This is a genomic window from Microbispora bryophytorum (assembly GCF_043197435.1).
Lineage (GTDB): Bacteria > Actinomycetota > Actinomycetes > Streptosporangiales > Streptosporangiaceae > Microbispora > Microbispora bryophytorum.
Window position 1 is genome coordinate 171,043 of record NZ_JBICTF010000008.1, and the last position, 55,527, is coordinate 226,569.

The following is a 55,527-nucleotide window of genomic DNA, read 5'->3' on the forward strand; positions in this document are numbered from 1 at the left end:
GCTGTGGACCCCCAGTGTGCCGTGGTCACGGTCACCGTCACCCAGACGCCGCCGGCCACCGCCTCGGCGAACGCGAGCCCCACGGCCGAGCCGGTGGTGACCAAGACCGTCACCATCACGCCGACGCCGACGCAGACCAAGACCAAGACCCCCAAGCCGGTCACGACGACGACCGCTCCCCCCGCGGCCACCTCGGAGCAGAACCCGCCGCAGTCGACGCAGACGTTCCCCACGCCGTCTGACATGTCCATCCCGAGTCCGACCCCGAGCCCGGCGGACGACGGGCAGGTGAGCCTGCCCCCCGCGTCGGCCGAGCCGACGCCGGACACGGCGCAGCAGACCCCCAGCACGGGCGTGACGTTCGAGCAGCCCGATCCCGAGACGGTGCCGATCGAGATCCGCAACGCGTCTCCCGAGTACGACAAACCGACGCTGGCCCACCGGCTCGCCATCCCCGCCGGGGTGCTCGTGGGCATCGCGCTGATCGCCTGGCTGATCTTCGAAGGCCGGCTGCGCAGGATGGCGCACGCCGCCGCGGTGCGGCGGGGCGGCCCGGCCGCGGCGCGGACGCCGGCTCCCGAGGCGGCGGCCTACCCGGCGGCGACCCCCGGCTACGCCCCGATGATGGGTTTCGTGCCCGTCCAGCCCTACACCGTGGGCTATCCGCAGCAGCCCTACGGCTACCCGGTGCCGTACGGCTACGCCCAGCCGTACGGGTATCCGGTGGCCGACCCCGCCCAGCTGCAGGCGCAGCAGCAGGCGCAGGCCCAGCAGTACCCGGGCCAGGCCCCGGCGCCCCAGGGCGCGGCCGATCCCTGGAGCCAGGCGGTCGGTGAGGCCCAGGCCGGGGTATGGAGCGAGGCCACCCGGCCCGGCCACCTTCCGCAGCCGCCCCATGGTGAGGACCCGACCACCCAGCGCTGACGAACAGAAAGGCGCCGATCGGACGGACCGATCGGCGCCTTTGTCAGGTACTCAGCTGTCAGAGGCTCAGCGCTGACGCTTGAAGATCTTCGAGCCCAACCAGACCAGCGGGTCGTACTTCCGGTCGACGACGCGTTCCTTCATCGGGATGATCGCGTTGTCGGTGATCTTGATGTGCTCGGGGCAGACCTCGGTGCAGCACTTGGTGATGTTGCAGTAGCCGAGGCCGTGCTCCTCCTGCGCCGGCTCCTTGCGCTCCGCCACGTCGTACGGGTGCATGTCGAGCTCCGCGATCCGGATGAAGTACCGCGGGCCGGAGAAGTTCGGCTTGTTCTCCTCATGGTCGCGGATCACGTGGCAGACGTTCTGGCACATGAAGCACTCGATGCACTTGCGGAACTCCTGCGAGCGCTCGACGTCGACCTGCTGCATGCGGTACTCGCCCGGCTTCACGTCCGCGGGCGGCGTGAACGACGGGACCTCGCGGGCCTTCTGGTAGTTGAACGACACGTCCGTCACCAGGTCCTTGATGACCGGGAACGTCCGCAGTGGCGTGACCGTGATGGTCTCGCTCTCCTCGAAGGTGGACATCCGGGTCATGCAGCCCAGCCGGGGCCTGCCGTTGATCTCCATCGAGCACGAGCCGCACTTGCCGGCCTTGCAGTTCCAGCGGACCGCGAGGTCGGGGGTCTGCGTGGCCTGGAGCCGGTGGATGACGTCGAGGACGACCTCGCCCTCGTTCACCTCGACGGTGAAGTCCTCCAGACGGCCCTCGCCGCCCTCGCCGCGCCAGATGCGGAACTTCGCCTTGTATCCCATCACGACTCCTTGACCGCGGCGTCGTATTCCGCCAGCTCTTCCTCGGTGAGGTACTTCTCCAGCTCGGAGCGCTCGAACAGACCGATGAGGTCGCCCCGCATGGACGGCTGGGCCCTCTCCTCGACCGTGATGGACGCGCCGTCCGGCTTCGCGGAGCAGACCAGCAGCTTGCGCCGCCAGCCGGCCGACATGCCGGGGAAGTCGTCGCGGGTGTGGCCGCCACGGCTCTCCTCCCGCAGCAGCGCGGCCTTCGCCACGCACTCGCTGACCAGCAGCATGTTGCGCAGGTCGAGCGCGAGGTGCCAGCCGGGGTTGTAGATCCTGCTGCCCGAGGAGGCGGCGTTCTTGGCCCGCTCCTTGAGCTTCTCGACGACCTGGAGGGCCTCGCTGATCTCCTCGGACTTGCGGATGATGCCGACCAGGTCGTTCATCGTGCGCTGCAGCTCGTGGTGGACCTCGTACGGGTTCTCCCCGCCGGTCCGCTCCAGTGGGGCCAGGGCCTCGGCCTTGGCCTCCTCGACGCCGGTCACGGACGGCCGCTTGGCCAGCCCGTCCACGTATCCCGCGGCTCCCGCGCCGGCCCGGCGGCCGAACACCAGCAGGTCGGACAGCGAGTTGCCGCCGAGGCGGTTGGAGCCGTGCATGCCGCCGGAGACCTCGCCGGCCGCGAACAGGCCGGGGACCGACGCCGCGCCGGTGTCGGCGTCCACCTCGACGCCGCCCATGATGTAGTGGCAGGTCGGGCCGACCTGCATGGGCTCCTTGGTGATGTCGACGTCCGCCAGCTCCTTGAACTGGTGGTGCATCGACGGCAGCCGCCTGGTGATCTCGGCGGCGGGCAGGCGGGTGGACACGTCGAGGAACACGCCGCCCTGCGGTGACCCGCGCCCGGCCTTCACCTCGGCGTTGATCGCCCTGGCCACCTCGTCACGGGGCAGCAGCTCCGGCGGACGGCGGTTGTTGGCCTGGTCGTCGTACCAGCGGTCCGCCTCCTCCTCGGTCGTGGCGTACTTGTCCTTGAACACGTCCGGGATGTAGTCGAACATGAAGCGGCGGCCCTCGGAGTTGCGCAGGACGCCGCCGTCGCCGCGCACCGACTCGGTCACCAGGATGCCGCGCACCGACGGGGGCCAGACCATGCCGGTCGGGTGGAACTGGATGAACTCCATGTTGATGAGCTTCGCGCCGGCGAGCAGGGCCAGCGCGTGACCGTCACCGGTGTACTCCCAGGAGTTCGACGTGACGACGTACGACTTGCCGATGCCGCCGGTGGCCAGCACCACGGCGGGGGCGTCGAAGAGGATGAAGTCGCCCGTCTCGCGCCAGTAGCCGAAGGCCCCGGAGATCGCGTCCCCATCCTTCAGCAGCCGGGTGATCGTGCACTCGGCGAAGACCTTGATGTACGCCTCGGGGTCGCCGTGCAGCTTCTCGTCCTCCTGCTGCAGGGCGACGACGCGCTGCTGGAGGGTGCGGATCAGCTCCAGGCCGGTGCGGTCGCCGACGTGGGCGAGGCGCGGGTACTCGTGGCCGCCGAAGTTGCGCTGGCTGATCTTGCCGTCCTTGGTGCGGTCGAACAGCGCGCCCCAGGCCTCCAGCTCCCAGACGCGGTCCGGGGCCTCCTTGGCGTGCAGCTCCGCCATGCGCCAGTTGTTGAGGAACTTGCCTCCGCGCATGGTGTCGCGGAAGTGCACCATCCAGTTGTCGCTGCTGTTGACGTTGCCCATCGCGGCGGCGGCGCCGCCCTCGGCCATGACCGTGTGGGCCTTGCCGAACAGCGACTTGCAGACGATCGCCGTCCGCTTGCCCTGCTGCCGCGCCTCGATCGCCGCGCGGAGCCCCGCTCCACCGGCCCCGATGACGACGACGTCGTATTCGTGACGCTCCACTTGAAATCCTTAAGCGAACGGGAAGTTGATGACGCCCTTGGCGACGAGCCGGACGTACAGGTCGGCGATCACGATCGAGACCATGGATGCCCAGGCGAACTGCTGGTGCCTCGCGTTGAGCTTCGAGACCAGCGTCCACGCCTTGTAGCGCACCGGGTGCCTGGAGAAGTGGGTCAGGCGCCCGGCGGTGATGTGACGGCAGGAATGGCAGCCGAACGTGTAGCCCAGGACCAGAATCGCGTTCACCACGAGGATGATCGTGCCGAGGCCGATGTGCCCCCAGTTGCCGTTCGCGTCGCGGAAGGACAACACCGCGTCGTACGTCAGGATCAGACCGATGATCGCGGCGAAGTAGAAGAAGTAGCGGTGGACGTTCTGCAGGATCAGCGGCAGGCGGGTCTCGCCCGTGTATTTGCCGTGCGGCTCGGCCACCGCGCACGCCGGCGGCGAGAGCCACCACGAGCGGTAGTACGACTTGCGGTAGTAGTAGCAGGTGAGCCGGAAGCCGCCGGGGAAGGCGAGGATCAGCAGTCCCGGCGGCAGGGTGTACCAGTCGCCGAGCGGAGCGAACCCGAACAATCGGGCCCCTTCCGGACAGGACGCCGCCGCCAAGCACGGTGACGAGAAGGGGGCGATGTACGACCCGGCGAGCACGCTTCTGTCGAACATCGCCCAGAAGCCGTAAATCAAGAACAAGAAGAGTCCGGCGAACGTGAGCACCGGAGCCAGCCACCATCGATCGGTTCGAAGCGTGCGCACCCTGATCTGCGCGCGTTGTTTCCTTGCCGCGCTCTCGGCCGTTGTCTGGGTCATCGGAGACCTTCCACCCTCACTGACTCCGCGCACGCCGGAGCGACCGCGCCGTACTGCTCAGGCCGTGCGCGTTATTGGTGGGGCACACATTACGACGAGCACATCACGAAGTGTGAGGAGGGTCACTCCTCCCCTCTGTGATCTCGGTCACTTCCCCGGCAGTTTGACCACGGTCACGAAGAACTCGTCGATCTGCCGTACTACCCGGGTGAACTGGTCGAAATCTACGGGTTTTGTGATGTACGCGTTAGCGTGCAGGTTGTATCCCCGCAGGATATCCTGCTCGGCCTCCGACGTGGTGAGGATCACAACGGGGATGCTCCGCAGCGAGGGGTCCTTCTTGACCTCCTCCAGCACCTCGAAACCGTTCACGCGCGGCAGGTTGAGGTCGAGCAGCACCAGATCGGGCCGGGGCGCCGAGTCGTACTTCCCCTCCGAGCGCAGGAAGGCCAGCGCCTGCTCGCCGTCGTTGACCACGTGGAGGTTGTTGCCGACCTTGTTGTAGGAGAACGCCTCCTGGCAGAGCAGGACGTCGCCCGGGTCGTCCTCGACCAGGAGGACCTCGATCGGGCGGAACTCACTCATCGGCGCTCACTCATCGGCGCTCACTCATCAGGGTCTCCCAAGGCCGGCAGGGTCCAGCGGAACGTGGCTCCGGTGCCCTCGTTCGTGTCGAGCCAGATCCGGCCGCCATGATATTCGACGATCTTGCGGCACAGGGCCAGTCCGATGCCCGTCCCGGGATAGACGTCCCTCGGGTGCAGACGCTGGAAGATCAGGAAGATGCGGTCGGCGTACTTCGGCTCGACGCCGATCCCGTTGTCCGAGCAGCTGAACTCCCACATGTCGCCGTCCCGCCGTACGCCGACGTGGACGCGGGGCGGCTCCTCGGAGCGGAACTTGAGCGCGTTGCCGACGAGGTTCTGGAAGAGCTGGGTCAGCAGCGTGCGGTTGCCGACGACCTTGGGCATGTCGTCGTGGGTGACGGTCGCGCCGGTCTCCGAAAGCCGGGTGTCGAGGTTGCGCAGGGCATGGGCCAGCGCGTCGCCGGTGTCCAGCTCCTCCCGCTCGTCGCCGACCCGGCCCACCCGCGAGAAGTCGAGCAGGTCGTTGATGAGCAACTGCATGCGGTGGGCGCCGTCGACCGCGAAGGCGATGTACTGCCGGGCGCGGTCGTCGAGCCGGTCGGCGTAGCGCTGCTCCAGCATCTGGGTGAAGCTCGCCACCTTGCGCAGCGGCTCCTGCAGGTCGTGGCTGGCCACGTAGGCGAACTGCTCCAGCTCGCGGTTGGACCGCTTGAGCTCCTCGGCCTGCTCGGCGATCTGCCGGCGGGCCTCGACGGACGACTGCCACTCGGTCATGATCCGGTGGCGCATTCCGTCGATGTGCCCCGACAGCTCCCACAGCTCGGCCGGCCGCTCGACCCCGAGCTCGTGGTCGAAGTCGCCCGCCGCCACCGCCCGGACCTGCCGGGTCAGCCGCGCGACAGGGCCGGTGACCGCCCGGCGCACGATCAGCGCGCAGAACACGATCGCCAGCACCATCGCGCAGACCAGCGCGGCGACCGCCGCATAAATGGTGTTCCAGCCGGAGTAGAGCCGATCTCTGGCGGTGTCGTGCAGCCGTCCCAGCAGTGCCTGCTGCGTGTCGAGCGCGCTCCTGACCGCCGAGAAGCGCTGGAGGTTGTCCTTGGCCAGGTCGGTGAGCCGGCCAGGACCGCTCTCGCCGGTCCGCGCGACCACGGGCTCGGCGTAGTCGCGCCGCCACGCGCCCGTGGCGTCGGTGATCTCGCTGATCTGGCGGCGTACGCCGTATCCCTGGGGTAACTGCGGGGCGAGCCTGGCGATCTCGTCGGTCGCCGAGCGCTCCTCGTCGACCCCCCGGCGGTAGGTGTCGAGGTACTGCTGCTCGCCGGTGAGCCCGTACCCGCGGATCGCGCCCTCCTGCGTCTGCACGGCCCGGGCGACGCGCAGCGTCTGCAGGGCGGCGGGGTCGACCGCGTCCACGAGGGTCCGCCGGGCCTCCTGCGTCGTGATGAGCGCGAGCAGGATGGCGCTGACCGCGATCACGAAGATGAGCAGGACGCCCGCTCCGGCGAGCACGAACCACCGGCTGACCGGCAGGCGCGCGCCCCGCGCGGACGGCGTCAGCGGGGGCAGCGGGTCCGGCGCCGCCTGCGGCTTCCCCGTGGGCTCAGGCGCGCTCATGCCCTGCTCTCCCGTACGTCCTGCTTGCCATGGCCGCGGGAGACGAGGACGGCCGCGACGTCGTCGTGCATGGCGCCGTCGAGACTGGAGATGATGCGGTCGAGGTCGATTCCCGCCTGGGCGCGGATCAGGTTCGCGAGCCCCTCGGTGCCGAGCAGGTCGCGGTTCTCGCCGACCGTCGCCTCGATCAGTCCGTCGGTGTAGAGCAGCAGCGACCACCGCTCGCCCAGCGCGACGTCGATGGGCGTCCACACGATGTCTCGGAAGATCCCGAGCGGCGGGCCGGACGGCGTCTCGGTGACCACGCCGAGCACGCCGTCGCGCAGCAGCAGCGGCGGCGGGTGACCGATCACGTGCAGGCGGGCGGTGGTCAGGTCGGGGGCGATGGTCGCGGTGCACATCGTGGTGAAGATCTCCGGCGACTTGCGCTCGTGCCGTAGCAGCGTGTCGAGCGTGCGCAGCACGTCGTTGCCGGTCTGCCCGGCCAGCACGAGCGTGCGCCAGGCGATGCGCAGCGCCGTGCCGAGGGCGGCCTCGTCGGGCCCGTGCCCGCACACGTCGCCGATCAGCACGTGCACCGCCCCGTCGGGTGTCTGCACGGTGTCCCAGAAGTCGCCGGCCAGCAGCCCACCCGTACGTCCGGGCAGGTAGCGGGTCTGGTGATGGAGGAGCTGGGGATCGAGCAGGGGGACGGGCAGCAGGCCGCGTTCGAGCCGGGAGTTCTCCTTGCTGACGATGCGTTCCTGCAGGAGTTCGCGCATGGCGAGGTCGGCGCGCTTGCGCTCGATGGCGTAGCGGATGGCACGGATCAGCAGCCGGGCGTCGATGTCCTGTTTGACCAGGAAATCCTGCGCTCCGGCGGCGACCGCCTCGATGCCGACGTGCGCGTCGCCGAGCCCCGTGAGGACGAGCACCGCCGTGTCCGGGGCCATGGCGAGGACCTGCTGCAGCGCCTCGAGCCCGGACGCGTCCGGAAGGGAGAGGTCGACGAGCACGCACTGCACGTCGTCGGTGAGCCGCGCGCGTCCCTCGGCCAGCGTCCGCGCCCAGGTGATCTTCGGCGGCCTCTCGGCGCCCGCCAGCAACTCCTCGACGAGAAACGCGTCACCGGCGTCGTCCTCGACCAGCAGGAGGGTGAGCGGATCGGGCAGATCAGGGGAGACCGGGGTCACGAACGCCTCTCGTCAGCGTCAGCGTCAGCAGCATCGTCATCGGCATCATCGTTGTGCAGCATCTGTGGACAGAACCTATCGTCTGGGGACCGCTCGGTCGGGGCTCACTCGTCAACGAGCGCCTCTATTCCCTGGGGAAGGGTTCCCTCACGCGCGGCCTCGCCGAGGAACGACAACAGCGTCCCGCGGAAGGCCTGCGCCGCCCGGGTCGGCTCCACGTCCTTGCGGTGGGCGAGGGCCACCGTACGGCGCAGCCCGGGCAGCAACGGCGTGCCCGTCAGCGCCGGGCGGTTCTCCAGCACCATCGAGGGCACCACGGCGATGCCCAGCCCCGCCTCGACGAACCGCAGCACCGCGTCCATCTCCCCGCCCTCCACCGAGAAGCGCGGCTCGAACCCCGCCTGCCGGCAGGCCGCAAGCGTCGCCTCGCGCACGTCGTAGCCCCTGCGGAACATGACCATGGGCCGCCCGCGCAGGTCCTCGATCCGCATGTACGACCTGCGCCCCGGCGCCGACGCGGAGGCCACGACGAGGTTCTCGCTCAGGATCTCCCGGGTCACCAGGGACGGGTCGCTGCTCTGCAGCGGCAGGATGATCAGGGCCAGGTCGAGCTGGCCCCGGGCGAGGTCGCGGACGAGGTCGCGGGACCCGCCCTCCTCGACCTTCAGCTCCACGCCCGGGTAGTCGCGGTGGAAGCGGGCCAGCGCGTCGGCCAGCAGCCCGGCGCACAGCGAGGGGGTCGCGCCGAGGCGCACCCGCCCCCGCCGCAGCCCGGCGAGCTCGGCGACCTCGCGCCGCGCGGTGTCCGCGTCGGCGAGCATCCGGCGCGCGAGCGGGAGCAGCGCCTCACCCGCCGCGGTGAGCGTGACGTTGCCCCGGGCCCGGCTGAACAGGGGAGCCCCCAGCTCGGTCTCGAGACTCTTGATCTGCTTGCTCAGCGACGGCTGGGCGACGCGCATCCGTTCCGCGGCCTGGGTGAAGTGCCGCGTCTCGGCCACGGCCAGGAAGTAGGCCAGTTGCTGGAGCTGCACATCAATAGGCTACGGCTATCGCCGAAGCCGGCTCGATGCGCCCCATCGTGGGGACAATGTGTGAGATTGGTCGCACCCCCACGGGACCTTCGACTCTGGGAAACCGCGTGGGACAGAGCGCATAGCCGCGGGCTATCGAAACCAGGCCTGCCATGACTTGGACGTCTGAAAGCGGCAAACCTAGCGTGTGGATTCGTGACAGCCACTGTTGACCATTCTGTGGACTCCGCATCCGTGGATCGCGGGTCGGCGACCGCTCCGGTTCCCACGCACAACGCACCTCCCAAGCCCGCGGGGCCCGCGCCGCGTACGCCCGCCCGGCGCGGTCTGCTCGGCACCTCGGCCGGCAGGAAGGCCGTCATGGCCGTCACCGGCGCGGTTCTCGTGCTCTTTTTGATCGGCCACATGCTGGGCAACCTCAAGATCTTTTTGGGTGCCGACTCCTTCAACCACTACGCCGACTGGTTGCGCACCGTGGGCTCGCCCGCGCTGCCGAACCGGACTCTGTTGACGATCACCGAGATCGTGCTCGTGGTCTGCGTCGTGCTGCACATGTGGGCGGCGGTGTCGCTCGCCCGCCGGGCGGCCAAGGCGCGGCCCGTGAAGTACGCGGCCAAGCGGAAGTCGCAGGCCAACGGGTATGCCGCGCAGACCATGCGGTACGGCGGCGTGATCATCGTGCTGTTCGTTGTCTGGCACCTGCTGGACATGACCTTCGGCACCGTGAACCCTAAGGGCGGCGACGCCACGCCGTACGACCGGATGATCGCCGGCTTCCAGCCCGACCGCTGGTGGGTGGCGCTGTTCTACCTCGTCGCCATGGTGATGATCGGCCTGCACCTGCGCCACGGCCTGTGGAGCGCGTTCCAGTCGCTCGGCCTGACCCGCCGCCCCCGCGTCCGCGGCTTGCTGCAGAAGACCGCCGTCGCGGTCTCCGCGGTGCTGGTGCTCGGGTTCGTCGCCGCGCCCGTCTGCATTCTGATCGGAGTGGTCAAGTGAAGTTCCGCCGCCGCGCCCAGCAGCAGGAGGAGCACGTGAGCCTCCCGGGGATGTACCGGGTGGGCGAGCCCATCCGGGACACCAAGGCACCGGAGGGGCCCATCGAGGAGCGCTGGGACAAGCGCCGTTTCTCGGCCAAGCTGGTCAACCCGGTCAACAAGCGCAAGCTGACCGTCATCGTCGTCGGCACCGGCCTGGCCGGCGGCTCCGCCGCGGCCACGCTCGGCGAGCTGGGATACAAGGTCAAGTCGTTCTGCTACCAGGACTCGCCCCGGCGGGCCCACTCCATCGCCGCGCAGGGCGGCATCAACGCCGCCAAGAACTACCGCGGCGACGGCGACAGCGTCTACCGGCTGTTCTACGACACCGTGAAGGGCGGCGACTACCGCGCCCGCGAGTCGAACGTCTACCGCCTCGCCCAGGTCAGCGTGAACATCATCGACCAGGCCGTGGCGCAGGGCGTGCCGTTCGCCCGTGAGTACGGCGGCCTGCTCGACACCCGGTCGTTCGGCGGCACCCAGGTGTCGCGCACCTTCTACGCCCGCGGCCAGACGGGCCAGCAGCTCCTGCTCGGCGCCTACCAGGCGCTGGAGCGGCAGGTCGCGGCGGGGAACGTGGAGGTCCACACCCGTCACGAGATGCTGGAGCTCATCGTCAGCGGCGGCCGGGCCCGGGGCGTCGTGGTCCGCGACATGGTCACCGGCGAGATCGAGACCCACCTCGCGGACGCGGTCGTGCTCGCCAGCGGCGGCTACGGCAACGTGTTCTACCTGTCCACCAACGCCAAGGGCTGCAACACCACGGCGATCTGGCGGGCGCACAAGAAGGGCGCCCACTTCGGCAACCCCTGCTACACGCAGATCCACCCGACCTGCATCCCGCAGAGCGGCGACCACCAGTCGAAGCTGACGCTGATGTCGGAGTCGCTGCGCAACGACGGCCGGGTGTGGGTGCCGAAGCGCAAGGGCGACGACCGGGCTCCCGGCGACATCCCCGAGGACGAGCGCGACTACTACCTGGAGCGCATCTACCCGGCGTTCGGCAACCTCGTGCCGCGTGACATCGCCAGCCGCGCCGCCAAGAACGTCTGCGACGAGGGCCGCGGCGTCGGTCCCGGCGGGCTCGGCGTCTACCTCGACTTCGCCGACGCCATCAGGCGGATGGGCCGGGAGGCCGTCGAGAAGAAGTACGGCAACCTCTTCGAGATGTACGAGCGCATCACCGGCGAGAACCCGTACGAGGTGCCGATGCGCATCTACCCGGCCGTCCACTACACGATGGGCGGGCTGTGGGTGGACTACGACCTGCAGTCGACCATCCCCGGGCTGTTCGTGGTCGGCGAGGCCAACTTCTCCGACCACGGCGCGAACCGCCTGGGCGCCTCCGCCCTCATGCAGGGCCTCGCGGACGGCTACTTCGTGCTGCCCACGACGATCGGCGACTACCTCGCCGGAGCCGGCACGTTCGGACCGGTCGAGGAGGGCGACGTCGCGGAGGCCAGGAAGGCCGTGCAGGACAAGATCGACAAGCTCCTGTCCGTAAACGGCGACCGCACCGCCGACTCCTACCATCGGGAGCTCGGCCGGATCATGTGGGACTACTGCGGCATGGAGCGCACCGAGGAATCGCTGCGTAAGGCGCTGGAGCGCATTCCCGAGCTGCGCGAGGAGTTCTGGAACAACGTCAAGGTGCCGGGCGACCCCGAGGGGCTCAACCAGGCGCTCGAACGCGCCGGCCGGGTGGCCGACTTCTTCGAGCTCGCCGAGCTGATGTGCATCGACGCGCTGCACCGTACGGAGTCGTGCGGCGGTCACTTCCGGGCCGAGTCGCAGGACGCGGACGGCGAGGCGCTGCGCGACGACGAGAACTTCGCCTACGTCGCCGCGTGGGAGTGGACCCCGGAGGGCCCGGTCCTGCACAAGGAAGAGCTGAACTACGAGTACGTCAAGATGACCCAGCGGAGCTACAAGTGAACCTGACCCTCAAGATCTGGCGGCAGAACGGCTCGTCGGACAAGGGACGGATGGTGACCTACCGGGTCGAAGACGTCTCTCCGGACATGTCGTTCCTGGAAATGCTCGACGTCCTCAACGAGCGGCTGATCCTGGAGGGCGACGACCCGGTCGCCTTCGACCACGACTGCCGCGAGGGCATCTGCGGCATGTGCGGCATGGTCATCAACGGCGTCGCGCACGGCGAGCAGAAGCTCACCACGACCTGCCAGCTGCACATGCGGCACTTCAAGGACGGCGACGTCGTCACCATCGAGCCGTGGCGGGCCGCGGCGTTCCCGGTGGTCAAGGACCTCGTCGTGGACAGGTCGGCGTTCGACCGGATCATCCAGGCGGGCGGCTTCATCTCCGTTCCCGCCGGGTCCGCCCCGGAGGCGCACTCCGTCCCGGTGCCGAAGGCCGCCGCCGACGCCGCCTTCGACGCCGCGACCTGCATCGGCTGCGGCGCGTGTGTCGCGGCCTGCCCGAACGGCTCGGCCTCGCTGTTCACCGCGGCGAAGATCACGCACCTGAGCCTGCTGCCGCAGGGCCAGCCGGAGCGCGAGTCGCGGGCCAGGGCGATGGTCGAGCAGATGGACGCCGAGGGCTTCGGCGGCTGCACCAACACCGGCGAGTGCACGGCGGTGTGCCCCAAGGGCATCCCGCTCGACACGATCGCTCAGATGAACGCCGACTACCTCAAGGCCGCCTCGAAGTAGTCACCCGACAAGTAGCTGCCCGACAAGTAGTATTCGAGCGAACGCACGGCCGGCGCACGCATCACGCCGGCCGTGTCGTCGCCGCCGGAAACATAATCACGCCTCCTCCCGGGTAACGTGTGATTTGCGTTGGCGTAACGCGCCTGCCGTGTCCCCGCAGGCGAGGGAGTGAGCATGCCCGTGTCAGGTCCACGTTCGACCTTGAAGGTCGCGTCCGCAGTCCACGGCGCGGCCGTCGTCGTGCGTGTGGAAGGCGATCTCGACGCCGGCACCGTTCACCTGCTCCATGGCGAGTTGGACCGGGTCTGGGAGTCGCCGGGGACGTCCGTCCTCGTGATCGACGTCGCCGAGCTGGAGTTCTGCGACTCGCGCGGGCTGAGCGAACTGATCTCCGCGTTGCAGCGCGGCCAGGCCATGAACGTCCGGTTGATCCTGAGCGGCGTGCAGGGCGTGCTGCGCCGGGTGCTGACGATCACCGGTCTGCGCAACGTGTTCGAACAGCACCCGTCGGTCGCCGAGGCGCTCCGCCTCGCGGCGGACGCCGGGCCGCGCCACTCCCGGTCCGGCGGCGAGCCCGGCTCAGGCTCCGACCCCGGCTCGGGCTCTGATCCCGGCGGGTTGTACGAGACCGCCGGCGACCGCTGAGCGCTGCCGGCCCCTGCCGTCCCGTCCTCCTTGCCTCCTTCCGCCTGGCGGGGTAAGTAGGGGTGTAACTTCTCTGTAGATCTCCAAAGAGGAAGATCTTTCGGGATGAGGACAGGCGATGACGACGAGACTTGGCGTCACGGTGAGCCATGAGGCGACGCACACTCTCGTCACTCTGACCGGTGAGCTGGACGTGATCTCCGGCGAGCGGCTGAGCACCGTGTTCGGCAAGTTGTCGGAGGAGGGCGGCACCCGGCTGGTCGTGGACGCCTCCGAGCTGACCTTCTGCGACTCCATGGGCCTGCGGCTTCTGCTGGAGGCGCACGACCGTGCCGTGGAGGCGGGCGGGTTCATGAAGCTCGCCGGCGTTCGGGGCGTATTCCGGAGGATCCTCACGGTGACCGGGCTGCACGCGGCGTTCCCCATCTACGAGACCCTCGCGGACGCCCTGGAAACCCTGGACGACTGACGCCGGTCACAGGCCGCTCCTGATCTCCGCCCGGAGCTCGGACAGGTCGACCGCGGCGTCGGTCAGGATGCGGACGCCGAGGCCCTCGCCCTCCCGGATGACGCCGAGGAGGATGTGCCCGTCGCGGATGTCCTTGCTCTTGAGTGCGATGGCCTCGCGCAGCGCGAGTTCGAGCGTCTTCCTGGCCCGGGGGCTGAACGGGGCCCGGCGCCCGCTGAGGAGGCCGCCCCGACGGCCGCGGCGCGGGTCCCGGTCGAGAGCGCCGACGCCGAAGACCTCCTCGATCTTCTCCCGGACGGCCGACAGGTCGATGCCGATCGTCTCCAGAGCCTCGGCGTCGATGTCCCCGCCCGTCGCGTTGCCGACGATCCGGACGACCTCCGCCCGCACCCGCGCGTGATCGACGCCCCGCGCCGCGAGGAGCCGGGCGGACAGCGTCTCCGGGCGGCTCAGCAGGCCGAGCAGCAGGTGCTCGGTGCCCACCTGCCCGTGCCGGAGTTCCCTGGCCTGCTCCTCGGCGTGTACGACGACCTGCCGGGCGTCTTCGGTGAACCTCTCAAGCATCTACTTCTCCCGTCTCAGCAGTCCTCGTCCGCCCGCGTACTTCTTGTGCACCGCCTGCCGGGACACCCCGAGCAGGAGCGCGATGTCCTGCCACGACCACCCCGCGGTGCGGGCGTTGTCGACCTGCAGTGCTTCGAGCCGTTCCACCAGGAGCCGCAGCGCCCGTACGGCCCGCAGGCCGACGGCCGGATCGCGGCTGCCGGCGTCGCTCGCCAGTTGTGCCGTATCGCTCATGTCGTCAACATAGGTTGACATCGCTCTTGTGTCAACCATGGTTGACACCGAGGAAAACGGTTTGCCCCTCGACCTGCGTTTTTGCGACGCTGGAACGACCATGCGCTCTCTTCCTGTGGCCGATCCCGGCACTCCCGACGCCCGCGGGCCGCTGCGCTACCTGTGGTGGGTGGCGCGCAGCCAGGCCGCCCCGATGCTGATCGGAGCCGGCCTGGCGGTGCTGTGGTGGCTGGGGCAGGCGCTCGTGCCGGCGGCCCTGGGCAAGGCGATCGACGCGATGGCCGCGCGGGACGCGGGCACGCTGCTCAGATGGTCGGCGGTGGTGCTCGGTCTCGGCGTGGTCCAGGCGGTCGCCGGTGTCATGCGCCACCGCTTCGCCGTCTTCGCCTGGCTGTCGGCGGCCTACCGCACCGTGCAGGTGACCGTACGGCAGGCGGCCAGGCTCGGGGCGACGCTGCCGGCACGCCTGTCGACGGGCGAGGTCGTCAGCGTGGGCAACTCCGACATCGCGCACATCGGCAACGCCATGGACATCCTCCTGCGCGGGACCGGCGCGGCCGTCGCCATCGTCGCGGTGACCGTGATCCTCCTCGCCACCTCGGTTCCGCTGGGCCTGGTCGTGCTGGTCGGAGTGCCGCTGATGGCGGCCGCGGTGGGTCCTTTGCTCAAGCCGCTGCACCGGCGCCAGCACGAGCAACGCGACCTGCAGGGCGACCTGGCCACCCGGGCCGCCGACATCGTGGCCGGCCTGCGGGTGCTGCGCGGCGTCGGCGGCGAACAGGTCTTCGCCGCGCGCTACCGCGAGGAATCGCAGCGCGTACGGCAGGCGGGTGTGCGGGTGGCCTCGGTGGAGTCCCTGCTGGAGGGCGCGCAGATCCTGCTGCCCGGCGTGCTGATCGCGTGCGTGACCTGGCTCGGCGCGCACTTCGCGCTCGACGGCCGCATCACGCCCGGTCAGCTTGTCGCGTTCTACGGCTACGCGGTCTTCCTGATCGCGCCTTTGCGTACGCTGACCGAGGCCGCGGACAAGCTGACCAAAGGGCACGTGGCGGCGCGCCGCGTCTGCCGCATCCTGTCGCTGGAGCCCGAGATCGCGGGCGGCGGCGGCCGTTTCTTCACGGGCGAGGGCACGCTGCGCGACGGCGGGTCGAGGGCCGAGGTGCGGCCCGGCCGGCTCACGGCGCTCGCGGCGGCCGCGCCGCAGGACGCACTCGCCATCGCCGACCGGCTGGGCAGGTTCGCCCCCGGCGACGTCACCGTCGGCGGCGCGCCGCTGGCGGACCTGCCGCTCGCCGAAGCCAGGCGGCACATCCTGGTGGCCGACAACGGCGCGCGGCTGTTCAGCGGACGGCTGCGCGACGAGCTCGACGTGCGGGGCACGGCCGGAGACGAGGACGTTCGCCAGGCGCTGTACGCCGCGTGCGCCGAGGACATCGTGGCGGCGCTGCCCGAGGGCCTGGACGCGTACGTGGCCGAGTCGGGCCGGGAGTTCTCCGGCGGCCAGCAGCAGCGGCTGCGGCTGGCCCGGGCGCTGATCGCCGACCCGGAGATCCTGATCCTGGTCGAGCCCACCAGCGCCGTCGACGCGCACACGGAGGCACGCGTCGCCGAACGGCTGGGCAAGGCGCGGGCCGGCCGCGCGACCCTGGTCTGCACGACCAGCCCGCTCGTGCTCGACCGGGCCGACCACGTGCTGTACGTCGAGGGCGGCGTGGTGCGGGCCGAGGGCACCCACCGGGCGCTGCTGGAGACCGAGCCCGCCTACCGGGCCACCGTCACACGCGAGCTGACGCGAGGGGAGGACTGAGCATGGCCCGGGAGATCCTGCCGGTCGCCGACAGGGCGCAGGTGCGCGCCTACGCCCGGCGGCTGACGCTGAAGTACCCCCGCCAGCTGGGCCTCGCGCTGGCCCTGCACGCGCTGGCGGCGGCCGCCGGGCTCGTCGCGCCCCGCATGCTCGGCGACCTGGTGGAGGGCCTGGCCAAGGGCCGGACCGACCTGCGCGTGGACGCCGTCGCCCTGGCCATCGGGGCCTTCGTGGCCGCGCAGGCCGTGCTGGTCAGGTTCGCCGTGTACGCGTCGTCGCGGCTGGGCGAGAAGGTGCTGGCCGAGCTGAGGGAGGACTTCGTCGGCCGGGTGCTGGCGCTGCCGCTCTCGACGGTCGAGCGGGCCGGCTCCGGCGACCTCATCACCCGCACGTCCAGGGACGTGGACGCGCTGTCCCGGAGCGTGCGGCACGCCGTGCCCGAGACGCTGATCGCGATCGTGACCGGCGTCTTCGTCGTCGGCGCGGTGATCCTCGTCAGGCCGGTGATGGCGGTGCCGTCGCTGGTCGCCGTGCCGCTGCTGTGGGGCGCCACCCGGTGGTACCTCAACCGCGCCAGGGACGGCTACCTGCGGGAGAACGCGGCGTACGCCGACATGACCGAGGGCCTGGCCGAGACCGTCGAGGGCGCGCGCACGATCGAGGCGCTGGGGCTGGAGAGCCGCCGCCGGGACCGTACGGACCGGGACATCGCGCGGTCGTTCGCCGCCGAGCGGTACACCCTGGGCCTGCGCATGGTGTGGTTTCCGGCCGTGGAGTTCGGCTACGTGATCCCGGTCGTGGCGACCCTGCTCATCGGCGGGCTGCTGTCCATCGACGGCTGGGTGACGGTGGCCCAGGTGACGACCGCAACGCTCTACGTGCAGCAGCTGATCGACCCGCTCGACCGGCTGCTGTCGTGGGTGGACGAGCTCCAGGTCGGCGGGGCCTCGATGGCCCGGCTGCTGGGCGTGGCCGACGTGCCCGACGACCGGGTCACCGGCGACACCCGGCCGGTGGGGGAGGAGCTGAAGGTCAGCGGCGTGCGGTACGCCTACCGCGAGGGCCGCGACGTGCTGCACGGCATCGACCTCGACGTACGACCGGGGGAGCGCCTGGCCATGGTCGGGCCCTCGGGGGCGGGCAAGTCGACGCTGGGCCGTCTCATCGCCGGGGTGCACGGGCCGGGGAGCGGGTCGGTCACGGTCGGCGGGGTGCCGCTGGTCGAGCTGCCGCTCGACGAGCTGCGCGGGCACGTCGCCCTGGTCACCCAGGAGCACCACGTGTTCCGGGGGACGCTGCGCGACAACCTCCTGATCGCCAGGCCCGATGCCTCGGACGCCGAGGTGCGCCGCGCGCTGGAGGCCGTGGACGCCTGGGAGTGGGTGGCGGCCCTGGGCAATGGATCCGGCGAGGACCTGGACACGGCGGTGGGCTCGGGCGGCACGGCGATCTCCCCGGCCCAGGCGCAGCAGCTCGCGCTCGCCCGGCTGGTGCTGGCCGACCCGCACACGCTCGTCCTCGACGAGGCCACGTCGCTGATCGATCCGCGGGCCGCCCGCCACCTTGAGCGGTCGCTCGCGGCCGTTCTGGAGGGCCGTACGGTCATCGCCATCGCGCACCGGCTGTACACCGCGCACGACGCCGACCGGGTGGCCGTGGTCGAGGACGGCCGGATCAGCGAGCTGGGCTCCCACGACGACCTGGTGGCCGCGGGCGGTGCCTATGCCGCGCTGTGGGACAGCTGGCACGGCACCGCCCGCTGACTCAGCTCAGGCCGAGCGACTTCTTGAGGAAGTCGAGCTGCAGGAGCAGCAGGTTCTCGGCGACGACCTCCTGCGGCGTCATGTGGGTGACGCCCGACAGGGGGAGCACGGTGTGCGCGCGGCCGGCCGCGAGCAGGGCCGACGACAGCCGCAGCGTGTGCGCGGCGACCACGTTGTCGTCGGCCAGGCCGTGGATCAGCAGCAGCGGGCGCTCCAGCTTCTCGGTGTCTCCCTTCTCGGCGTCACCGAGGAGGGAGGAGCGCTCGTAGTGCCCCTCGTCCGGGTGGCCGAGGTAGCGCTCGGTGTAGCAGGTGTCGTACAGGCGCCAGTCGGTGACCGGCGCCCCGGCGACCGCGGCATGGAACACGTCCGGGCGGCGCAGCACGGCGAGCGCGGCGAGGTAGCCGCCGAACGACCAGCCCCGGATCGCCACCCGGGACAGGTCGAGGTCGTCCGGGTGCAGGGCCGCCGCGCCCTGGAGGGCGTCCACCTGGTCCTGCAGCGAGATCGTGAAGTCGTGCAGCATCTCGCGCTCGAAGGCCGGGCCGCGCCCCGGCGTGCCCCGCCCGTCGGCCACGATCACGGCGAAGCCCTGCTCGGCCCACCACTGGGACTCCAGGAACATCCGCCGGGCCGACAGCACGCGCTGGGCGTGCGGCCCGCCGTACGGGTCCATCAGGACGGGCAGCGGACCCGAGCCGGGCACGTGCCATGAGGGCAGCAGGATCGCCGTGGACAGGTCGCGCGAACCCGCCCGGACGAGCGACACCCGCGGCTCCAGACCCGGGCGCTCGGCCAGGTTATTGATCGACGCCGAGCCGACGGTCACCGTCATGCCCTCGGTGTCGAGGCTCTGCCGGGCGACGAGCGTCACGCCGCCGGCCCGGCGGCCGGAGTGGACGCCCGGCTCTGTCGTGACGGCGCTGACGATGCCCGCGGAGTAGGTCCACAGATGGATCTCGGTGGGCTCGCCGCTCGCCTGGAAGAGCACGGTGTCGCCGTCGACGTCGAGCACCGCGCGCACCTGCAGGGACGGCGGCGTGACCGGCTCGTCGCCGACCACGAGGCGGTGGCCGCCGTCGGCGTCGGCCACCCACACGAGCGTCCCGTCGGACAGGCGGGCCGGGACGCCGGCGACGATGTCCACCCAGGCCGGGTCGGTGTCCTCGCGCAGGAGCGTCGTCTCGCCCGTGTCCGGGTCGGCCGACAGCAGGCGCATGGTCCGCTGGTCCCGCGAGAGCGTGACGATGGCGAGGCCGTGCGCGTCCCAGGCCGCCGTCACCAGGTACTCCTGGTCGAACGGCACCGCCGTACGCGCGCCGTCCAGGCCGATGACGTGCAGTGTGACCTCGGCGTTGGCCGTGCCGGCGGCGGGATAGCGCTGCGGGACGGGCTGACGATCGGGGTTGGCCGGGTCGGCGATGTGCCACAGCGGCACCGGAGACTCGTCCACCCGCGCGACGAGCAGGCGGTCGCCGGAGGGCGACCACCAGTAGCCGCGCATCCGCTCCATCTCCTCGGCCGCGATGAACTCCGCGAGGCCGTAGGTGACCAGGTCGTTCTCCGGCTCGGCGAGTAGGGTGTCCGCGCCGGTGTCCGTGCCGGTGGAGATGTCCAGCACGTGCAGGGCGCCGCCCGTGACGTACGCGACCCGCGCGCCGGTGGGGTCGAGCCGGGGGTCGATGACCGGCCCGGCCGCCGGGAGCCGCCGCACCTCGCCCGAGGCGAGACCGGCCAGGTAGAGCTCGCCCGACAGCGCGAAGACGGCCTGCCGGACCGCACGGTCCGTGGCGTACGCCACCACGCCGCCCGCCGACTCCCGCGACCGCTCGCGGCGGGTGCGCTCCTCCGGCGGCAGGTCCTCGTCGGCGGCCCCCAGCGCGAGGGGATCGACGACGAGCCGCTCGGCTCCGGACGCGACGTCCAGCTCCCACAGGCAGGTCACCGGATCGGTGCCCGACCGCGTCCTGAGGAAGGTCACCCGACCGCCGTCAGGGGAGATCGTGAAGTTGCGCGGCACCCCGAGGGTGAACCGCCGGGTCCTGGCATGCAACCGCGGGAAGCTCTCCGTCATAGCTCCTCATACTGCCAGCACGAGGGCACTACCCTCGGATGCATGACTGACCGTCGCCTGCTGCTCGTGCACGCCCACCCCGACGACGAGACGATCGGCACCGGGGCGACCATGGCCAAGTACGCCGCCGAGGGCGCGCACGTGACGCTCGTGACCTGCACCCTGGGGGAGGAGGGCGAGGTCATCCCGGCGGAGCTCGCCCACCACGCCGCCGACAGGGACGACAGCCTCGGTCAGTACCGCATCGGCGAACTGGCCTCGGCGTGCAAGGCGCTCGGCGTCACCGATCACCGGTTCCTGGGCGGGGCCGGCCGCTGGCGCGACTCGGGCATGATGGGCGCGGCGACCAACGACCGCCCCGGCTGCTTCTGGCAGGCCGACCTCGACGAGGCCGCGGGCGAGCTGGTCGCGGTGATCCGCGAGGTCAGGCCCCAGGTCCTCGTCACCTACGACGAGAACGGCTTCTACGGCCATCCCGACCACATCCAGGCGCACCGCGTCGCCTGGCGGGCCTTCGAGCTGGCCGCCGACCCCGCGTTCCCCGGCGGGGAGCCGTGGCGGATCGCCAAGTTCTACCTCACCGCCATGCCCAGATCGGTGCTGCGGTGGACCATCGAGACCATGCGCGAGGCCGGCGTCGACTTCTTGGTGCCCGAGTCGATCGACGACATGCCGGGATGCGCCGACGAGGACGTGACGACGGAGATCGACGCGCGGCCCTACGTGGAGGCCAAGCTCGACGCGATGCGGGCGCACGCGACGCAGATCGCCGTGGACGCCCCGTGGTTCGCGCTGTCCAACAACGTCGGCCAGCAGGCACTCGGGGTCGAGCACTTCATCCTGCGTGCGGGGGTTCCCGGGCGGCCCGGCATCGGCGCTCCGCCCGAGGTCGGCGGCCTCGGCGAGCCGTACAACCGGGAGACCGACCTGTTCGCCGACATCGGCTAAGTTGGGCGGTATGACCCAGGAGACGCAGGTCGCCGTCGAGAACGAGGACGTTCCCGGCCCGCTGGCCGGGGCCGTGACCGGTGCGGCGTACGGCATGCTCTTCCTGCTGGGCGTGGTGCTCGGCGTCGTCGGGGGCTTCCAGCACGCGTGGTACGCCGGGCAGGTGCCGGTCGCCGCGATCGCCTGGCTGGCCGCCCTGTTCGCCGTGCCGTACGCGATGGGCAGACTGATGGGCGGAAGGCTGGGCGCGCTCGTCCCCGCCGCCGGCTGGCTCCTCGTCTCGTACCTACTGGCCACGCCGCAGCAGGCCGGCGACCTCGCCATCGCGGGCAACTCGGCCGGCTACTGGTACCTGTACGGCGGCGCCGTCGCCGTCGCGGCCGCCGTGGTGGTCACCCGGTCCGCGAACTCGTGGCTGCTCACCTCGTACACCCGGGCCTGAGCCTGCCTGTGCTCGCCCGTGCTTGCCTGCTTGTATAGGCGCGGACCCTCGCCGATCCTGGGGACATGCGGCGGTCGCACCGGGTCCGGCAGGTCATCAACTACGTCAACCTCTCCACGCCCCTCGGGCTGCTGATCGCGCGGATCGGCGGAGCCCGCACCCACAGGGGGGAGCGCGGCCTCGTCTACGCGCACGGCTACCGCATCCCGTTCCCCGTCGCCGGGGCGTTCACGGTGGGCAACGTGATCCTGACCAAGCACAGGGAGGGCTATCTCACCGGCTGCCTGCTCGACCACGAGTCGCGCCACGCCACCCAGTACGCGTTCTGCGTCGGCCTGCCCATGCTCGTGCTGTACGTGCTCGCCTCGGCCGTCTCGTACGCCGTCTGCGGTCATCCGGCCTCGTGGAACCTTTTCGAACGGATGGCCGGTTTGGGCGACGGTGGTTATCCCCTCGTGCATCCCTGGTGGAGGAGAAGGCGAAGGAGGTCGCATTCCACCTGAAGGCGGAGGAAACATGAAGGGAATCCACCGGTCGCAGGAGGAATAATTTCGGCTCCGCGGGGATCATGGAGAGCGGAAGGGAGTTCCCCATGTCGCAGACGATTCACCCGGAAAGCCCTGAAGCCACAGAAATTCCCGTTTCTCCCGTTCCGAAAGCGCCGAGTGCGCCGATTGTTCCGCCTGCCACACCCCGCCGATGGCCGTCCAGCTTCGCCGACAGGCTGACCGCCCCTCTCCCGGACTTCCGCGAGGTCACCAGTGTCATGTGGCACGGGCAGCTGCGGCCCGACATCGGTGACAGCGACCAGATTCCCGTCCACCGTGTCGGCCTGCCCCGCGCCGCCGCGACCGAGACCGTGGTGACCTGGGTCGGCCACGCGACGTTCGTTCTCCAGATCGGCGGGCTGACCGTGCTGACCGATCCGGTGTGGTCCCGCAAGATCCCCGGTGTGCGCCAGCGGCTGACCCCTCCCGGCGTCGCCTGGTCCGACCTGCCTAAGGTCGACGCGATCGTGATCAGTCACAACCACTACGACCACCTGGACGCGCCGACGATCCGCCGCCTGCCGAGGGACACGGCCGTCTTCGTACCCGCCAAGCTCGGCGGGTGGTTCCGGCGGCGCGGCTTCCGCGACGTGACCGAACTGGACTGGTGGGAGTCGGCCCGCCTCGGCGACGTGACGTTCGACTTCGTCCCGGCGCACCACTGGAGCCGCCGTACGCTCTGGGACACCTGCCGCACCCTGTGGGGCGGATGGGTGCTCACCTCACCCGAGCGCCGGGTCTACTTCGCCGGTGACACGGCCTACGGAGAGCGGTTCGCCCAGATCGGCGAGCGTTACCCGGGCATCGACCTCGCCCTCATGCCGGTCGGTGCCTACGAGCCGCGCTGGTTCATGAAGGTCTCCCACGTCGACCCCGCCCAGGCCGTGCAGGGCTGCCTCGACGTGGGCGCGCGGCGGATGGCCACCATGCACTGGGGCACGTTCGTGCTGTCGGGCGAGCCGCTGCTGGAGCCCGTACGCGAGGCCCGCGCCGTGTGGGAGGCACGCGGCCTCGACCCCGCCGACCTGTGGGACCTCGCCGTCGGCGAGAGCCGTACCCTCCCCTGACGGGCCGGCCGGGATGGCGCTTGCGGGAGAGCGGCTCCGGCTGTGGCTCCGGCTGTGGCTAGGGCCGCTCTCCGAGCATCGCCGCGGCGTTGACCAGCCGCGTCCGCAGTTGCCGCCGGAACGCCCGGAGTTCGGGGCCGTGTCTGTCCGCGATCGTCCGCTGGGCATCGATCTCACTCGTCAGCCGCACGCTCAGATAGTCCACCTGCAGCTTGCAGCGCATGTCCGCCGCCGCGGTGGCCTCCTCCCGCGTGTCACCCGGTTTCCGCCAGCGCGGGTCCTCCCACGCCTTGACGGGCGTTGGGTAGGTGTAGCCGGCCCTCTTCATGCAGGCGCTCCACGCCGTGTTCACCGCCTTCACCCGGGGATCAGCAATACCCGTATCGGGCGGCCAGGGCAGGATCGACGAACAGGTAACGGCGGGCTCTCGGCGTCGTGTCGCGCTGCGGTGGCAACGGAGTGTCGTCGTATCCCTTCATTCCGAACCTATTCGTGCACAGGGCCATCGAATGGCGTACGGCGTTGACGAGCCGGGCTCGCTGTTCGGGTGTCGGCTCGAACGTGTCCAGGGGGAACACCGCGTTCTCGACCGTCCGTACCGCCTTCTGAGCCGCCTGCCCGCCGTCCGGCACGGGCGACGCGGTGGCAGTGGTGCCCACTGCGGCGGCGGTTCGGCTCGCCTGGCACCCACTGAGCGCGACAGCGGCGAGCACGGCGAGCGGAAGCGGGCGGAAACGCGAAACATAAGGCACATCTGCATTCTTTTCCCAGTGGGCTTCGCTCGCATAATCAGGGCATTTACGGAAGGACAAACCTCGAGTTTCCGTTCGGCGGCAACGACCGCGCGGGCCCTGGCACCATGCGGCCATGAGCTTCGCGACCGCCGATCTCTACGACGCCCGCGGTGACGCGCTGCGCAGTTGTGTCACACAGTTCCGCTCGTACGGCTCACGGACGCGATTCTCCGGCCATATCGTCACGGTCCGCTGCCTGGAGGGCAACGCGCTCGTCAGCAGGTGCTCCCGACACCGGGCGAGGGCCGGGTGCTGGTGGCCGACGGCGGCGGATCGCCGCGTACGGCGCTGCTCGTCGACATGATTGCGACCTCGGCGGTGGAGAACCGCTGGGCGGGCGTGGTGATCAACGGCGCAGTAAGGGACACGGCAGCCCTGACCAGGCTCGACCTTGGTAATAAGGCGCTCGGCGTCAACCCGCGCAAGAGCGCCAAGACCGGCCTGGGGGAGATCGATGTCCCGGTGAACTTCGGCGACGTGTCCTTCCGCCCAGGTGCATGGCTCTACAGCGACGAGGACGGCATCCTCGTCAGCGACCAGCGCCTCGACGTCTGAGCTTTCCGGCTGCTGCCGGTGCCGCCACCCGGCGGCTCTCTCACTCCCGTAGTCGCCGGGCTCCCGCCTGGCGGTGGTAGGTGAAGGTCCAGCGGTCGGTGCCGGTCTTGTGGCGGGTGTAGCGGTCGGGGTGCTGGTAGCGGTCGCGGTTGTGGAACTGGCAGGCGGGGCCGAGGAGTTTCAGGTCGGTGAGGCCGCCGGTGCTCCAGTTGTCGGCGTGGTCGATCTGGCACATGGTGGCGGGCAGGGGGCAGCCGTCGATCCAGCAGGTGGCGTAGCGGGCGTAGACGGCTCGTCGTTGGGCGGGGGTGGCTAGGCGGACCTTGCGGCCCATGTCCAGCACCTGCCCCTCGGCATCCATCACCAACCGCACCAGGCTGCTGGTGCGGGCCAGGCGATGCACACTGGAGACCGGCAGCATCTGCCCGGTCGCCAGCAACAACCCCGGCGCCGCCCCCAGTGGCTTGCCCGGTGGTGTCCCCGGCCCAGGCTCGCTCGACGGTGTCCCGGGCTCTGGTTCCGATGGTCTCCCCGGCTCCGGTCTCGGCGCTCCCGGTGCCGCGCCTCGCGCCGTCTCTGCTCCCGACTGCTCATGGTGTACGTCGTTGCGGCCTTCGGGCGTGCCCTGCCCATGCCAGCAGTCCCCCGCAGGCTGACGCCCGGCGTGAGTGTGGTGCGCAGCGGCGTCCTCGGGAGGAGGATCCGGCCATTGCGCCGCGCAGGAATGCGCTTCGCTCGGAGGCACCGCGTGTGGTGGCGCTACGTGTGGTGGCGCTGCGTGTGAGGGCGCTACGTGTGGAGGCGCTCCGTGTGGAGGTGCTGCGTCTGGAGGCGTGCTACCGCCGTAGGCGGGCCGTGCGGCTGCGCGCTCGGGGTCTGTTTCAGCGTGGGCCGCCGCGTGGTCTCGGTCTGCGCCCCTGGGCGGTGCGGTGTCGTCGCCCTCGGCAGAGGCAAGGTCAAGGTCGGTGCTCCCGGCAGCGGCCTCCGCGACCGCCCCGGCATCGGCATCGGCTGCTGCCCCGGCATCGGCTGTCGGACCGGCTGCTGTCTCGGCTTCGGCGGTGCCGGGGTCATCTGGCCGGTGGGGGCCCTCACCCTGAGCAGGTGCGGCAGCACCGGTCATGCCCGCGTCGCCGGGGTCGGCGGGGTCGAGGTTGCCGGGGGCGTCGTCGGTGGGGATGGCGTCTTGGATGTCGTCGTCTTCCACACAGCAGGGCCCGGCAACGCTATCTGGGTCGCCAAAGGCGCCAGTGTCCTCGCTGTCCCAGCCGTCCCCGGCACTGTCCGCACCCTGAGCGTTCTCGGCGTCCTGGGCGTCCCGGCCGTCCCCGGCACCCTCGCCGCCCTGCGCACCCTCGCCGTCCTCGGCGTCCGCACCCCGGACATCCTCGGTGCACTCGGCACCCTGCGCATCCTCAGCGTCCTGGGCGTCTTCGATTGCCTCAGTGGCTTCGGTGGTTTCGGGGTGGTCGGGGTCGGGGTCGGGGTCGGGGCCTTCGGGGTGGTCGGGGGCGGGGTGGTCGGGTTCGGGGTCGGTGGGGAGGGATTCGGCGTTGACCAGGACCAGGAGCTCAGCGACGATCTTCTGCTCCATCAACGCGATGAACGCATCCGCCTGGCGGACCCGCAGCGGCCGGTCATCGTCCTCCGCGCGTGGCTTGGCATAAGCATCCAGCAGCGCCCGCAACCGGGCCGCCGCCTCACGCGGCAGATAAAACTCCCCCTCCAACCCGCCACCCGCGGTGGGGCGGACCCGCAGAAACCGCCGCCCGTAATCGGCCTGCTCGTCCCGCTCCTCACCATCGGGGTCGAGCACCGCCCGCAGATACCGCCCGGCCTTGGCCACCTCCGCCGGCCCCGCCTTACCCGCCAACTCCAGCAGGATCGGCTCGGCCAGGCCCGCGTGCTCATCACTCAACCGCGCGGTGGCCGTGCAGATCGCCTCCACCACCCCCGCCGAAAGGTCCCCGGCGGCGAACTTCTCCCGCACCTTCGGCAGGCGGGCCAGCTCCACCGCCAGGGTCAGCAGACGGCCCGCTCCGGCCACGCTCATCCCGGCGGCGGTGCGTAGCCAGCTGCGGGTGGAGGCATGCCCATGCTGTTTGGCCTGCCCCGCCCGATGTACCTGCCCCACCCGATCCGCCAACGCGCACGTGATTCGATCCCGCGCGAACAGCAAATCCTCGGCCTCGGCCACGCAGATGTCCGCATCGCCCGGCAACACCGCCAACGCCAACGCCTGCGCCGACTCACGCAACGAACCCACCAAAACCCACGACGACCGGCCCTTGCCCTGACCGGGACCGGCCTCACAACCACCGGCGCTCCCGGCATCGGCATCGGCACCGGCACCACCAGCACTCCGGCCACCGCCTGCACCACGGGCGCTCCCGGCACCGGCACGGGCACCAGCGCTGTCGCCGCTGTCGCCGCTGTCGCCGCTCGCGGCGCCGGGCGCGGCGACAGCGGCGACCTCACCGTCTGTGAGCCCGCTGCCGGTGCTGCTGGCACTGCTGCCGGTGCTCTTGGTGCTGGTGTCAGCCTTGGTGTGGCTCGCGTGCCGCGCCGGCTGGGGGTCGGCGATCGGAAAGTGCTCGCGGGCGAGCGAACCTTCCGACGACCACAGAGGGGAATCGGCGGTCAGCCGATCCCACCAGTCCCTGTCGGGAGCTCGAACGACGATGACGGCCGGAATCCAGATCTAACAGATCCACTGCACCCTCCTCGCTCAATTTCGAACCCTTGTATGAATTCTTCCATCCGCTCGTCACTCTGAGCAACCGACAGAAGCGAATAGTTGGAGCAGCAGGTTGAGTCGCCGGTTGTTCTCGGGTGCTTGAGGCCCGGAAGGGGTCGGCTGTCCGGGGTGCTCCTCTCGCAGCCGCGTTCAACGGTCTGCGGGTTACGGGCGCGGATACCGAGCTGGACGGGCGAGCTCGCAGGAAAGGGGCGGAGGCGACTGTCGAAGCCGTTCAACAGGCCAGGCGCTGACGTGACTTCGGCCCTCACTCTGGGCGGCAGGCGAATCCGCTGCCGGGCCAGCTGTCAGTACGCGCGAAGGAGGCCGGCGGTGGGCTCGTTCGGGTGCCGAGAAGGGGGCCGGTGGTGGCCCGTTCGGGCGACGAGAGGGGGGCCGGTGGTCGGTTCGGTCAGGTGCGCGAAGCGGATCGGCCGGCCGGTCCCTGCACGCGTGAGAAGTGCCCGCTAGGAAAGCGTCCACAAATCTTGGCCGGGTCGATCACTGCGCCGGAAGGAACCTCCGGTCCTCGCGAAGCCACTCCGCTCCCTCCACCCCGATGAACGACGGTGGACAGCGCACTAGATACGGCCGATGTCGGCGGGCAGGCCGAGGGCGAGCACGTGGTCGAAGTGGAGGAAGGTCTCGAACTTGGACCCCGGCGCGACCGACTCGTCGGCCTCCAGGTCGCGCAGCAGGCGTAGCGCTTCGGGCGTGTCGAGGTCGTCCTCCAGCGCCCGCTGGACGCGCCCTGAGTGGGCGTCGTCGATCGGGCGGCTCGGCAACTCCGCCCATTCGGCCACCCGCCGCCGAAGCCGCCGCAACTCCTCGTCGGCGGCACGAAGATCATCCCAGCTGAGGTCGATCGGTCGCCGGTAGTGGTGCTCCAGCAGGGCCAGCCGTACGGCGAGGGGATCGAGACCGGCGTCGACGAAGCCGGACAGTGGCACGACGTGACCGGCGCCGGCCGGGCGGCCCTCGAACAGCAGGCGACCGGAATGCGCCCAGTGGGCGGCGGCCTCCTGACCGGTGGCGGCGTTCGACTGGGCCCGCGCCCTCTCGTGGTGAGGAAAGCACAGGTCGGCCCCGCCCACGTACAGGTCGAAGCGGGGGCCGAGGAACCGCAGCGGCGTGGCGGAGCACTCCAGGTCGCGGCCGGGGAGACCGCGGCCCCAGGGCGCGTCCCAGACCGCTCCGGCGTCGCCGGCGGCCGAATCCCTTGAGGGCTCCGCCGCCGGCTCCCAGAGGGGCCAGTCGGGCGCGGAGCCCGGCTTGCCGGAGATCTCGCCGTATGTGGGGAAGGACGCCGCGTCGAAGAACACCGCCCCCTCCGGGGTGGCGTAGGCGTGACCGCGCTCGATGAGACGCCCGATGAGTTCGATCACCAGGCCCATCGTCTCGCTGGTCCTGGGGGAGTGCTCGGGGGCGCGCATGTTGAGCGCGAGCATGTCGGCGTCGAGAGACGCGCCGTTCCCGCCACGAGGGCCCCGAGGGTCCCGGGCATCGCCGGCGTCACCACCATCGCCGCCGTCCCGGTGAACGAGATCGGAGACATTGCGGCAGGCGAGGACCCGCAGATTGGAGCGTTCGGCGATGCGGCGGACCAGGTCGGCGAGCAGGGCGGCGCGCAGGTCGGCGAGGCCGGCGGGCCCGTGCGCGGCACAGGTGTACATCCGCAGAACCCGCGAACCGGCCGGGGCGACGGGCACGATCTGCCGGGTCAGGGTGTCTTGGAGCCGCAACATGCTCCGAGCCTACGTGCTCCCCCCGACATCCCCGCCCCGGCCCCCGCGCCGGAATCAGCGCCGTAAACAGCGCCGAAATCCGGGCCGGAATCAGGGCAGGAAGCGGATGATGTCGCGGTCGCCGCGCTCGCGCAGGCGGTCGAGGACGTCCTCGCGGACGGACCCCTCGGGCAGGCCGATGCGGGCGCCGATGAGACGCAGGCCCTCGGCCTCCGAGGCCACCGGGGCGGTGTACCCGATCAGGTGCAGCGCGTGATTGATCGCGGGCAGCCCGGCCCCCGCCGCCGGCAGGAAGCGGGTCAGCAGCTCCCCGCCGTCGGAGACCGTGAGGAAGACATGGTCGCCCTCGGACGCGTTGTACTCCGCGAGAACGTGCCTGATCGAGCCGATGGTCGGCTGGTTGTGCCAGCTGATCACCACCTCGCCCGACGCCGTGGAGGCGGTGAGCTGCCCGCCGGGCGCCATGCCGAGGTGCGCGGCGAAGCCGGTCGGCAGCGGGGAGCCCGAGCCGCGCAGGTGCTCGGCGTTCACGTCGACGCGGTGCCACCAGCGGCCGTCCCTGCTGCGGAAGCAGCGGCGGGTCATCGAGACGTCCCGTCGCGGCTGGTACGGCTCGGCCTGGTCCTGGCCGGCCACCCTGATGTAGCCGCGCTGGGTCCGCTCGAACCCGGGCCCTCCGGCGTACGCCCTGATGGAGCTCTCGCTCACGTCGTAGTGGGAGGTCAGGTTGTCCACGACCGTGCTCACGGACGCCTCGCCGCCCGCGCGCTCGATCTCCCGAATGATCATCTCCCGGATGCCGAGGTACTCGTCGCCGCCCCAGCTCCGCAGGCCGTACTTGCTGCGGTCGAGCCGGATGAACCGCTCGTCCGCGGCGAGCTGGTTGCGGATGCCGACGAGGCTGTAGTCCTCGCCGATGCGCCCCTGGATGTCCTCGGGGGTGAGCGGGGCGTGGGCGACCGTCAGCACGGCCTCCGCCTTGTCGCCCATGCTGCGCGGCCAGGGGACGATGTGGCCGTCCATGACCCGCAGATGCGGCACCGACGCCAGCCAGCGGTCGGCGACGTCCTCCCGGATGCCGAGCTGGGCGACGAGGGAGACCGCCTCCTCCAGCGGCCGGGGGCCGTCGGCGAACAGCTGCCGTGTCTTGTCCCTGAGCTCGTCCGCGCCGCCCGCGATCATCCAGCCGTCCACCTGCTCGTACCCGGTCAGCAGCGTACGGACGAACCGCCAGGCGGGGATCGCGAGCGTGATCAGCTCGGTGCGGTGCCAGGGCACGGCGGCGGCGAGGTCGTCGGCGGGAACGGCCGAGCCCAGCCGGGTGCGCAGCCAGGACAGGTGGGCGTTCAGCGGCGCGGCGGACGGGCCGTTCAGCCAGCCCGCCACGTGGTCGCGCAGGTCGCGCTCGATCTGCCGGATCCGCTCGCGGGTGACCGAGAAGCGCTGGGCCAGCTCGTCCAACGTGGCCCGCTGGGCCTGGCCGGGGTGCAGCGATGTGTCGAAGTAGAGCCGGTCGCGCGCGATGGCCCGCTGACGGTCGTCGAGCCGGGCGAAGATCTCGTCGATGACCTCGGGCATCGGCCGGTCGGGAAGGGCCGGCGGGACCGGCACCCCGGCCTGCTCTCCCACAGGCTCCGTGGCCAGCAGCTTGTCGATCACTTCGACGTAGAGGTCGCGGACGCTCTCCCGGGGGCCGGGCGTCTGGAGGCTCTCCTCCGGGTGGGTGAACCTCAGCAGCGGGAGGATGTCGCCGAGGACCAGGTGCGCCCAGCAGGCGGTGGTGAGGTCGGCGAGCCGGGAGGCGACCTGGCCGGTTCCCACCGCCGCGCAGGCCCGGCCGAGGGGAAGCGCCTGCCACCACGCGTCGGGAAGACCGGGGTCGCTCGCGATCGGCTCTACCTGGCTGGGCGCGGTCCAGCGCAGCGGAGGCACGATGTCGCTAAGGCTGAGGTTCATGCAGGTCCAACCGGCAAGGGGAATATATCCGCAGTTCAGACTAGGGGATCGGACGTCAGGCCGGGATGAAGGGACTGGCGCGCCCCGAATAGGACACGTAGAGCAGCTCTCCCGCCCGTGTGCACGCCACGTAGAGCAGCCCCCGTTCGCGTTGCAGATCGTGCGCCCGGGCCGTCGGGTCCTCGTCGGCCGGGGTCAGCGCGTCCGGCGCCGGCACGATTCCGTCAGCCACGCCTATCACGGCCACCCGGCGGAATTCCAGCCCTTTCATGCCATGAAGGGAGGTGACTTTGACCGTGATGCCCGCTTCGCGTAGTGCGGTGCGCGCGGTACGCACGAGGTTCGAGGTACGCGCGGCCACCGCGATCTCGGCGGTCGGCACCCCTTCCTCAAGCCACTCGGCCACGGTGGAGACGAGCCCGGCGATCTCCGCCTCCGCGTCCACGTACCCGCGCACCATCGGACGCGCGCCGTAGTCGAGCGCGCGGTAGCCGTACATCGCGGCGTTGCCCGCGACCAGGCCGTCGGCCGGACCGCCGCCGCGCAGGCGCACTCCCCACGAGAGGATCTCGGCGGGCAGCCGGTGGGAGATCTTCAGCCGGAACTGACGGGCGGGGATGCCGACGTCCGCAAGCGCGACCCGCGTGTCGAACATGCGCTGGTGCGGGTCTCCCACGATGAACAGGTCGTTCGGGGCGGCGGGGACCGCCGCCCGCAGCAGCCGCCACTGGGCCGGGTGCAGGTCCTGCGCCTCGTCCACCACGATGTGCCGGTACGGCTCCCGCCCCGGCGCCTCGTCGCCCAGCAGGTCGCCCACGGCCCGCCCGAGCAGGCCCGCCGCCTCCGAGGCGAGCTGGAGCAGGGTGCGCCGGCCGGACTCGCGCAGGTGCCGTACGACCTGCTGGACGGCCTCCCACACCGTCGTCCTGGCCTCGGCGTCGAGCCGGACGCCGCGGCCGGGCCGGGCGGCGGACTGATACTCCTCCAGCGTCCGCAGGTCCTGCGCGAGGATCACCTGCTCCCATTCGCGCAGCAGGAACGCGCTGCCGAAGCGCCCGACGGCGGCCTCCTGCCACAGCCCGGCCAGGTCGTCGGAGGAGACGAGGGCGGGGGCGCGGCCTTCCGCCTCGGCGACGATGCGGTGCGCCATCCTGTCGACGTTGCCCACCTCGACGCGCTTGCGGACCACCTCGTCATCGATGATCATGTCGAGCCGCGCGGACAGCTCGGTCGCGAGGCTCTGGGAGAACGTCACCAGCAGCACCGGGCCGGTGGCCGCGCGGGCCAGCAGGGCCGCCCGGTGCAGCGCGGCGACCGTCTTCCCCGTGCCCGCGCCCCCGGTGATCAGCACCGGCTGCTCGTACGCCGGCCAGTTGGCGTACGTGTGCTGCGGCGGATAGAGGAACGTGCACCAGCCCGGCAGCATGAGGACGCGTTCGAGCTCAGCGGCGTCGGCGGTGAACGCGGCCCGGTCGGGGCTGCGCCGCAGCGCCGTCAGGAGGTCCTCGGGGTCGATCTCGTCGGCGACGCGGGAGCGGCAGGCGTCCAGCTCGCGCCAGGCCGCCGTGAGCGAGCCGCCGCGGGCGAGCGCGGCGAGCGGCGCGTACTGGCTGTGCGGGAGCAGCGGCTCCACGGCCGCGAGATGCGACTCCGACGTCATCAGCCGCAGCAGCGGCAGCAGCTGGGCGTCGACGCCGACGTTCAGCAGATCGGAGTCGCACCAGTTCTCGAACAGCGGCCGGCCACCGGTCCTCGACGCGCGGCGCAGAGCCGGCTCGATCCGCTCCAGAGCCTCGGCGTCCCAGATCTCGACGATCCCGACGGCCGTGTTGACACCGAACCTGTGCCGCTGCGCGTACGCCCACGCCTCGGCGTCCGGCAGCACGGTGAGCAGCCAGTAGACGTCCTCCTGCCGCACCACCACCCCCCGGTGGCGGTCGGCGAGCCGCAGCGTGGCGACGCGGGGATCGCGGCAGTTGCGCACCCTCTCGGGGTGCGGCGCGGCGGACGCGTTCAGCAGGAACCGGCGCACCGCGACGGCGACGTCGCGGCGGACCGGGCGGGTGAGCGCGCCGAGCCCGCGCAGGAACTCCGGGGAGATCGCGAGCCGGGGCATCGGCTATCCCAGCAGGGTCAGCAGGTCGCGGTCCCCGCGTTCTCGCAGCCGCGCGAGGAGTTCGGGCCGTCCGGCGGGTGCGGTGAGGCCGACGCGCGCCGCGATCACCCGCGCGGCCTGCTCGGTCGTGCCGCTCGGCGCGGTGTAGCCCACCAGGCGCAGCGCGCGGCTCGTCTGGTCGCCGCCGTTCGCCGCTGGTAGGTGCCGTACGCGCAGCATGCCCTCCTCGGACAGGGTCAGGAAGATGTGGCTGCCCTCCTCGGCCGAGACCTCGCCGAGAATCCGCTGGAGGGAGCCCAGGACCGGCCGCGCGTGCCAGGACAGGCCGACCTCCCCGGCCGCGCTGCGCACCGTGCGGTCCTCGCCCGGCGCCAGATGGACGTACGCCGCGAACCCGCTCGGCAGCGGCACCTCGCCGCCGTGGAGGTGGTCGCCGGACACGTCGACCCTGAGCCACCACCGGCCGTCCGGCTGCCGGAAGCACCGCCGCGTCAGCGCAACGTCCTTGAGCCCGCCCTGCTGCCCGCCCGGCTGCCGGTCCTGCTGCCGGTCGGGGTCGACCTGGGACGCCTTCTGGGCGCGCAGTTGCGGCACGCTCTCCAGCCACTGCCTGGCGACGTCGGGACGGACGCCGAGAGAGCCGATCATCTCCAGCGCCTGGGGAACGGTCGGCGGGCGCTCGGCCGAGGCGATCAGGCTCCGCGTGCTCTCCCGCAGTTCCTCGATGTCACCGGCCACGATCCAGTCGCCGGAGAGGCGGTATCCGGGGAGCGTGGCGAGCACGAACCGCCAGGCGGGCAGCTCCAGCGAGCGCAGCTCGCGCTCGTGCCACTCGGCCGCCGTGACGAACCGCTGCTCGGGGACCGCGACTCCGAAGGTGTCGGTGAGCCAGGCCAGATGCTCGTTGTACGGCTTCGCCTCCGGAAGCGCGAGCCAGCGGGACAGCCGGTCGCGCAGGGCCGCATCGAGGTCGTGGATGACGTCGGGAGGGACGGCGAGCAGCCTGGCCAGCTGCTCGGGATCGGACGGCTCGCCGGCGAAGACCCGGTTCTGCGCCACCATCCAGGTCTGGTCGTCGAGGTCGCCGAACGCCGCGTCGATCAACTCGGGGATGTCCGGGTCCTCTTCCTCCGCTGCCTGTTCGTCCGGGGGATCCTCGACCGGCGCGGAGATCGGCGCGGAGATCGGCGCGGAGATCGGCGCGGAGACCTGCCGGGCCCCCTCCGGGGACATCCGTAAGAACACGGCGCTGAACAGAGCGGTCAGCACGGGGCGGGCCCTGATGAACGGCTGGTCGGCCAGTTCCCGGCCGGACAGCGCGAGCAGGCCGGGCCACGACCCCGCCCGGTCGAGCGCGATCGCGACCTGGGGGTCGTCGGCGTCGTCGGGGTCGAGCACGTGCAGCGCGGGCAGCACGTCGCCGACGGCCGCCGCCGGCCAGTGGTCGACCGCGAGCTCGGTGAGCAGGTCGCCCAGCGCCTCGGCGTCCAGGACGGCGAGCACCCGGTGCAGGGGCAGCGTCCGCCACCAGGCGTCCGGCAGGCCGGGCCGGTCGGCCAGGGCCGTGATGCGGGCAGCGTCACTCCAGCGCAGCGGTGGCACGAGGTCACTCAGGCAGAAGTTCATGCGTTCCCCATCACTCACGAAGACCAGTCCATAGTCTGGCAAATTGCCCCGTCGTGGTGGAGATGTCAGTGACGTTCTGCGGCGAACCGGAGGCGGACGTAGTCGGCCATCCAGCCGGTCTCCCTGCGCAGCGCGGGGGCGGCCAGTTCGTTGACCCGGCGCAGCAGCGGCTCCACGGCCGCCGGGGGGACCCGGTCGAGCAGCGAGCCGGCGAACGTCCGGACCCAGTCGGCCGCGCCGTTGGGGCACTCGTCGAGCGGGGTGGGACGGTCGAAGTACTCCAGCAGCCGGACCGTGAACCCGCCCTTCTCCAGGCGGTGGGCGTACTCACCGGGGCTGGGGAAGTACCACGGCAGCTCGGGTTCGGGCAGGCCGTACTCGCGCCAGGCGGTGAGCACGGCGGAGGTCAGGGTCGCGCAGTTGCCCGCGCCGCCCATCTCGGCGACGAACCGGCCGCCCGGCCGCAGCGCCTCCCGCACGCAGTCGATCACCGCGTCGGGGTCGCGGCTCATCCAGTGCAGCGCGGCGTTCGAGAAGACCGCGTCGTACCGCTGGGCGACGGTGAAGTCGTAACCGTCGCCCACGGTGAAGTCGAGGCCGGGATGGTGCGCGATGGCCTGCTCGATCATGGAGTGGGAGCCGTCGATGCCCAGCACGTGGGCGCCGCGCCTGGCGATGTCGGCGGTGAGCACGCCGGTGCCGCACCCGAGGTCGAGCACGCGCTCACCAGGGCGCGGGTCGAGCAGTTCCACCAGCGGCGCGCCCTGAGCCGAGACGTAGCCGAAGGAGCTGTCGTAGGCGCGAGCGTTCCATCGGGTGAGACTGGGAGTTTCGTACCTCAAGATCGGCTCGCATTCTGACACGTGGTGCCCGGTGCCGGGATTGCCGCAATCTCATGCCGACTTGTGAGACTGCTGTGATAACGACACACTTTACGGCTTCCGCCGCCCCCGCGAGATCGGGGGACGATCGGGGGACGATCGGGGGACTCAGCCGACCATCCGGCCCCAGTGCGCGGTCACGTATGACTTGGCCTGATCCTGCTCGGGGATGTTCAGGATCACCGGGTCGCCGGACGCCTCCGGCAGCCTGGCGGCGGCGTCCGCGTCCAGCGTGTCGCGCATCTCCATGGCCTCCATCCGGGCGGGCCGCGCGTACGCCTTGAGGAAGAGGTTCTGGCCCTCGTCGGACAGCAGGAACTCCTCCCACAGCCGGGCGGCGGCCGGGTGCGGCGCGTCGGCGCTGATGGCCTGCATGTAGTAGGAGGCGAACACCTCGTTCTTCGGGATCGTCACCCGCCAGGACGCCGCGCCCTGGCCGGAGGCGGCCCGCGCCGCGTTCATGTAGTCCCAGTCCACCACCGCGGCCGCCTGGTCGGGCCGGCCGAGCATGCCGCCCTTCTTCAGCCGCGCGAACAGGTTTACGCCCCGCGCCGCGTCCGGCAGTCCGCTGCCGAGCGAGGCGGCCATCACGGCGCCGAACGCGGAGGCCATCTGCCGCGGGTCGCCCGGCAGGGCCACGATCGTCCCCGGCCTGACCAGCGCGCCGTACGACGCGGGGGCGGGGACCTTCCTCGGGTCGTAGCCGATCGACATGTATCCGCCGTAGGCGGCGAACCAGCGTCCTCGCTGCTCCTTGGCCTCGTCGGGGATGTCCGCCCAGCCTGTCACGCGGTAGGGCGCGAACAGCTTGGCGTTGGCGATCGCGACCTCCAGGGCGAGGTCGAACACGTCCGGCGCCTGGTTCGTCCCCTTCAGGCGGGCCGCGGTGTCGATCTCCTGCTTGCTGCTCGCCTCCGGCACGATCGAGGTCACCTTGATGCCGTACTTGTCGGAGAAGCGGGCGAGGATCTCCTTGTAACCGACCCAGCCGCCCGGCAGGCCCACGACCGTGAGCGCGCCCTCCTTCTTGGCCGCCTCGACGAGCCTGTCCATGGTGCCGAACCCGGACTCCAGGCTGTCGGCCCGGGGGTTCAGGGGCGGCAGCGGCTTGTCCGGCGAGGACGGCGACGACGGCTTCGAGCACGCGGAGGCCGCGAAGAGGAGGACGACCGCAGAGGAGATCGTCACGGCGCAGGCACGTATGGTCACGCCGCGTATGCTCCCCGCGCGACGGCGGTCGTTCGCCTCGGCACGCTGAGGTATTACCGAGTCGGCGTCCGCACCAGGTGCGGGGATTACCGGGCGGGCGGCGCGGGCGGCACGACCTTGGCCGCGGCCAGAGTGTCCTCGGCGATCTCCACGAGGCTTCCGTCCCTCTTGCGTACGGTGAGCACTCCGTCGCGCCAGGATTCCAACACGCCGACGGCGTCCCGGTGTCCGCCGGGCGCCCTGCGCCGCGTCGTCACCCGTTTGCCCACGTCGGCGGGGCTGATGGCGATCACGAGACGGGCTCCGAACCGAGGGGCCACGACGATTGCCCCCCTCCTGTTCCGGCTAGTCGGCAGGCACCGCAATACTAGGGGCTAGCAACCCGCGGTCGAGCCGTGCAACCCAGAAGGAGCCCGAGGTGACGTACGTCATCGCGCAGCCTTGCGTGGACGTCCTGGACAAGGCGTGCATCGAGGAGTGCCCCGTCGATTGCATCTACGAGGGCGAACGCATGCTCTACATCCACCCCGACGAGTGCGTGGACTGCGGTGCGTGCGAGCCGGTGTGCCCCGTAGAGGCGATCTTCTACGAGGATGACCTTCCCGAGCAGTGGAAGGACTTCTACAAGGCCAACGTCGACTTCTTCGAGGAGCTGGGCTCGCCCGGCGGCGCCTCGAAGGTCGGAAAGATCAACAAGGACCACCCGCTCGTCGCGGCGCTCCCGCCGCAGGGCGAGGACCACTGACCGACGCCTGACCGGCGCCGTCCGTGACGACTGGGGGATTTTCTTTGCTTGCGTTGCCGGACTTCCCATGGGATCGGCTCGTGCCCTATCAGGACCTGGCGCGGGCACATCCCGGCGGGATGGTCGACCTGTCGGTCGGCACGCCGGTCGACCCGGTGCCCCCGGTCGCTCGCGAGGCGCTCGCCGCCGCCGCCGACAGCCCCGGCTATCCCCTGACGTACGGCACGCCGCGGCTGCGTGAGGCGGCCGCGGGCTGGCTGCGGCGGCGGCACGGAGTCACGGTCGACCCCTCCGACGTGCTGCCGACCATCGGCTCCAAGGAGCTGGTGGCCTGGCTGCCGACGCTGCTCGGCGTGCGGCCCGGCGAGCGCGTGGTCTTCCCCGAGCTCGCCTATCCCACGTACGACGTGGGGGCGAGGCTGGCCGGGGCCGAGCCTTACGCGACCGACGGGCTCCTCGCGCTGGGCCCCGAGCGGGTGCCCCTCGTCTGGGTGAACTCGCCGTCCAACCCCACCGGGCGCGTCCTGCCCGCCGAGCACCTGCGCAAGGTCGTCGCGTGGGCGCGCGAGCGCGGCGCGGTCGTCGCGTCCGACGAGTGCTACATCGAGCTGGGCTGGGAGGAGCACCCGGTCTCCGTCCTCCATCCGGACGTGTGCGAGGGCTCCCACGAGAACCTGCTCGCGGTCCACTCGCTGTCGAAGCGGTCGAACTTCGCCGGATACCGCGCCGGCTTCGTCGCCGGCGACCCCCGGCTCGTACGGCGGCTGCTGGAGGTGCGCAAGCACGCCGGCATGATGATGCCCGCCCCGGTCCAGGCCGCGACGGCGGCCGTGCTCGACGACGACGCCCACGCCGACGAGCAGCGGGAGCGGTACGCCCGGCGCAGGGCGGTGCTGCGGCCCGCGCTGGAGCGGGCCGGCTGGCGGGTCGAGCACTCGGCCGCCGGGCTCTACCTGTGGGCCACCGACGGCACCGGCTGCTGGGACCAGGTGCGTGCCCTGGCCGAGAGGGGCATCCTCGTCGCGCCGGGTGAGTTCTACGGCGGCGCCGGGCACGGCCACGTCCGCATCGCCATCACCGCCACGGACGAGCGCGTCGATGCGGCGGTGAGCCGCCTCCAGTAGGATCGCCCGCCATGACGACAGCGATCGTGATCGTGCTGGGCCTCGCCACGGTCGTCGTCGTGCTGGGCGCGATCGCCGCGGCCCGGCGCGCGCGTGCGCGCGAGCCGGTCCGCACGCCGCCCGCCGCTCCGGGGGAGTCGCCGGCGCGTGATCCCGAGGCCGATCCCGACTTCTTCGACCCGCGCACGATCAGGGTGGGGGACACCGTCTACGTGGAGGCCGCCCGCTATCGGGCCGTCGGCGCCCTGCACTGCACGATGCAGGGCGAGAAGTGGACGGAGTATCTGCTGGACGAGGGCGCCCGGCGCTACAACTGGCTGTCGGTCGAGGAACGGCCGGGCGAGGAGGGCGAGCCCCTCCACCTGGAGGTCCTGTTGTGGACCGACGTGCCGGCCCAGGGCATGGTGCCTGCCAGGCACATGCTGATCGTGGACGGGCTGGAGTTCTATCCAATCGAGCGCGGCACGGCCGCATTCCGCTCCGAAGGGACCACCGGGCTGCCCGAGCGCGGCCTGCTCGACTTCGCCGACTATCGGGGCGACGGCCGCCTGCTGTCGTTCCAGCGCGTGCAGGGCGGGCAGTGGGAGGCCTCCTACGCCCGGCCGCTCACTCCGGGTTCCATTCGGGTGGATCGGCTTCCCTGATCACACGGGTAGGTTCTGCTTGTGGAACGGCGCCTTACCAAACCTGTCGTGACCGTAATGGTCATCGTCGTCCTGCTGGGCGCGGCCATCTTCTACGGCGCCTATCACCTGCTGAAGCGGACCCAGCCGTTCGCGCTGGGCGAACACTGCATGATCAAAACCTCTGACGGGACGCTTGACCTCGACATCGAGCAGGCCCAGATGGCCGCGACCATCGCCGCCGTCGCGGCGCGGCGCAAGCTGCCCGAGCGCGCCCTCCAGATCGCCTACGTCACGGCGATCCAGGAGTCCAAGCTGGCCAACCTGCCCTACGGCGACCGCGACTCGGTGGGCGTCTTCCAGCAGCGGCCCTCGCAGGGCTGGGGGACGGCCGAGCAGTTGCAGGACCCGGTCTACGCGGCGCGGAAGTTCTTCGCCGCCCTGGAGAAGGTGAAGCACTACCGGACCCTGCCGCTGCACGAGGCGGCCCAGGCCGTGCAGCGCTCCGCCGACGGCTCGGCCTACGCCGAGCACGAGTACAACGCCAAGATTCTCTCGGCGGCGTTCGCCGGGCGCGTGCCCCAGGCCGTGCACTGCTGGTACCCGCCGTCCGACAAGCCGGTCGAGCCGCAGACCGAGACCGCGCGCAAGCAGCTCGTGCGCGCCCTCGGCACGGACGACGCGCCCAAGCGCGGCTGGCTGGTCGCCGCCTGGTACGTCACCCACGCGCAGAAGTACGGCCTGCGCCAGGTGCGCTTCGAGGGCGTCACCTGGACGGCCGCCAGCGGCCACGACGGCTGGCGCAAGACCACCAAGCCCGTCGCCACCGTGCAGGTCGCGTGAGCCCGTGGATTAGGGTCGGATGGCATGCGGCTTGACCTTGCCCAGGACGTGGGCGCGCTGACGGCGCAACTGGTGGACATCGAATCGGTGAGCGGCGCGGAGAAGGCGCTGGCCGACGCCGTCGAGGAGGCGCTCGATCCGCTGCCGCACCTGACGGTGCTGCGGGACGGCGACGCGGTGGTGGCGCGGACCGACCTCGGCCGGGCCGAGCGCGTGGTGATCGCGGGCCACATCGACACGGTCCCGGTGGCCGGCAACCTGCCCAGCAGGGTCGAGGACGGCGTGCTGTACGGCTGCGGGACGTCCGACATGAAGAGCGGCGTGGCCGTCCAGCTCAAGCTCTGCCTGCTGACCGAGCCGAACCGCGACCTGACCTTCGTCTTCTACGACTGCGAGGAGATCGAGGCCGAGCGGAGCGGTCTGCTGCGGCTCACCCGCACCCATCCCGAATGGATCACGGGTGACTTCGCGGTCGTGATGGAGCCGACCGACGGGCTGATCGAGGGCGGCTGCCAGGGCACGCTGCGCGCCGAGGTCACGGTGAAGGGCGTACGGGCGCACAGCGCCCGGTCGTGGGAGGGCGTCAACGCCATCCACGGCATCGCGCCGGTCCTGGAGACCCTCGGCCGCTACGAGGCGCGGCGCCCGGTGGTGGACGGCCTCCGGTTCCGCGAGGGGCTCAACGCGGTGGGCGTACGCGGCGGGGTGGCCGGGAACGTGATCCCGGACGAGTGCGTCGTGACCGTGAACTACCGCTTCGCCCCCGACCGTACGCTGGAGGAGGCGTTCGCCCACGTCCAGGAGGTCTTCGACGGCTTCGACGTGCGGCTCACCGACGGAGTGCCGGGGGCGCGGCCGGGGCTGACCCACCCCGTCGCCGCGGCGTTCGCCGCCGCGATCGGCGGCACGCCCCGGGCCAAGCTCGGCTGGACCGACGTCGCGCGCTTCTCGGCTCTCGGGATGCCCGCGGTCAACTGCGGCCCGGGCAACCCCGACATCGCCCACACGGCGGGGGAGAACGTGAGCCTGGCCAAGATCGCCGAGAGCGAGCGCCGGATGACGGCCTGGCTGGCGGAATAGTCCCTACATAGAAGAAAGTGGCTTTCCTCGCCGGCCATTTGGCGGGGAAAGCCACTTTCGTCCCGAGCAGCACCCTCGTTGCTTAGACGGAGCCTCGGCGACGACGGGTTCCGTACCCCCGAGGATCTTTTCAAGATTCTTCCGGGAGCGGCCTCGGCCGGTCCATCCCGGGCAGTGCGAGCGTGTTGCACCGTTCCCGATCCCTACCGTTAGCGTGACCGTCATGAACCACACCCGACCCGAACGCCGGCAGGGTCCGTCGCTGGTCCGCGGCGGACTCGTCCCCGAATCCACCCACGACCAGCGCCTGCTCGACCGTCGCGGCCCCACCGGCTGGCTGCACGAGGATCCCTGGCGAGTCCTGCGCATCCAGTCGGAGTTCGTCGAGGGCTTCGGCGCCCTCGCCGACCTTCCTCCGGCGGTGACCGTCTTCGGCTCGGCCCGCACCGACCCCGACAGCCCCGACTACGAACTCGGGGTGAAGGTCGGCGCGGCGCTCGCCAAGGCGGGCTACGCGGTGATCACCGGCGGCGGCCCCGGGGTGATGGAGGCGGCGAACAAGGGCGCGCTCGAAGCCGGTGGAGTTTCGGTCGGCCTCGGTATCGAGCTGCCGCACGAACAGCGCCTCAACGACTACGTGGACCTCGGCGTCGAGTTCCGCTACTTCTTCGTCCGCAAGACGATGTTCGTCAAGTACGCCAGCGGGTTCCTGGCCCTGCCCGGCGGGTTCGGAACGCTCGACGAGCTGTTCGAGGCGCTGACCCTGGTGCAGACGCGGAAGGTCACCTCGTTCCCGGTGATCATGATGGGCGTCTCGTTCTGGTCGCCGCTGATCGACTGGATCCGCGACACGCTGCTGGCCGGCGGGAAGATCTCGCCGCAGGACGTCGGGCTGGTCTCGCTCACCGACGACCCCGACGAGGCCGTGCGCCTCATCGTCGAGGCCGACCGGCGCTCCGCCACTCAGTAGGGTTGCCACGTGTTCGTCTGTGTGTACTGCTCGTCCAGTCAGAAGATCGACCGTAAGTACATCGACCTCGCCCGGGAGGTGGGCGCCGGGCTGGCCCTGCGCGGCCACGGCCTCGTGAGCGGAGGCGCCATCGTCTCCTGCATGGGCGAGGTCGCCCGAGCCGTCCGCGACGGCGGCGGCCACACGGTCGGGGTGATCCCCCAGGCCCTCGTCGACATCGAGATCGCCGACACCGACTCCGACGAGCTGATCGTCACCGCCGACATGCGCGAGCGCAAGGGGATCATGGACGCCAGGTCCGACGCGTTCCTCGTGCTTCCGGGCGGCATCGGCACCATGGAGGAACTGTTCGAGATCTGGACCTCCCGGGTGCTCGGCATGCACGAGCGGCCGCTGGTCGTCCTCGACCCGTGGGGGCTGTACGGGCCGCTGCGCGACCTTGTCGACGGCATGTACGAGCAGGGCTTCACGCGGCCCAACGTGTTCGACGCGATCTCCTGGGCGACCACGGTGGAGGAGGCGCTCGACCTGCTGGAGCAGCCCACGCACCTGCTCAGCCCCTCGGTCGGGGAGCTCGGCGAGGGCTAGAAGGCCCTCAGGCCAGGCCGCGCCGGGTCAGGGCGGGGGGCCGGCGGCCCAGCAGGGCCTCGGTCATGTCGAGGGCCTGCCGCACGTCGTGGGATGTCCGGAAGACGCTCGCGCCCACCCAGGCGTAGGCCGCGGCGGCCGCGATCGCCTCGGTCTCCTCGCCCGGGAGCGTCACCACGACGGTGTGTCCGGCCCGGGCCAGCGCGGACGCCTCCGGCAGCGAGGCGGCCTCGATCCAGCCGGACTCGATCTCGTCGCCGGGCCCGATCACGTGCGTCATGCTTCCATGCTCGCACGGAGAAGAGTTGTGGCACGATTCGTATGTGCTGGTCGTACTCGTCATCGCCGGACTCGTTGTGATCGCCTGCGTGGTCATGGTCTCGCTTGGGCACGGCGGCGAGATGGCGGAGTTCCCCCCTGACGTCCCGCCGCTCGAACTGCCCGCGGCCGGCCAGATGGCCCCCGCCGACCTGATCGCGCTTCAGCTTCCGATCGGTCTCGTGGGCTACAGCACCCAGGCGGTGGACGAGACGCTGCACCGCGTCTCGGTCGCGCTCGGGGAGCGCGACACCCGCATCGCGGTGCTGGAGCAGCGCGTGAGCGAGTTATCGTACGCGCGGCTGCAGGCCCGCGAGGAGACGAAGCGGGCCGAAACCGCCGAACCGTCCGAAAAGGCGGAACCGAAGCAGGCTGAGGACGCCGGGCGTGAGCCGGAGGTGCCCACGAGGGCGGCCCGCGAGGGCCGGGACGGCGACCTCGCCGACGCGGAAGAGGCATGGTGACGGTGCGATGACTGGATACGACGGGCTGGTCCGCTGCGGCTGGGCGGGCACGACGCCCGACTACGTCGCCTACCACGACGAGGAGTGGGGCCGTCCGGTCCACGGCGACGATCTCGTCTTCGAGCGGGTCACCCTGGAGGCGTTCCAGTCCGGTCTGTCGTGGCTGACGATCCTGCGCAAACGCGAGAACTTCCGGAAGGCGTTCGCCGGGTTCTCGATCCCGGCGGTGGCGGTCTTCGACGAAGGCGACGTGGAGCGGCTGCTCGGCGACGCGGGCATCGTACGCAACCGCGCCAAGATCGAGGCGACCGTCGCGAACGCCCGCGCCGCCCTTGAGACACCTGGCGGTCTGTCGGCGCTGGTGTGGAAGTACGCCGAGGAGCCCGGCAGGGTCCCGGCCACTCTCGCCGACATCCCGGCCCGCACCGCCGGTTCCACGGCGCTGGCCAAGGAGCTCAAGAAGCACGGCTTCCGCTTCGTCGGCCCCACCACGGCGTACGCCCTGATGCAGGCCATCGGCCTGGTCAACGACCACGTGGCCGACTGCCACGTCCGTGAGGCCGTCACCGCGCGGGTCGCCGAAGCGCCTACCGGCCTTCGAAGCGGGGCCTCTCCTTGTTGAGGAACGCCTTGGTCGCCGCCGCGTGGTCGGCGGTGGCCGCGCACTCGTCCTGAAGCTCCGCCTCCCGCTCCAGCGCCTCGGCGAGGGAGGACGACGCCGCGTGGTCCAGCGCCGCCTTGGTCGCGGCGTACGCCCGAGTGGGCCCCTGCGCGAGCCGTACGGCGAGGTCGCGGGCGGCGGACGCCAGCCGGTCGGCCGGGACCACCTGCCCGACCAGGCCGAGCTCCAAGGCCCTGGTCGCGTTCACGACGTCGCCGAGCAGCAGCATCTCCCGGGCGCGCGCGGGACCGACGAGCCGCTGGAGGGTCCAGGACGCGCCGGAGTCGGGCGCGAGCCCGATCCCGGTGAACGCCATGGAGAACTTCGCGGTTTCGGCGGCGACGCGGAAGTCGCACGCGAACGCCAGCGAGGCCCCCGCCCCCGCGGCCACCCCGTTCACGGCGGCCACGACGGGCTTGCCCATCGAGGCGACGGCCAGCACGACCGGGTTGTAGTGCTCGCGCACGGTGTTGGCCAGGCCGAGGCCCCGGTCGAGGTTGTCGGCGTGCTCGCGCAGGTCCTGTCCCGCGCAGAAGGCCCGGCCCGCGCCGGTCAGGAGCACGGCCCGCACCGACGCGTCGCCGGCGGCGCGTCGCACGGCCGTGAGCAGGGCGGTCTTCATCGCGACGGTCAGCGAGTTCATCGCGTCGGGGCGGTTCAGCGTGATCGTGGCGACGGCTTCGTCGACGTCATACGTCACGGTCATCTCGGGCGGCTCCATTCAGGTCGTCAGATTGCGCTCGACGAACGCGGCGGCGGCGGGCAGCAGCCGGGCGGCCTCCTGCTCGAAGAAGGTGCGGGCCTTCTCCCCCGGCCAGCCCGGCGGCAGCAGCTCGGCGGGCAGCCCGGGGTCGCGGAACAGGAAGTTGCGCCAGCCGTGCACCAATCTGCTGCGGATCGCGAAGACCCGGTCGTCCGGGGCGTCCTCCGGCAGCGAGCCCACCAGGTCCGCGGCGCTGGCCAGCCAATCCTCGTACGCGCTGCCGATGCCGTCCAGGTCCCACGCGCGCGCGAGCAGGTCCCGCGGGTCGCCCTCGTACGCGGCGTCGAACCGGTGGCCGGGGACCCGCAGCGCGTCGAGCTCGGGCGAGGGACGTGGGCCGATCCAGGTCGTCTCCGACAGCGGGGCGTACCCGAGGAAGGCGAGGTCGGCACGCAGCCGTTCGCGCCGTGCCCGGTCCCTGACCGGTTCGAGCACCAGGACGTGCCAGCGGCCGCTCCACGGCGCGGCGCCCCGCCGGTAGACGCGGACCGCCGTCTCGTCGAGCCTGCGCTCGCACTTCGGCGTGACCGCGTACCCCGGCCCCTGCGGTAGCCGTACGGGGTCGAGCCAGCCCTGCCTGACCATGCGCGATATCGCGGTCCTGACCGCCGGCGCCGCGATGTCGAGCGGCGAGAGCAGTCTCACGAGCGCGGCCACCGAGGCACGGCTGCCACGAGTGCGAAGGTGGTCCCCAAAGAGGTCGAAAAGCGCGGCTCGGGCGTTCACCCCACCCAGTGTGGGGTCACGTCCGGTCCGCCCACAACGCGTGCCCCGTCGCATTGATCCACTGACCGGAGCCGGGCCGTTACCTTTTTGAGCTCGGAGGCGGGATAATAGAACATCACAGAAACGTGAATACGCCGGTTACCCTCCGGGGCGGCCGACAACGCGGGAAGGGATACACGCATGGCGGCGATGAAGCCACGGACCGGTGACGGTCCGCTGGAGGTCACCAAGGAAGGACGGGGCATCGTCATGCGGGTCCCTCTCGAAGGTGGCGGCCGACTCGTCGTGGAGCTGTCCGCGGACGAGGCCGGCGCCCTCGGTGACGCGCTCAAGAAGGTGGTCGGCTGATCCGTCGGCCGACCTGTTCGATTCACGGCCCTGGCGGCGGGAGATCCCGCCCCGGGGCCGCCCTGTTGGAGGTGGACGTGCCCATCGAGACCACGCCGGTCCTCGCCGATGCTCACAGCGCTCACCGCGCTCACGGCGCTCAGAGCCCCCAGAGCGCGCACGGCGCTCACGGCACTCACGGCACTCACGGCGCTCACGGTGCCGGGCCCGCGCCGGACGCCGACCTGGTGGCCGTGCCTTTCGGCCCCGGACCGACGGCCCCTGCCCCGGCGCCCTGGCTGGAGTCTCCCGTGCCGGTGGACGCGCTGCTGGCGCACTACGAGGCCAAGGGGGAGCCCGGCGAGGTCGTGGAGGTGCCCACCGTCCGGGACGGCGGCGGCGTGCGGCGCGTCCTGTTCTACGGCGTCGGCGACGGCTCGGCCGCCGCGCTGCGCAAGGCCGGGGCGGCCGTCGCGAGGCGGGCCAAGGGCAGGGCGTCGCTGTCGGTCGTCGTCCCGTCCGAGGGGGATGTGGCCGCCCTGGCCGAGGGCGCGCTGCTCGCGGCGTACGCGTTCACCGTGGGCAACGGCCGCTCGAAGCCGGTCGGGGAGATCGTCTTCGTCGGCGGGGACGAGCGGGACCTGAAGCGCGGCGAGGCGGTCGCGCGGGCCGCAGCGCTCGCCCGTGACCTCGTCAACACCCCCTCCTCCGTGAAGACGCCCGCCTGGCTCGCCGAGCAGGCCAAGGCGGTCGCCGCCGGCTCCGGGCTCGACGTACGCGTGTGGGAGGAGTCCGAGCTCGGCGAGTTCGGCGGCATCCGGGCGGTCGGGCAGGGGTCGATCAGCCCGCCGTGCCTGGTCCAGCTCTCCTACACGCCGGACAACCCGCAGGCCCACGTGGTGCTCGTCGGCAAGGGCATCACGTTCGACACCGGCGGCCTTTCCCTGAAGCCCACCGAGGGCATGAAGGCGATGAAGACCGACATGGCGGGCGGGGCCGCCGTCATCGCCGCGATGAGCGCGCTGGCGGCCTTCGATGCCCCGGTGCGGGTCACCGGGCTCGTGGCGTGCGCGGAGAACTCCATCTCCGGCTCGGCGCAGCGGCCCGGAGACGTCATCACCCAGTACGGCGGGCGCACGGTGGAGGTGCTGAACACCGACGCGGAGGGCCGTCTCGTGCTGGCCGACGCGCTGGCGTACGCCCACGCCGAACTGGACCCGGACGTCGTGATCGACGTCGCCACGCTGACCGGCGCGGCCAAGGTAGCGCTCGGCGTGAACCTGGGCGCGCTCTACGCCACCGACGAGTCGCTGGCCGCGGACCTGGTGGCCGCCGGAGAGGCGGGCGGGGAGCGGCTGTGGCGGATGCCGCTCGTCGAGGACTACCGCGCGATGCTCGACTCCGACGTGGCCGACCTGGCCAACGTCGACAGGAGGATGTCGGGCGCGGCGGGGTCGATCGCCGCCGCCCTGTTCCTGCGGGAGTTCACCGGCGGGCGGCCCTGGGCGCACCTGGACATCGCGGGGCCCGCGCGGGCCGCCTCCGACGAGGGCGAGATCACCAAGGGCGGCACCGGCTTCGGTGTCCGCCTGCTCCTGCGCTACCTCACCACCGCTTCACGGGTCCGCACGACGGCCTGAGGGGCGGAGCGGTCCCGCGGCGGCCGCCGGTCAGTCGAGTCTGACGGCGGCCAGCAGCCCGGAGCCGAGCGGCAGCATCAGGGGACGCAGCCGTTCGTCGTTCCTCGCGAGCTTGCCCAGCTCCCGGATCGCGACCGTGTCCGGGTCGCGCCGGGTGGGGTCGGCCACCTGGTCGTCGCAGAAGGCGTCGGAGAAGACGACGACCCCGCCCCGGCGCAGGAGCCGTACCGACTCGTTGAGGTAGTCGATGTACTCCTGCTTGGCCGCGTCGCAGAAGACCATGTCGTAGCCGCCGTCGGCGAGGCGGGGAAGGACGTCGAGCGCGCGGCCGCCGATCAGGCGGATGCGGCTGCCGGAGAACCCCGCCTCCGCGAACGTCTGCCGAGCCATGCGCTGATGTTCCGGCTCCACGTCCACGCTCGTGAGCGTGCCGTCCGGGCGCATGCCGCGCAGCAGCCACAGGCCGGAGACCCCGCATCCGGTGCCGACCTCCACCACCGAGCGCGCGTTCACCACGGTGGCGAGGAAGCAGAGCGCCGCTCCGCACCCGGGCAGGATCGGGTGCGCCCCGACCTCGATGCCACGCCGGCGTGCGGTCCGCAGGATGTCGTCCTCCGGGACGAACTCCTCCGCGTACTCCAGGCTGGCCGGTGTCGCCATCGGCCTCTCCCTCCCCTGCTTCATCTTGGACGCAGCCTAGGGGAGTCGGACCGGAACGGGAACTCACGCCACAACGGGGACGTTGCACGCTTTGAACGGTCTTTGTTCGAGACCGCTCGGCTCGCGGTGCGCAGGAAGGGGCGAAACCAGGCACTATGGCTGTAGCGACGATCCTGCAGAGAGGAATGCCGGTGGACGAGCACGACCACCAGGCGGAGACTTCGGTGTCCGACTGGACGCCTCCCACCTGGGAGGAGGTCGTCCGAACTCATTCCGCTCGGGTCTACCGGCTGGCCTATCGGCTCACGGGTAACGTCCACGACGCCGAGGACCTCACTCAGGAAGTCTTCGTCCGGGTCTTCCGGTCCCTGTCGAGCTACACCCCGGGCACGTTCGAGGGGTGGCTGCACCGGATCACGACGAACCTCTTCCTCGACATGGCGCGGCGCAGGCAGCGCATCCGCTTCGAGGGGCTGGCGGACGACGCCGCGGAGCGGCTGCGCGGCCGCGAGCCGTCCCCGGCGCAGGCGTACGACGACGCACACCTGGAGCCCGACATCCAGGCCGCGCTCGACGCCCTGGCTCCGGAGTTCCGGGCGGCCGTGGTGCTGTGCGACATCGAGGGACTGTCCTACGAGGAGATCGCCGCGACACTCGGCGTGAAACTCGGCACGGTGCGCAGCCGCATTCACCGCGGGCGCGCCCAACTGCGGGAGGCACTCGACCACCGGGCGCCCTCCGCGAACCGGAACGGCGATCAAACCCCCCCTTCAATCAGCAGGGAGGGACTGTGAGTCATCTTGACGAGCGCGTCTCCGCGCTCATCGACGGCGAACTCAGTCACAACGAGCGGGAACGCGCGCTCGCGCACCTGACCTTCTGCGCGGACTGCCGCGCGGAGGTCGACGCGATGCGCGCGCTGAAGTCCCGCCTGCGGTCCATGGATCCGCCCGCCATGCCGGCGGACCTCACCATGTCGCTGCTGCGCATGGCGGAGCCTGGAGGGCCGTTGCCGCCGCGGATGCGGCCCTTTCCCGACCATCCGGCCTTCGGCACCGGGCGACTGCCCGGCATGCACGCCGCCGGGCCCATGGACAACCGGCCCCGGGGCCGGGACGAGGGACGATCGAGGCCGGGGCGGCCCGGTAGGGCCAGACGAGCGGGATACGTCGCCGTGGGAATGGCCGGCGCCGCCGTCGCCCTCGGCACCATGCTCATGGCCGGGGGATCCACGGCCACCCCGAACCCGACACCCGGCCAGATGTTCGTACAGCATCCCGCCCAGAACAGGGCGCCCGTGGTGAGCGTGTCGCCCACCCCGTCACCCAGCGTCACCGGGGGGCTTTCGCGCTGATTCGGGGAATCGGCATACGATCGGACACCACAGCCGACGTGTGCCGCGTTCCTCGTTACCGCGGCTGCTCAGCGGATGACGCCGTGTGCGAGGAGTGACTGCCGCGATGACCGACGAAACGCGTCCGTACGGCGCGTCGGACCGGCCCGAGTTCCTTCCCGCGGGCGAGGAGCCGCAGGGCCCTGCGGACGGCCCTCCGCCCTCCACCGACGCGTACGGCATGGGCCCCGGATGGGCTCCGCCGCCGTTGTATCCCGTCGTGCCGCAGCGGGAGCCGCGCGGCCCGAACATCGCGCTGTTCGCCGCTCTGGCCGTGGTCATCGCGCTCGTGGCGGGCGGGCTGGCGAGCTGGGGCACGTTCCTGCTGACGCGTCCCTCCTCCGGCATCGACCCCGGATACGCGCTGAGCACCCCGTCGAAGCAGCCCACGGCCCGGCCGCCCGAGTCGGTGGCCGGGGTGGCCGCCAAGGTCCTGCCCAGCGTGGTCTCGCTGGAGGTCAAGGGCAACAGCGAGGCCGGCACCGGGTCGGGCTTCGTCATCAAGGGCGGCTACATCATCACGAACAACCACGTCGTGGCCGTCGCGGGACAGGCCGGGCAGATCCGCATCCGCTACAACGACCGCACCTCCTCGGGGGCGCGCGTGGTCGGCCGCGACCCCAACTCCGACATCGCGATCGTCAAGCCGGACGGGACCGTCAGGGCGCCGGAGCTGCCCCTCGGCAACTCCGACGGTGTGGTCGTCGGCGACCCCGTCATCGCGGTCGGCTCGCCCCTCGGCCTGTCCGGCACGGTCACCACCGGCATCGTCAGCTCGCTCAACCGGCCCGTCGAGGCGGGCGGCAGCACCGGGTCCGACTACGCGCTCATCAACGCGATCCAGACGGACGCCGCCATCAACCCCGGCAACTCGGGCGGCCCCCTGGTCAACGCCGCGGGCGAGGTGATCGGGGTGAACTCGGCGATCGCCACCGTCGGCGGGTCCCTGCTCGGCGAGCAGTCCGGCAGCATCGGCCTCGGCTTCGCGATCCCCGTGAACCAGGCGCGCCGGATCGCGAAGGAGCTCATCACCACGGGAACGGCCCGCACCTCCAGGATCGGCATCACGATCGACCAGAGCTACCAGGGCCAGGGGGTGCGGATCGCCACCCAGACCGAGGGCGGCACCGTGCCGGTCACGCCGGGGGGCCCGGCCGCGAAGGCGGGCCTGCACGCGGGAGACGTCATCCTGGAGGTCGACGGCCAGGCCGTGAGCGACAGCCGGGAGCTGATCGTCACCATCCGCAGCAAGGCCCCCGGCGACCAGGTGCGGATCAGGTTCCGGCACGACGGCGAGGTGCGGACGGCCACGGTCACGGTCGGCGCGGCTCCCGCCCCCAGCGCGCGGCCCTCATGAAGGAGGGCGTCCCCTGTCCACAGCTCGGGGCGCGGGCATTAGTCTGAGTTCAGCGTCACACGTGCAGGAGGAGATCGCCATGTTCGGACTCGGCTGGGGGGAGGCCCTGGCGCTGGTGGTGATCGCCCTGCTCGTCTTCGGACCGGAGAAGCTGCCGCAGGCGGCCTCGCAGGCGGGCCGCACGCTGCGGCAGCTCCGGCAGATGGCCAACAACGCGAAGGCGGACCTGCAGGCCAACATGGGGCCCGAGTTCGCCAACTTCGACCCGGCCGATCTCAACCCCAAGAACTTCGTGCGCAAGCACCTGCTCGAGGACATCGAGAACGACTGGAACAACAGCCCGGACGCGACGGCCGAGCCGGTCGCCGCCCCCACGCCGGAACTGGGCGTGGGGGAGATCCCGCCGTACGACAACGAGGCGACCTGACCCGCTCTGGGTCGTGCCGGGCGCTCCCTAGTGCTTGACCGGTGAGATGTCGAGCTTCAGGCCCTTGAGGCTGGTCGACTTCTTGCCGAGGTCGGCCGCGATCCTGCGCAGCTCGGCGGCCGCCGGGGCGTCGGGGTCGGTCAGCACGAGCGGCTTGCCCTCGTCGCCCCCCTCACGCAGCCGCATGTCGATCGGCACCTGGCCGAGCAGCGGCACGCGAGCGCCCAGCGTGCGGGTCAGCGCGTCGGCCACGGTCTGGCCGCCGCCCTCGCCGAAGACGGAGATGCGTTCGTCGCAGTGCGGGCAGGGCAGCCACGCCATGTTCTCGATGACGCCCGCGATCTGCTGGTGGGTCTGGGCGGCGATCGACCCGGCCCGCTCGGCCACCTCGGCGGCGGCCTGCTGCGGAGTAGTCACGACCAGGATCTCGGCCGTGGGCATGCGCTGGGCGACCGAGATCGCGATGTCGCCGGTGCCCGGCGGCAGGTCCATCAGCAGGACGTCGAGGTCGCCCCAGTAGACGTCGGTGAGGAACTGGTACAGCGCGCGGTCGAGCATCGGGCCGCGCCACACCACCGGCGTGTTGCCCTCGGGCTTGAACATGCCGACCGAGATGACCTTGATGTCATGCGCCACCGGCGGCATGATCATGTCCTCGACCTTGGTGGGCCGCTCGCTCACGCCGAGCATGCGCGGCACCGAGTGGCCGTAGATGTCGGCGTCCACGACGCCGACCTTCAGGCCTTGGGAGGCCATCGCGGCGGCGAGGTTCACCGTGACGGACGACTTGCCGACGCCGCCCTTGCCGCTCGCGACGGCGAACACGCGGGTCAGCGAGCCGGGCTTGGCGAAGGGAATCTCCTTCTCCGGCCCGCGGTCGCCGCGCAGCTTCGTCTGCAGTTCCTTGCGTTGCTCGGGACTCATGACGTCCATGTCCACGTGGACGCGGGACACGCCGTCGATCCGGGACACGGCTCCGGTGACGTCTCGGGTGATGGTGTCCTTCAGGGGGCAGCCGGCGACGGTCAGGAGCACGCCAACGCGCACCACCCCGTCGGGGGAGATGTCGACGTTCTTGACCATGCCGAGCTCGGTGATCGGCCGGCGGATCTCCGGGTCGTTCACCGTAGCCAGCGCGGCCATGACCAGTTCAGGGGATGGTGCCATGAATCCATGCTATGGACTCAGCGGGCATCCTCCGAACCCGCCCCACGCGATCTAGGCGGATCCGCGGTCAACTCGTCCTGCAGACGCTGGAGCTCCGAGCGGATGTAGTCGCGTGTGGCCACCTCGCCGAGCGTTATGCGCAGCCCGGCGATCTCCCGGGTGAGGTACTCGATCTCGGCCTGGTCGCGCTCGGCCGTCATCCTGTCCTGCTCGTACTGGATGCGGTCGCGGTCGGCCTGCCGGTTCTGCGCCAGCAGGATCAGCGGCGCGGCGTACGACGCCTGGAGCGAGAGCATCAGGGTCAGGAAGATGAACGGGTAGGGATCGAACTTGTACGGCGCGAACACGTTCCACAGCAGCCACACCCCGACGAACACGGTCATGTAGACGATGAACCGTGCCGTGCCGAGGAAGCGCGCGAACCGCTCCGAGAACTCGCCGAACGCCTCGGGGTCGTAGTAGAGCCGCAGGCGGTAGGTCAGCTCGCGCGGCTGGTCGAGGCGTTCTGTCATGGGCGTTCTGTCATGGGCGTTCCCGCCAGTCCTCCGGGAGCATGTGGTCGAGCACGTCGTCGACGGTCACCGCGCCGAGCAGGCGGCCCAGCTCGTCCACGACGGGGACCGCGACCAGGTTGTACGTCGCGAGGTACGACGCCACCTCGTGGACCGTCAGCTCGGGCCTGATCGGGTCCACGGTGATGTCTATCACGCTGCCGAGCAGCGTCGACGGAGGCTCCCTGAGCAGCCGCTGGAAGTGCGCCACCCCCAGGAAGCGCCCGGTCGGCGTCTCGCCCGGCGGGCGGGTCACGTACACCTGGGCGGCGACGGCGGGGGGACGCTCCTCCTGACGGATGTGCGCCAGGGCCTCGGCCACGGTGGAGGTCGGCGGGAGGACGACCGGCTCGGTCGTCATCATGCCGCCGGCGGTGAACTCGCCGTAGGTCAGCAACCGCCGGACCGGCGCGGCCTCTTCGGGCACCATGAGCCGCAGCAGCCCCTCGGCCTGCTCGGCGGGCAGCTCCTGCAGCAGGTCGGCGGCGTCGTCGGGGCTCATCTCCTCCAGCACGTCGGCGGCGCGCTCCCGGTGCAGCCGGCTCAGCACGAGCACCTGGTCGCGCTCGGGCAGCTCCTCCAGCACGTCGGCGAGCCGGTCGTCGTCCAGCGCGGCGGCGACCTCGGCCATCCGCTTGGTCGGCAGCTCGTGCAGCATGTTCGCCAGGTCGGCCGGGCGCAGCGCCTCGAAGGCGGCGAGCAGGTTGGCCGCGCCCTGGTCCTTCTGGATCCCCGCGAAGCCGGTGATCTCGTCCCAGTCGACGATCAGCGTCTCGCCCCTGCGCCGCGTCCCGCGGCGTACCGCGACCTTCGTGATGAGCCAGTCGGACGGCCGCGGCTGCTCCATGGCCAGGTCCTGTACGGTCACCCGCTCGCCCTTGTACGTGACGGTGCGGTCGAGCATCTCCCCGATGGCGAGCGTCTCGGCGTCCCGGCACTCGAACCTGCGCATGTTGAGCTTGCCGGTGAAGATGAGCGCGCGGGCCTCGATGCTGGTGATCCTGGTGATCGGCAGGAAGACCCGCCGGCGTGGCTGGACCTCGACGACGAAGCCGTGCACCCGGGGGAGCATCGGTCCACGCAGCGAGACGACGACGTCCCGGATCCGGCCGATCTGGTCGCCGGCCGGGTCGAAGACCGCCAGTCCCGCCAGGCGCGCCACGAAGATCCGATCCACTCTGCCAGGTTACGCACGGATGCGGACGGCTCCGGGTTATGACAGGATCAAAGCCGATTATTGGTAATTACATGGGCAGGTGACGATGAGGGCTGTCAGCCTGGCGATCGCGACCGTCTCGGCCTTCTGTTTCGGGTTCTCCGGACCGATGGCGAAGATCCTCGGCGCGGCGGGGCTCACGCCGCTGGAGGCCGTGTGGGTCCGCATGGCGGGGGCCGGCGTGCTCCTGCTGGCGGTCCTGGCCGTCGTCAGGCCGCGCGCGCTGCGCATCCCCCGCGACCGCCTGCTGTTCTTCGCGGCGTACGCCGCGATCGCCGTGGCCGCCGTGCAGGCCCTCTACTTCGTGGCCATCACCCGTCTGCCGGTCGGTGTGGCGCTGCTGATCGAGTACACCTCTCCGGTGATGGTGGTCCTGTGGGTGCGGTTCGTCCGGCGGCTGCGGCTGCCGCGCTCGGCCTACCTGGGGGCGCTGATCGCGGTCGCCGGGCTGGCGATCGTCGTGCAGGTCTGGGAGGGGCTGCGCCTCGACGCGCTCGGCCTGCTGCTCGCCCTTGTCGCCGCCGCCTGCTGCGCCGGATATTTCCTGATGAGCGATTCGTTCGGGGACGACGTGGACACGCTGGGCCTGATCGGCTGGGCCATGCTCGGCTCGGCGGTCGTCCTGCTGCCCCTCTCCCGGCCCTGGAACATCGACTGGCCGGCGTTCACCCGCGCCGTCGAGGTCTCCGGTCACACGGTGCCGGTCGCCGCGGCCGGCGTCGTGCTGGTCGTGGTGGCCACCGTGATCGCGTACGCGACCGGGGTCACGGCCGTCCGGCGGCTGTCGGCCGCGGTCGGGGCGACGGTCGCCTCGATGGAGGTCATCGCGGGCGCGGTGGTCGCCTGGGTGCTGCTCGGGGAGCGGCTGGGAGCCGCCCAGATCGCCGGTGGCGTGATCGTGCTCGCCGGGGCTCTGCTGGCCCAGACCGCCACCGTACGGCTCGGCTCGGAGCAGCACACCGCCGAGGTGGCCGAGACCGTACGCGTGTGAGGCTCAGGTGCCGGGTAGATCAGGTGCGGGGGTGAGCCGTACGACGGTGGACCCCTCGGCCCAGCGGGCGGTCAGACCCGCGGCGTCGCGGGCGTTCAGGCGCTCCTTGGCCAGCGCGGCCACGGCCTCGGGGGCGGCCGCCTGGTCCACCA

Annotated in this window: 56 protein-coding genes and 1 pseudogene (2 of these 57 cut by a window edge); 29 read left to right on the forward strand and 28 right to left on the reverse strand. The window is 71.3% G+C overall.

Annotated elements, in window-relative coordinates; all coding sequences use genetic code 11:
- Positions 1–924: the 3' portion of a hypothetical protein gene (locus tag ACGFIB_RS26695; RefSeq protein WP_393375837.1), read on the forward strand. 129 nt of this gene lie to the left of the window's left edge; the window shows 924 of its 1,053 coding nt (coding positions 130–1,053); its start codon lies beyond the left edge, outside the window; the stop codon is at positions 922–924.
- A gap of 66 nt (positions 925–990) precedes the next feature.
- On the opposite strand, the gene ACGFIB_RS26700 is transcribed toward ACGFIB_RS26695, so the two are convergent.
- The 7 genes from ACGFIB_RS26700 to ACGFIB_RS26730 form a co-directional block, all read right to left on the reverse strand.
- A complete protein-coding gene (locus ACGFIB_RS26700; protein ID WP_142571295.1) occupies positions 991–1,743 on the reverse strand; it encodes a succinate dehydrogenase/fumarate reductase iron-sulfur subunit in 753 nt (250 codons plus the stop codon).
- The gene (locus tag ACGFIB_RS26705) at positions 1,743–3,629 is read right to left on the reverse strand and encodes a fumarate reductase/succinate dehydrogenase flavoprotein subunit (protein ID WP_357240502.1); all 1,887 of its coding nucleotides are present in this window, start codon (positions 3,627–3,629) and stop codon (positions 1,743–1,745) included. Before ACGFIB_RS26705 ends, ACGFIB_RS26700 begins: the two co-directional genes overlap by 1 nt.
- Positions 3,630–3,638: 9 nt before the next feature.
- Entirely contained in the window at positions 3,639–4,442 is an 804-nt protein-coding gene (locus tag ACGFIB_RS26710; protein ID WP_357240499.1) for a hypothetical protein, read from the reverse strand.
- A 147-nt stretch (positions 4,443–4,589) separates the two neighbouring features.
- On the reverse strand, positions 4,590–5,027 hold the full coding sequence (locus ACGFIB_RS26715; RefSeq protein ID WP_357240496.1) for a response regulator: 438 nt from the start codon (positions 5,025–5,027) through the stop codon (positions 4,590–4,592).
- 20 nt (positions 5,028–5,047) lie between these two features.
- A complete protein-coding gene (locus tag ACGFIB_RS26720; protein WP_393375841.1) occupies positions 5,048–6,649 on the reverse strand; it encodes a sensor histidine kinase in 1,602 nt (533 codons plus the stop codon).
- Complete coding sequence (locus ACGFIB_RS26725; protein WP_393375844.1) at positions 6,646–7,821, reverse strand: PP2C family protein-serine/threonine phosphatase; 1,176 nt, start codon at positions 7,819–7,821, stop codon at positions 6,646–6,648. The genes ACGFIB_RS26720 and ACGFIB_RS26725 overlap by 4 nt, the downstream gene beginning before the upstream one ends.
- A 104-nt stretch (positions 7,822–7,925) precedes the next feature.
- Positions 7,926–8,852 carry a LysR family transcriptional regulator gene (locus tag ACGFIB_RS26730; protein WP_142571301.1) on the reverse strand — a complete coding sequence of 309 codons (927 nt, stop codon included), beginning with the start codon at positions 8,850–8,852 and terminating at the stop codon, positions 7,926–7,928.
- A gap of 234 nt (positions 8,853–9,086) precedes the next feature.
- Here ACGFIB_RS26730 and ACGFIB_RS26735 point away from each other — a divergent pair, with 234 nt between their 5' ends.
- From ACGFIB_RS26735 to ACGFIB_RS26755, 5 genes are all read left to right on the forward strand, one after another.
- Positions 9,087–9,851, forward strand: a complete 765-nt coding sequence (locus ACGFIB_RS26735; RefSeq protein ID WP_393375847.1) for a succinate dehydrogenase cytochrome b subunit — start codon at positions 9,087–9,089, stop codon at positions 9,849–9,851.
- Positions 9,852–9,901: 50 nt separating this feature from the next.
- A complete protein-coding gene (locus ACGFIB_RS26740) occupies positions 9,902–11,824 on the forward strand; it encodes a fumarate reductase/succinate dehydrogenase flavoprotein subunit (RefSeq protein WP_357241201.1) in 1,923 nt (640 codons plus the stop codon).
- Positions 11,821–12,561, forward strand: coding sequence for a succinate dehydrogenase/fumarate reductase iron-sulfur subunit (locus tag ACGFIB_RS26745; protein ID WP_142571302.1), 741 nt, complete (start codon positions 11,821–11,823; stop codon positions 12,559–12,561). The genes ACGFIB_RS26740 and ACGFIB_RS26745 overlap by 4 nt, the downstream gene beginning before the upstream one ends.
- 174 nt (positions 12,562–12,735) lie before the next feature.
- Positions 12,736–13,206 carry an STAS domain-containing protein gene (locus ACGFIB_RS26750; protein WP_357240484.1) on the forward strand — a complete coding sequence of 157 codons (471 nt, stop codon included), beginning with the start codon at positions 12,736–12,738 and terminating at the stop codon, positions 13,204–13,206.
- Positions 13,207–13,324: 118 nt separating this feature from the next.
- The gene (locus tag ACGFIB_RS26755; RefSeq protein WP_142571304.1) at positions 13,325–13,675 is read left to right on the forward strand and encodes an STAS domain-containing protein; all 351 of its coding nucleotides are present in this window, start codon (positions 13,325–13,327) and stop codon (positions 13,673–13,675) included.
- A gap of 6 nt (positions 13,676–13,681) precedes the next feature.
- Here the strand turns inward: ACGFIB_RS26755 and ACGFIB_RS26760 are convergent, their stop codons facing one another.
- Together ACGFIB_RS26760 and ACGFIB_RS26765 are read right to left on the reverse strand one after the other, a co-directional pair.
- Positions 13,682–14,239, reverse strand: a complete 558-nt coding sequence (locus ACGFIB_RS26760) for a Clp protease N-terminal domain-containing protein (RefSeq protein ID WP_357163652.1) — start codon at positions 14,237–14,239, stop codon at positions 13,682–13,684.
- On the reverse strand, positions 14,240–14,473 hold the full coding sequence (locus ACGFIB_RS26765) for an RNA polymerase subunit sigma-70 (protein WP_142571306.1): 234 nt from the start codon (positions 14,471–14,473) through the stop codon (positions 14,240–14,242). It lies immediately after the preceding gene.
- A gap of 100 nt (positions 14,474–14,573) precedes the next feature.
- On the opposite strand from ACGFIB_RS26765, the gene ACGFIB_RS26770 reads away from it, so the two are divergent.
- Positions 14,574–16,280 carry an ABC transporter ATP-binding protein gene (locus tag ACGFIB_RS26770; protein ID WP_357263148.1) on the forward strand — a complete coding sequence of 569 codons (1,707 nt, stop codon included), beginning with the start codon at positions 14,574–14,576 and terminating at the stop codon, positions 16,278–16,280.
- A 2-nt stretch (positions 16,281–16,282) separates the two neighbouring features.
- On the forward strand, positions 16,283–18,043 hold the full coding sequence (locus ACGFIB_RS26775; RefSeq protein ID WP_393375852.1) for an ABC transporter ATP-binding protein: 1,761 nt from the start codon (positions 16,283–16,285) through the stop codon (positions 18,041–18,043).
- 1 nt (position 18,044) lies between these two features.
- Here the strand turns inward: ACGFIB_RS26775 and ACGFIB_RS26780 are convergent, their stop codons facing one another.
- On the reverse strand, positions 18,045–20,117 hold the full coding sequence (locus tag ACGFIB_RS26780) for a DPP IV N-terminal domain-containing protein (RefSeq protein ID WP_393375855.1): 2,073 nt from the start codon (positions 20,115–20,117) through the stop codon (positions 18,045–18,047).
- A 42-nt stretch (positions 20,118–20,159) separates the two neighbouring features.
- Here ACGFIB_RS26780 and mshB point away from each other — a divergent pair, with 42 nt between their 5' ends.
- From mshB to ACGFIB_RS26800, 4 genes are all read left to right on the forward strand, one after another.
- On the forward strand, positions 20,160–21,065 hold the full coding sequence (gene mshB / locus ACGFIB_RS26785) for an N-acetyl-1-D-myo-inositol-2-amino-2-deoxy-alpha-D-glucopyranoside deacetylase (RefSeq protein WP_393375858.1): 906 nt from the start codon (positions 20,160–20,162) through the stop codon (positions 21,063–21,065).
- Positions 21,066–21,075: 10 nt separating this feature from the next.
- On the forward strand, positions 21,076–21,507 hold the full coding sequence (locus tag ACGFIB_RS26790) for a DUF6113 family protein (RefSeq protein WP_357240469.1): 432 nt from the start codon (positions 21,076–21,078) through the stop codon (positions 21,505–21,507).
- 65 nt (positions 21,508–21,572) lie between these two features.
- Positions 21,573–22,010 carry a hypothetical protein gene (locus tag ACGFIB_RS26795; RefSeq protein ID WP_142571312.1) on the forward strand — a complete coding sequence of 146 codons (438 nt, stop codon included), beginning with the start codon at positions 21,573–21,575 and terminating at the stop codon, positions 22,008–22,010.
- Between the two features lie 263 nt (positions 22,011–22,273).
- Positions 22,274–23,122: an MBL fold metallo-hydrolase gene (locus tag ACGFIB_RS26800; protein WP_357240466.1), complete on the forward strand. Its 849-nt coding sequence runs from the start codon at positions 22,274–22,276 to the stop codon at positions 23,120–23,122.
- Between the two features lie 58 nt (positions 23,123–23,180).
- On the opposite strand, the gene ACGFIB_RS26805 is transcribed toward ACGFIB_RS26800, so the two are convergent.
- Positions 23,181–23,450 (reverse strand): hypothetical protein, encoded by a 270-nt coding sequence (locus ACGFIB_RS26805; protein ID WP_393375863.1) that lies wholly within the window; start codon positions 23,448–23,450, stop codon positions 23,181–23,183.
- 40 nt (positions 23,451–23,490) lie between these two features.
- On the reverse strand, positions 23,491–23,874 hold the full coding sequence (locus ACGFIB_RS26810; protein ID WP_393375866.1) for a hypothetical protein: 384 nt from the start codon (positions 23,872–23,874) through the stop codon (positions 23,491–23,493).
- Positions 23,875–23,989: 115 nt separating this feature from the next.
- Between ACGFIB_RS26810 and rraA the strand changes: the two are divergent.
- Positions 23,990–24,471 (forward strand): annotated as a pseudogene (gene rraA, locus ACGFIB_RS26815) (ribonuclease E activity regulator RraA).
- Between the two features lie 40 nt (positions 24,472–24,511).
- Here rraA and ACGFIB_RS26820 read toward each other — a convergent pair.
- The 8 genes from ACGFIB_RS26820 to ACGFIB_RS26855 all read right to left on the reverse strand — a co-directional run bounded on the left by ACGFIB_RS26820 (position 24,512) and on the right by ACGFIB_RS26855 (position 37,034).
- Positions 24,512–26,737, reverse strand: a complete 2,226-nt coding sequence (locus ACGFIB_RS26820; RefSeq protein ID WP_393375869.1) for a DUF222 domain-containing protein — start codon at positions 26,735–26,737, stop codon at positions 24,512–24,514.
- 1,052 nt (positions 26,738–27,789) lie between these two features.
- Entirely contained in the window at positions 27,790–28,953 is a 1,164-nt protein-coding gene (locus ACGFIB_RS26825; protein WP_393375872.1) for a cysteine--tRNA ligase, read from the reverse strand.
- A 90-nt stretch (positions 28,954–29,043) separates the two neighbouring features.
- Positions 29,044–30,909, reverse strand: coding sequence for a sigma factor-like helix-turn-helix DNA-binding protein (locus ACGFIB_RS26830; protein WP_393375875.1), 1,866 nt, complete (start codon positions 30,907–30,909; stop codon positions 29,044–29,046).
- Between the two features lie 55 nt (positions 30,910–30,964).
- Positions 30,965–33,025 carry a UvrD-helicase domain-containing protein gene (locus ACGFIB_RS26835; RefSeq protein ID WP_393375878.1) on the reverse strand — a complete coding sequence of 687 codons (2,061 nt, stop codon included), beginning with the start codon at positions 33,023–33,025 and terminating at the stop codon, positions 30,965–30,967.
- 3 nt (positions 33,026–33,028) lie between these two features.
- Positions 33,029–34,669, reverse strand: a complete 1,641-nt coding sequence (locus ACGFIB_RS26840; protein WP_393375881.1) for a hypothetical protein — start codon at positions 34,667–34,669, stop codon at positions 33,029–33,031.
- Between the two features lie 47 nt (positions 34,670–34,716).
- Positions 34,717–35,493, reverse strand: coding sequence for a class I SAM-dependent methyltransferase (locus ACGFIB_RS26845; protein WP_142571322.1), 777 nt, complete (start codon positions 35,491–35,493; stop codon positions 34,717–34,719).
- Positions 35,494–35,640: 147 nt separating this feature from the next.
- Positions 35,641–36,741, reverse strand: coding sequence for an ABC transporter substrate-binding protein (locus ACGFIB_RS26850; RefSeq protein ID WP_393375883.1), 1,101 nt, complete (start codon positions 36,739–36,741; stop codon positions 35,641–35,643).
- Between the two features lie 86 nt (positions 36,742–36,827).
- Positions 36,828–37,034 carry a putative acetyltransferase gene (locus tag ACGFIB_RS26855; RefSeq protein WP_229689749.1) on the reverse strand — a complete coding sequence of 69 codons (207 nt, stop codon included), beginning with the start codon at positions 37,032–37,034 and terminating at the stop codon, positions 36,828–36,830.
- 125 nt (positions 37,035–37,159) lie between these two features.
- Here ACGFIB_RS26855 and fdxA point away from each other — a divergent pair, with 125 nt between their 5' ends.
- The 7 genes from fdxA to ACGFIB_RS26890 all read left to right on the forward strand — a co-directional run bounded on the left by fdxA (position 37,160) and on the right by ACGFIB_RS26890 (position 42,714).
- Positions 37,160–37,486 (forward strand): ferredoxin, encoded by a 327-nt coding sequence (gene fdxA, locus ACGFIB_RS26860; RefSeq protein ID WP_030507471.1) that lies wholly within the window; start codon positions 37,160–37,162, stop codon positions 37,484–37,486.
- A 44-nt stretch (positions 37,487–37,530) separates the two neighbouring features.
- Positions 37,531–38,610 carry a succinyldiaminopimelate transaminase gene (gene dapC / locus ACGFIB_RS26865; RefSeq protein WP_357250170.1) on the forward strand — a complete coding sequence of 360 codons (1,080 nt, stop codon included), beginning with the start codon at positions 37,531–37,533 and terminating at the stop codon, positions 38,608–38,610.
- An 11-nt stretch (positions 38,611–38,621) separates the two neighbouring features.
- On the forward strand, positions 38,622–39,254 hold the full coding sequence (locus ACGFIB_RS26870) for a DUF4178 domain-containing protein (RefSeq protein WP_142571326.1): 633 nt from the start codon (positions 38,622–38,624) through the stop codon (positions 39,252–39,254).
- A gap of 57 nt (positions 39,255–39,311) precedes the next feature.
- Complete coding sequence (locus ACGFIB_RS26875) at positions 39,312–40,076, forward strand: hypothetical protein (protein ID WP_223853233.1); 765 nt, start codon at positions 39,312–39,314, stop codon at positions 40,074–40,076.
- Between the two features lie 24 nt (positions 40,077–40,100).
- Positions 40,101–41,156, forward strand: coding sequence for a succinyl-diaminopimelate desuccinylase (gene dapE, locus ACGFIB_RS26880; protein ID WP_357264720.1), 1,056 nt, complete (start codon positions 40,101–40,103; stop codon positions 41,154–41,156).
- 223 nt (positions 41,157–41,379) lie between these two features.
- The gene (locus ACGFIB_RS26885) at positions 41,380–42,126 is read left to right on the forward strand and encodes an LOG family protein (RefSeq protein WP_142571329.1); all 747 of its coding nucleotides are present in this window, start codon (positions 41,380–41,382) and stop codon (positions 42,124–42,126) included.
- 9 nt (positions 42,127–42,135) lie between these two features.
- The gene (locus tag ACGFIB_RS26890; RefSeq protein ID WP_142571330.1) at positions 42,136–42,714 is read left to right on the forward strand and encodes an LOG family protein; all 579 of its coding nucleotides are present in this window, start codon (positions 42,136–42,138) and stop codon (positions 42,712–42,714) included.
- A gap of 7 nt (positions 42,715–42,721) precedes the next feature.
- Here the strand turns inward: ACGFIB_RS26890 and ACGFIB_RS26895 are convergent, their stop codons facing one another.
- Positions 42,722–42,994, reverse strand: a complete 273-nt coding sequence (locus tag ACGFIB_RS26895) for a hypothetical protein (RefSeq protein ID WP_191052451.1) — start codon at positions 42,992–42,994, stop codon at positions 42,722–42,724.
- Positions 42,995–43,037: 43 nt separating this feature from the next.
- Here ACGFIB_RS26895 and ACGFIB_RS26900 point away from each other — a divergent pair, with 43 nt between their 5' ends.
- Together ACGFIB_RS26900 and ACGFIB_RS26905 are read left to right on the forward strand one after the other, a co-directional pair.
- Complete coding sequence (locus ACGFIB_RS26900) at positions 43,038–43,496, forward strand: hypothetical protein (protein ID WP_357250162.1); 459 nt, start codon at positions 43,038–43,040, stop codon at positions 43,494–43,496.
- A 7-nt stretch (positions 43,497–43,503) separates the two neighbouring features.
- Positions 43,504–44,118, forward strand: a complete 615-nt coding sequence (locus ACGFIB_RS26905; RefSeq protein WP_357250159.1) for a DNA-3-methyladenine glycosylase I — start codon at positions 43,504–43,506, stop codon at positions 44,116–44,118.
- Here the strand turns inward: ACGFIB_RS26905 and ACGFIB_RS26910 are convergent.
- The gene (locus tag ACGFIB_RS26910) at positions 44,084–44,863 is read right to left on the reverse strand and encodes an enoyl-CoA hydratase-related protein (RefSeq protein WP_435822354.1); all 780 of its coding nucleotides are present in this window, start codon (positions 44,861–44,863) and stop codon (positions 44,084–44,086) included. The genes ACGFIB_RS26905 and ACGFIB_RS26910 overlap by 35 nt on opposite strands.
- Positions 44,864–44,878: 15 nt before the next feature.
- Positions 44,879–45,700 carry a PaaX family transcriptional regulator gene (locus ACGFIB_RS26915; protein WP_223853174.1) on the reverse strand — a complete coding sequence of 274 codons (822 nt, stop codon included), beginning with the start codon at positions 45,698–45,700 and terminating at the stop codon, positions 44,879–44,881.
- Positions 45,701–45,826: 126 nt separating this feature from the next.
- Here ACGFIB_RS26915 and ACGFIB_RS26920 point away from each other — a divergent pair, with 126 nt between their 5' ends.
- Both ACGFIB_RS26920 and ACGFIB_RS26925 read left to right on the forward strand, forming a co-directional pair.
- Complete coding sequence (locus tag ACGFIB_RS26920) at positions 45,827–45,994, forward strand: DUF3117 domain-containing protein (protein ID WP_082777371.1); 168 nt, start codon at positions 45,827–45,829, stop codon at positions 45,992–45,994.
- A 227-nt stretch (positions 45,995–46,221) separates the two neighbouring features.
- On the forward strand, positions 46,222–47,613 hold the full coding sequence (locus ACGFIB_RS26925) for a leucyl aminopeptidase (protein ID WP_393376009.1): 1,392 nt from the start codon (positions 46,222–46,224) through the stop codon (positions 47,611–47,613).
- Between the two features lie 30 nt (positions 47,614–47,643).
- Here the strand turns inward: ACGFIB_RS26925 and ACGFIB_RS26930 are convergent, their stop codons facing one another.
- Positions 47,644–48,273 carry an O-methyltransferase gene (locus tag ACGFIB_RS26930; protein ID WP_357250153.1) on the reverse strand — a complete coding sequence of 210 codons (630 nt, stop codon included), beginning with the start codon at positions 48,271–48,273 and terminating at the stop codon, positions 47,644–47,646.
- 185 nt (positions 48,274–48,458) lie between these two features.
- Here ACGFIB_RS26930 and sigE point away from each other — a divergent pair, with 185 nt between their 5' ends.
- The 4 genes from sigE to ACGFIB_RS26950 all read left to right on the forward strand — a co-directional run bounded on the left by sigE (position 48,459) and on the right by ACGFIB_RS26950 (position 51,450).
- Complete coding sequence (gene sigE / locus ACGFIB_RS26935) at positions 48,459–49,067, forward strand: RNA polymerase sigma factor SigE (RefSeq protein WP_142571438.1); 609 nt, start codon at positions 48,459–48,461, stop codon at positions 49,065–49,067.
- Positions 49,064–49,627, forward strand: coding sequence for an anti-sigma factor family protein (locus ACGFIB_RS26940; protein ID WP_142571336.1), 564 nt, complete (start codon positions 49,064–49,066; stop codon positions 49,625–49,627). The genes sigE and ACGFIB_RS26940 overlap by 4 nt, the downstream gene beginning before the upstream one ends.
- 106 nt (positions 49,628–49,733) lie before the next feature.
- Positions 49,734–51,023: a S1C family serine protease gene (locus ACGFIB_RS26945; RefSeq protein ID WP_142571337.1), complete on the forward strand. Its 1,290-nt coding sequence runs from the start codon at positions 49,734–49,736 to the stop codon at positions 51,021–51,023.
- Positions 51,024–51,102: 79 nt separating this feature from the next.
- Positions 51,103–51,450, forward strand: coding sequence for a sec-independent translocase (locus ACGFIB_RS26950; RefSeq protein ID WP_191052443.1), 348 nt, complete (start codon positions 51,103–51,105; stop codon positions 51,448–51,450).
- Positions 51,451–51,477: 27 nt separating this feature from the next.
- Here ACGFIB_RS26950 and ACGFIB_RS26955 read toward each other — a convergent pair whose 3' ends face one another.
- Genes ACGFIB_RS26955 through ACGFIB_RS26965 form a run of 3 tightly spaced genes read right to left on the reverse strand, consistent with a single transcriptional unit; the run spans position 51,478 to position 54,345 of the window.
- Complete coding sequence (locus tag ACGFIB_RS26955; protein WP_167748243.1) at positions 51,478–52,617, reverse strand: Mrp/NBP35 family ATP-binding protein; 1,140 nt, start codon at positions 52,615–52,617, stop codon at positions 51,478–51,480.
- 17 nt (positions 52,618–52,634) lie between these two features.
- Positions 52,635–53,129 (reverse strand): DUF1003 domain-containing protein, encoded by a 495-nt coding sequence (locus ACGFIB_RS26960; protein WP_142571339.1) that lies wholly within the window; start codon positions 53,127–53,129, stop codon positions 52,635–52,637.
- A 10-nt stretch (positions 53,130–53,139) separates the two neighbouring features.
- Positions 53,140–54,345, reverse strand: a complete 1,206-nt coding sequence (locus ACGFIB_RS26965) for a magnesium transporter MgtE N-terminal domain-containing protein (RefSeq protein ID WP_142571340.1) — start codon at positions 54,343–54,345, stop codon at positions 53,140–53,142.
- A gap of 85 nt (positions 54,346–54,430) precedes the next feature.
- Here ACGFIB_RS26965 and ACGFIB_RS26970 point away from each other — a divergent pair, with 85 nt between their 5' ends.
- Positions 54,431–55,375 (forward strand): EamA family transporter, encoded by a 945-nt coding sequence (locus tag ACGFIB_RS26970; RefSeq protein WP_142571341.1) that lies wholly within the window; start codon positions 54,431–54,433, stop codon positions 55,373–55,375.
- A gap of 3 nt (positions 55,376–55,378) precedes the next feature.
- Here ACGFIB_RS26970 and ACGFIB_RS26975 read toward each other — a convergent pair whose 3' ends face one another.
- Positions 55,379–55,527, reverse strand: partial view of a hypothetical protein gene (locus tag ACGFIB_RS26975; protein ID WP_393375893.1) — the end only. Its footprint extends 244 nt past the window's final position; only the last 149 of its 393 coding nucleotides appear in the window; its start codon lies off the right edge, out of view; the stop codon is at positions 55,379–55,381.

Coding starts and splice junctions, on each gene's coding strand:
- ACGFIB_RS26770 (WP_357263148.1), top strand. CDS start 14,574: ATGCGCTCTCTTCCTGTGGCCGATCCCGGCACTCCCGACGCCCGCGGG.
- ACGFIB_RS26960 (WP_142571339.1), bottom strand. CDS start 53,129: ATGACAGAACGCCTCGACCAGCCGCGCGAGCTGACCTACCGCCTGCGG.
- ACGFIB_RS26750 (WP_357240484.1), top strand. CDS start 12,736: ATGCCCGTGTCAGGTCCACGTTCGACCTTGAAGGTCGCGTCCGCAGTC.
- ACGFIB_RS26715 (WP_357240496.1), bottom strand. CDS start 5,027: ATGAGTGAGTTCCGCCCGATCGAGGTCCTCCTGGTCGAGGACGACCCG.
- ACGFIB_RS26835 (WP_393375878.1), bottom strand. CDS start 33,025: ATGCCCCGGCTCGCGATCTCCCCGGAGTTCCTGCGCGGGCTCGGCGCG.
- ACGFIB_RS26875 (WP_223853233.1), top strand. CDS start 39,312: ATGGTCATCGTCGTCCTGCTGGGCGCGGCCATCTTCTACGGCGCCTAT.
- ACGFIB_RS26720 (WP_393375841.1), bottom strand. CDS start 6,649: ATGAGCGCGCCTGAGCCCACGGGGAAGCCGCAGGCGGCGCCGGACCCG.
- ACGFIB_RS26765 (WP_142571306.1), bottom strand. CDS start 14,473: ATGAGCGATACGGCACAACTGGCGAGCGACGCCGGCAGCCGCGATCCG.
- ACGFIB_RS26915 (WP_223853174.1), bottom strand. CDS start 45,700: ATGCGACGGGGCACGCGTTGTGGGCGGACCGGACGTGACCCCACACTG.
- ACGFIB_RS26790 (WP_357240469.1), top strand. CDS start 21,076: ATGACCCAGGAGACGCAGGTCGCCGTCGAGAACGAGGACGTTCCCGGC.
- ACGFIB_RS26780 (WP_393375855.1), bottom strand. CDS start 20,117: ATGACGGAGAGCTTCCCGCGGTTGCATGCCAGGACCCGGCGGTTCACC.
- ACGFIB_RS26955 (WP_167748243.1), bottom strand. CDS start 52,617: ATGGCACCATCCCCTGAACTGGTCATGGCCGCGCTGGCTACGGTGAAC.
- ACGFIB_RS26945 (WP_142571337.1), top strand. CDS start 49,734: ATGACCGACGAAACGCGTCCGTACGGCGCGTCGGACCGGCCCGAGTTC.
- ACGFIB_RS26795 (WP_142571312.1), top strand. CDS start 21,573: ATGCGGCGGTCGCACCGGGTCCGGCAGGTCATCAACTACGTCAACCTC.
- ACGFIB_RS26970 (WP_142571341.1), top strand. CDS start 54,431: ATGAGGGCTGTCAGCCTGGCGATCGCGACCGTCTCGGCCTTCTGTTTC.
- ACGFIB_RS26930 (WP_357250153.1), bottom strand. CDS start 48,273: ATGGCGACACCGGCCAGCCTGGAGTACGCGGAGGAGTTCGTCCCGGAG.
- ACGFIB_RS26825 (WP_393375872.1), bottom strand. CDS start 28,953: ATGTTGCGGCTCCAAGACACCCTGACCCGGCAGATCGTGCCCGTCGCC.
- ACGFIB_RS26760 (WP_357163652.1), bottom strand. CDS start 14,239: ATGCTTGAGAGGTTCACCGAAGACGCCCGGCAGGTCGTCGTACACGCC.
- ACGFIB_RS26870 (WP_142571326.1), top strand. CDS start 38,622: ATGACGACAGCGATCGTGATCGTGCTGGGCCTCGCCACGGTCGTCGTC.
- ACGFIB_RS26950 (WP_191052443.1), top strand. CDS start 51,103: ATGTTCGGACTCGGCTGGGGGGAGGCCCTGGCGCTGGTGGTGATCGCC.
- ACGFIB_RS26710 (WP_357240499.1), bottom strand. CDS start 4,442: ATGACCCAGACAACGGCCGAGAGCGCGGCAAGGAAACAACGCGCGCAG.
- mshB (WP_393375858.1), top strand. CDS start 20,160: ATGACTGACCGTCGCCTGCTGCTCGTGCACGCCCACCCCGACGACGAG.
- ACGFIB_RS26740 (WP_357241201.1), top strand. CDS start 9,902: ATGTACCGGGTGGGCGAGCCCATCCGGGACACCAAGGCACCGGAGGGG.
- ACGFIB_RS26755 (WP_142571304.1), top strand. CDS start 13,325: ATGACGACGAGACTTGGCGTCACGGTGAGCCATGAGGCGACGCACACT.
- ACGFIB_RS26910 (WP_435822354.1), bottom strand. CDS start 44,863: ATGACCGTGACGTATGACGTCGACGAAGCCGTCGCCACGATCACGCTG.
- dapE (WP_357264720.1), top strand. CDS start 40,101: ATGCGGCTTGACCTTGCCCAGGACGTGGGCGCGCTGACGGCGCAACTG.
- ACGFIB_RS26775 (WP_393375852.1), top strand. CDS start 16,283: ATGGCCCGGGAGATCCTGCCGGTCGCCGACAGGGCGCAGGTGCGCGCC.
- ACGFIB_RS26805 (WP_393375863.1), bottom strand. CDS start 23,450: ATGAAGAGGGCCGGCTACACCTACCCAACGCCCGTCAAGGCGTGGGAG.
- ACGFIB_RS26700 (WP_142571295.1), bottom strand. CDS start 1,743: ATGGGATACAAGGCGAAGTTCCGCATCTGGCGCGGCGAGGGCGGCGAG.
- ACGFIB_RS26920 (WP_082777371.1), top strand. CDS start 45,827: ATGGCGGCGATGAAGCCACGGACCGGTGACGGTCCGCTGGAGGTCACC.
- ACGFIB_RS26800 (WP_357240466.1), top strand. CDS start 22,274: ATGTGGCACGGGCAGCTGCGGCCCGACATCGGTGACAGCGACCAGATT.
- ACGFIB_RS26830 (WP_393375875.1), bottom strand. CDS start 30,909: ATGAACCTCAGCCTTAGCGACATCGTGCCTCCGCTGCGCTGGACCGCG.
- ACGFIB_RS26895 (WP_191052451.1), bottom strand. CDS start 42,994: ATGACGCACGTGATCGGGCCCGGCGACGAGATCGAGTCCGGCTGGATC.
- ACGFIB_RS26885 (WP_142571329.1), top strand. CDS start 41,380: ATGAACCACACCCGACCCGAACGCCGGCAGGGTCCGTCGCTGGTCCGC.
- sigE (WP_142571438.1), top strand. CDS start 48,459: ATGCCGGTGGACGAGCACGACCACCAGGCGGAGACTTCGGTGTCCGAC.
- ACGFIB_RS26905 (WP_357250159.1), top strand. CDS start 43,504: ATGACTGGATACGACGGGCTGGTCCGCTGCGGCTGGGCGGGCACGACG.